This window comes from Micromonospora sp. NPDC005257 (assembly GCF_042872445.1).
Lineage (GTDB): Bacteria > Actinomycetota > Actinomycetes > Mycobacteriales > Micromonosporaceae > Micromonospora.
Genome location: NZ_JBIAKL010000008.1, coordinates 294,335 through 350,764, shown reverse-complemented (window position 1 = coordinate 350,764; position 56,430 = coordinate 294,335). Strand labels below are relative to the sequence as shown.

The 56,430-nt window shown below is 73.8% G+C and carries 53 protein-coding genes (2 of these 53 only partly in view); 23 read left to right on the top strand and 30 right to left on the bottom strand.

What is annotated here, in order from left to right:
* The 5 genes from msrB to ACFYO8_RS19365 form a co-directional block, all read left to right on the top strand.
* Positions 1–400 carry the 3' portion of a peptide-methionine (R)-S-oxide reductase MsrB gene (msrB, locus tag ACFYO8_RS19385; protein WP_354865391.1) on the top strand. It extends 11 nt beyond the left edge of the window, so only the last 400 of its 411 coding nucleotides appear in the window; its start codon lies off the left edge, out of view; it ends in the stop codon at positions 398–400.
* A 260-nt stretch (positions 401–660) separates the two neighbouring features.
* Positions 661–921 (top strand): Prokaryotic metallothionein, encoded by a 261-nt coding sequence (locus tag ACFYO8_RS19380; RefSeq protein WP_354865393.1) that lies wholly within the window; start codon positions 661–663, stop codon positions 919–921.
* Between the two features lie 75 nt (positions 922–996).
* A complete protein-coding gene (locus tag ACFYO8_RS19375; protein WP_354865395.1) occupies positions 997–1,698 on the top strand; it encodes a hypothetical protein in 702 nt (233 codons plus the stop codon).
* Positions 1,699–1,772: 74 nt separating this feature from the next.
* Positions 1,773–2,216 carry a GNAT family N-acetyltransferase gene (locus ACFYO8_RS19370; RefSeq protein ID WP_354865397.1) on the top strand — a complete coding sequence of 148 codons (444 nt, stop codon included), beginning with the start codon at positions 1,773–1,775 and terminating at the stop codon, positions 2,214–2,216.
* 107 nt (positions 2,217–2,323) lie between these two features.
* Entirely contained in the window at positions 2,324–3,436 is a 1,113-nt protein-coding gene (locus ACFYO8_RS19365; RefSeq protein WP_354865399.1) for a lytic polysaccharide monooxygenase, read from the top strand.
* Between the two features lie 65 nt (positions 3,437–3,501).
* Here the strand turns inward: ACFYO8_RS19365 and hemQ are convergent, their stop codons facing one another.
* The 3 genes from hemQ to hemE are packed head-to-tail and all read right to left on the bottom strand — an operon-like array spanning position 3,502 to position 6,710.
* On the bottom strand, positions 3,502–4,203 hold the full coding sequence (hemQ, locus tag ACFYO8_RS19360; RefSeq protein ID WP_354865401.1) for a hydrogen peroxide-dependent heme synthase: 702 nt from the start codon (positions 4,201–4,203) through the stop codon (positions 3,502–3,504).
* Positions 4,200–5,609: a protoporphyrinogen oxidase gene (hemG, locus tag ACFYO8_RS19355; RefSeq protein ID WP_354865403.1), complete on the bottom strand. Its 1,410-nt coding sequence runs from the start codon at positions 5,607–5,609 to the stop codon at positions 4,200–4,202. The genes hemQ and hemG overlap by 4 nt, the downstream gene beginning before the upstream one ends.
* Before the next feature lie 9 nt (positions 5,610–5,618).
* Complete coding sequence (gene hemE, locus ACFYO8_RS19350) at positions 5,619–6,710, bottom strand: uroporphyrinogen decarboxylase (RefSeq protein ID WP_354865405.1); 1,092 nt, start codon at positions 6,708–6,710, stop codon at positions 5,619–5,621.
* 166 nt (positions 6,711–6,876) lie between these two features.
* On the opposite strand from hemE, the gene ACFYO8_RS19345 reads away from it, so the two are divergent.
* The gene (locus ACFYO8_RS19345; protein ID WP_354865407.1) at positions 6,877–7,449 is read left to right on the top strand and encodes a DUF3000 domain-containing protein; all 573 of its coding nucleotides are present in this window, start codon (positions 6,877–6,879) and stop codon (positions 7,447–7,449) included.
* A 67-nt stretch (positions 7,450–7,516) separates the two neighbouring features.
* Here ACFYO8_RS19345 and ACFYO8_RS19340 read toward each other — a convergent pair whose 3' ends face one another.
* Together ACFYO8_RS19340 and ACFYO8_RS19335 are read right to left on the bottom strand one after the other, a co-directional pair.
* Positions 7,517–8,317, bottom strand: a complete 801-nt coding sequence (locus ACFYO8_RS19340) for a hypothetical protein (protein ID WP_354865409.1) — start codon at positions 8,315–8,317, stop codon at positions 7,517–7,519.
* A gap of 92 nt (positions 8,318–8,409) precedes the next feature.
* Positions 8,410–9,837: a trypsin-like peptidase domain-containing protein gene (locus tag ACFYO8_RS19335; protein ID WP_354865411.1), complete on the bottom strand. Its 1,428-nt coding sequence runs from the start codon at positions 9,835–9,837 to the stop codon at positions 8,410–8,412.
* Positions 9,838–10,071: 234 nt separating this feature from the next.
* Between ACFYO8_RS19335 and ACFYO8_RS19330 the strand changes: the two genes are divergently transcribed.
* The 4 genes from ACFYO8_RS19330 to ACFYO8_RS19315 all read left to right on the top strand — a co-directional run bounded on the left by ACFYO8_RS19330 (position 10,072) and on the right by ACFYO8_RS19315 (position 15,714).
* The gene (locus ACFYO8_RS19330; protein WP_354865413.1) at positions 10,072–11,394 is read left to right on the top strand and encodes a ribonuclease D; all 1,323 of its coding nucleotides are present in this window, start codon (positions 10,072–10,074) and stop codon (positions 11,392–11,394) included.
* 103 nt (positions 11,395–11,497) lie between these two features.
* Complete coding sequence (locus ACFYO8_RS19325) at positions 11,498–12,694, top strand: thiolase family protein (protein WP_354865415.1); 1,197 nt, start codon at positions 11,498–11,500, stop codon at positions 12,692–12,694.
* Complete coding sequence (locus tag ACFYO8_RS19320; protein WP_354865417.1) at positions 12,691–14,754, top strand: 3-hydroxyacyl-CoA dehydrogenase NAD-binding domain-containing protein; 2,064 nt, start codon at positions 12,691–12,693, stop codon at positions 14,752–14,754. Before ACFYO8_RS19325 ends, ACFYO8_RS19320 begins: the two co-directional genes overlap by 4 nt.
* Positions 14,755–14,940: 186 nt before the next feature.
* A complete protein-coding gene (locus ACFYO8_RS19315) occupies positions 14,941–15,714 on the top strand; it encodes a hypothetical protein (RefSeq protein WP_354865419.1) in 774 nt (257 codons plus the stop codon).
* A gap of 57 nt (positions 15,715–15,771) precedes the next feature.
* Here ACFYO8_RS19315 and ACFYO8_RS19310 read toward each other — a convergent pair whose 3' ends face one another.
* The 4 genes from ACFYO8_RS19310 to ACFYO8_RS19295 all read right to left on the bottom strand — a co-directional run bounded on the left by ACFYO8_RS19310 (position 15,772) and on the right by ACFYO8_RS19295 (position 20,971).
* The gene (locus ACFYO8_RS19310) at positions 15,772–16,158 is read right to left on the bottom strand and encodes a VOC family protein (RefSeq protein ID WP_354865421.1); all 387 of its coding nucleotides are present in this window, start codon (positions 16,156–16,158) and stop codon (positions 15,772–15,774) included.
* A gap of 222 nt (positions 16,159–16,380) precedes the next feature.
* Positions 16,381–18,927: a malectin domain-containing carbohydrate-binding protein gene (locus tag ACFYO8_RS19305; protein ID WP_354865423.1), complete on the bottom strand. Its 2,547-nt coding sequence runs from the start codon at positions 18,925–18,927 to the stop codon at positions 16,381–16,383.
* Between the two features lie 212 nt (positions 18,928–19,139).
* Positions 19,140–20,306, bottom strand: a complete 1,167-nt coding sequence (locus ACFYO8_RS19300) for a sensor histidine kinase (RefSeq protein ID WP_387189111.1) — start codon at positions 20,304–20,306, stop codon at positions 19,140–19,142.
* Positions 20,303–20,971 carry a response regulator transcription factor gene (locus tag ACFYO8_RS19295; RefSeq protein ID WP_354865425.1) on the bottom strand — a complete coding sequence of 223 codons (669 nt, stop codon included), beginning with the start codon at positions 20,969–20,971 and terminating at the stop codon, positions 20,303–20,305. The genes ACFYO8_RS19300 and ACFYO8_RS19295 overlap by 4 nt, the downstream gene beginning before the upstream one ends.
* Before the next feature lie 522 nt (positions 20,972–21,493).
* Between ACFYO8_RS19295 and ACFYO8_RS19290 the strand changes: the two genes are divergently transcribed.
* A complete protein-coding gene (locus ACFYO8_RS19290) occupies positions 21,494–22,726 on the top strand; it encodes a peptidase C39 family protein (RefSeq protein WP_355096084.1) in 1,233 nt (410 codons plus the stop codon).
* Here the strand turns inward: ACFYO8_RS19290 and ACFYO8_RS19285 are convergent, their stop codons facing one another.
* Entirely contained in the window at positions 22,727–24,010 is a 1,284-nt protein-coding gene (locus ACFYO8_RS19285) for a PQQ-binding-like beta-propeller repeat protein (protein ID WP_355015032.1), read from the bottom strand. It lies immediately after the preceding gene.
* A gap of 5 nt (positions 24,011–24,015) precedes the next feature.
* On the bottom strand, positions 24,016–25,260 hold the full coding sequence (locus ACFYO8_RS19280) for a PQQ-binding-like beta-propeller repeat protein (protein ID WP_387189110.1): 1,245 nt from the start codon (positions 25,258–25,260) through the stop codon (positions 24,016–24,018).
* Positions 25,261–25,347: 87 nt separating this feature from the next.
* On the opposite strand from ACFYO8_RS19280, the gene ACFYO8_RS19275 reads away from it, so the two are divergent.
* A complete protein-coding gene (locus tag ACFYO8_RS19275; protein ID WP_387189116.1) occupies positions 25,348–27,216 on the top strand; it encodes a hypothetical protein in 1,869 nt (622 codons plus the stop codon).
* 10 nt (positions 27,217–27,226) lie between these two features.
* Here ACFYO8_RS19275 and ACFYO8_RS19270 read toward each other — a convergent pair whose 3' ends face one another.
* Both ACFYO8_RS19270 and ACFYO8_RS19265 read right to left on the bottom strand, forming a co-directional pair.
* Positions 27,227–29,008 (bottom strand): hypothetical protein, encoded by a 1,782-nt coding sequence (locus ACFYO8_RS19270; RefSeq protein WP_355015031.1) that lies wholly within the window; start codon positions 29,006–29,008, stop codon positions 27,227–27,229.
* Positions 28,966–30,687: a hypothetical protein gene (locus ACFYO8_RS19265; RefSeq protein WP_354865989.1), complete on the bottom strand. Its 1,722-nt coding sequence runs from the start codon at positions 30,685–30,687 to the stop codon at positions 28,966–28,968. The genes ACFYO8_RS19270 and ACFYO8_RS19265 overlap by 43 nt, the downstream gene beginning before the upstream one ends.
* A gap of 360 nt (positions 30,688–31,047) precedes the next feature.
* Between ACFYO8_RS19265 and ACFYO8_RS19260 the strand changes: the two genes are divergently transcribed.
* Complete coding sequence (locus ACFYO8_RS19260) at positions 31,048–32,238, top strand: hypothetical protein (protein WP_354865434.1); 1,191 nt, start codon at positions 31,048–31,050, stop codon at positions 32,236–32,238.
* 378 nt (positions 32,239–32,616) lie between these two features.
* Here ACFYO8_RS19260 and dxs read toward each other — a convergent pair whose 3' ends face one another.
* The 4 genes from dxs to ACFYO8_RS19240 are packed head-to-tail and all read right to left on the bottom strand — an operon-like array spanning position 32,617 to position 39,150.
* Positions 32,617–34,563: a 1-deoxy-D-xylulose-5-phosphate synthase gene (gene dxs / locus ACFYO8_RS19255; RefSeq protein WP_354865436.1), complete on the bottom strand. Its 1,947-nt coding sequence runs from the start codon at positions 34,561–34,563 to the stop codon at positions 32,617–32,619.
* Positions 34,564–34,621: 58 nt separating this feature from the next.
* Entirely contained in the window at positions 34,622–35,788 is a 1,167-nt protein-coding gene (locus ACFYO8_RS19250; protein WP_354865438.1) for an anhydro-N-acetylmuramic acid kinase, read from the bottom strand.
* A 9-nt stretch (positions 35,789–35,797) separates the two neighbouring features.
* Complete coding sequence (locus ACFYO8_RS19245) at positions 35,798–37,102, bottom strand: TRAM domain-containing protein (protein WP_354865440.1); 1,305 nt, start codon at positions 37,100–37,102, stop codon at positions 35,798–35,800.
* Positions 37,099–39,150: an APC family permease gene (locus tag ACFYO8_RS19240; RefSeq protein WP_354865442.1), complete on the bottom strand. Its 2,052-nt coding sequence runs from the start codon at positions 39,148–39,150 to the stop codon at positions 37,099–37,101. The genes ACFYO8_RS19245 and ACFYO8_RS19240 overlap by 4 nt, the downstream gene beginning before the upstream one ends.
* Before the next feature lie 157 nt (positions 39,151–39,307).
* Between ACFYO8_RS19240 and ACFYO8_RS19235 the strand changes: the two genes are divergently transcribed.
* Together ACFYO8_RS19235 and ACFYO8_RS19230 are read left to right on the top strand one after the other, a co-directional pair.
* Positions 39,308–39,973 carry a TrkA family potassium uptake protein gene (locus ACFYO8_RS19235; RefSeq protein WP_354865444.1) on the top strand — a complete coding sequence of 222 codons (666 nt, stop codon included), beginning with the start codon at positions 39,308–39,310 and terminating at the stop codon, positions 39,971–39,973.
* Between the two features lie 3 nt (positions 39,974–39,976).
* The gene (locus tag ACFYO8_RS19230; protein WP_354865446.1) at positions 39,977–40,666 is read left to right on the top strand and encodes a TrkA family potassium uptake protein; all 690 of its coding nucleotides are present in this window, start codon (positions 39,977–39,979) and stop codon (positions 40,664–40,666) included.
* Between the two features lie 10 nt (positions 40,667–40,676).
* Here the strand turns inward: ACFYO8_RS19230 and ACFYO8_RS19225 are convergent, their stop codons facing one another.
* From ACFYO8_RS19225 to dut, 4 genes are all read right to left on the bottom strand, one after another.
* Positions 40,677–41,357: a DUF3159 domain-containing protein gene (locus ACFYO8_RS19225; RefSeq protein ID WP_355015029.1), complete on the bottom strand. Its 681-nt coding sequence runs from the start codon at positions 41,355–41,357 to the stop codon at positions 40,677–40,679.
* Positions 41,354–41,734: an OB-fold nucleic acid binding domain-containing protein gene (locus ACFYO8_RS19220; RefSeq protein WP_030502986.1), complete on the bottom strand. Its 381-nt coding sequence runs from the start codon at positions 41,732–41,734 to the stop codon at positions 41,354–41,356. The genes ACFYO8_RS19225 and ACFYO8_RS19220 overlap by 4 nt, the downstream gene beginning before the upstream one ends.
* Before the next feature lie 169 nt (positions 41,735–41,903).
* Entirely contained in the window at positions 41,904–42,521 is a 618-nt protein-coding gene (locus ACFYO8_RS19215) for a DUF3710 domain-containing protein (RefSeq protein ID WP_355015028.1), read from the bottom strand.
* A 25-nt stretch (positions 42,522–42,546) separates the two neighbouring features.
* On the bottom strand, positions 42,547–43,044 hold the full coding sequence (gene dut, locus ACFYO8_RS19210; RefSeq protein WP_208635274.1) for a dUTP diphosphatase: 498 nt from the start codon (positions 43,042–43,044) through the stop codon (positions 42,547–42,549).
* Positions 43,045–43,129: 85 nt separating this feature from the next.
* Here dut and ACFYO8_RS19205 point away from each other — a divergent pair, with 85 nt between their 5' ends.
* Positions 43,130–43,618 (top strand): DUF3093 domain-containing protein, encoded by a 489-nt coding sequence (locus tag ACFYO8_RS19205; protein WP_354865452.1) that lies wholly within the window; start codon positions 43,130–43,132, stop codon positions 43,616–43,618.
* Positions 43,619–43,645: 27 nt separating this feature from the next.
* Here ACFYO8_RS19205 and ACFYO8_RS19200 read toward each other — a convergent pair whose 3' ends face one another.
* Both ACFYO8_RS19200 and ACFYO8_RS19195 read right to left on the bottom strand, forming a co-directional pair.
* A complete protein-coding gene (locus ACFYO8_RS19200; protein WP_354865992.1) occupies positions 43,646–44,374 on the bottom strand; it encodes a hypothetical protein in 729 nt (242 codons plus the stop codon).
* A 310-nt stretch (positions 44,375–44,684) separates the two neighbouring features.
* Positions 44,685–44,981 (bottom strand): DUF4193 domain-containing protein, encoded by a 297-nt coding sequence (locus ACFYO8_RS19195; protein ID WP_013284790.1) that lies wholly within the window; start codon positions 44,979–44,981, stop codon positions 44,685–44,687.
* Between the two features lie 437 nt (positions 44,982–45,418).
* Here ACFYO8_RS19195 and ACFYO8_RS19190 point away from each other — a divergent pair, with 437 nt between their 5' ends.
* Positions 45,419–45,934 (top strand): LytR C-terminal domain-containing protein, encoded by a 516-nt coding sequence (locus ACFYO8_RS19190; RefSeq protein WP_354865994.1) that lies wholly within the window; start codon positions 45,419–45,421, stop codon positions 45,932–45,934.
* Between the two features lie 71 nt (positions 45,935–46,005).
* Here the strand turns inward: ACFYO8_RS19190 and ACFYO8_RS19185 are convergent, their stop codons facing one another.
* Positions 46,006–46,827 (bottom strand): inositol monophosphatase family protein, encoded by an 822-nt coding sequence (locus ACFYO8_RS19185; protein ID WP_354865455.1) that lies wholly within the window; start codon positions 46,825–46,827, stop codon positions 46,006–46,008.
* Between the two features lie 286 nt (positions 46,828–47,113).
* Between ACFYO8_RS19185 and ACFYO8_RS19180 the strand changes: the two genes are divergently transcribed.
* Together ACFYO8_RS19180 and ACFYO8_RS19175 are read left to right on the top strand one after the other, a co-directional pair.
* The gene (locus tag ACFYO8_RS19180) at positions 47,114–48,703 is read left to right on the top strand and encodes an RNA polymerase sigma factor (protein ID WP_354865456.1); all 1,590 of its coding nucleotides are present in this window, start codon (positions 47,114–47,116) and stop codon (positions 48,701–48,703) included.
* A 244-nt stretch (positions 48,704–48,947) separates the two neighbouring features.
* Positions 48,948–49,181: a hypothetical protein gene (locus ACFYO8_RS19175; protein WP_354865457.1), complete on the top strand. Its 234-nt coding sequence runs from the start codon at positions 48,948–48,950 to the stop codon at positions 49,179–49,181.
* Between the two features lie 127 nt (positions 49,182–49,308).
* Here the strand turns inward: ACFYO8_RS19175 and ACFYO8_RS19170 are convergent, their stop codons facing one another.
* The 3 genes from ACFYO8_RS19170 to ACFYO8_RS19160 all read right to left on the bottom strand — a co-directional run bounded on the left by ACFYO8_RS19170 (position 49,309) and on the right by ACFYO8_RS19160 (position 52,131).
* Positions 49,309–51,030 carry a DEAD/DEAH box helicase gene (locus ACFYO8_RS19170; RefSeq protein WP_354865996.1) on the bottom strand — a complete coding sequence of 574 codons (1,722 nt, stop codon included), beginning with the start codon at positions 51,028–51,030 and terminating at the stop codon, positions 49,309–49,311.
* Between the two features lie 191 nt (positions 51,031–51,221).
* The gene (locus ACFYO8_RS19165; RefSeq protein WP_354865459.1) at positions 51,222–51,872 is read right to left on the bottom strand and encodes a TRIC cation channel family protein; all 651 of its coding nucleotides are present in this window, start codon (positions 51,870–51,872) and stop codon (positions 51,222–51,224) included.
* 40 nt (positions 51,873–51,912) lie between these two features.
* Positions 51,913–52,131 carry a DUF3039 domain-containing protein gene (locus ACFYO8_RS19160; RefSeq protein ID WP_354865461.1) on the bottom strand — a complete coding sequence of 73 codons (219 nt, stop codon included), beginning with the start codon at positions 52,129–52,131 and terminating at the stop codon, positions 51,913–51,915.
* Positions 52,132–52,219: 88 nt separating this feature from the next.
* On the opposite strand from ACFYO8_RS19160, the gene ACFYO8_RS19155 reads away from it, so the two are divergent.
* Together ACFYO8_RS19155 and ACFYO8_RS19150 are read left to right on the top strand one after the other, a co-directional pair.
* Positions 52,220–53,146 carry a pseudouridine-5'-phosphate glycosidase gene (locus tag ACFYO8_RS19155; protein WP_354865463.1) on the top strand — a complete coding sequence of 309 codons (927 nt, stop codon included), beginning with the start codon at positions 52,220–52,222 and terminating at the stop codon, positions 53,144–53,146.
* On the top strand, positions 53,143–54,039 hold the full coding sequence (locus ACFYO8_RS19150; RefSeq protein WP_354865465.1) for a sugar kinase: 897 nt from the start codon (positions 53,143–53,145) through the stop codon (positions 54,037–54,039). Before ACFYO8_RS19155 ends, ACFYO8_RS19150 begins: the two co-directional genes overlap by 4 nt.
* Positions 54,040–54,078: 39 nt before the next feature.
* Here ACFYO8_RS19150 and ACFYO8_RS19145 read toward each other — a convergent pair whose 3' ends face one another.
* A complete protein-coding gene (locus ACFYO8_RS19145) occupies positions 54,079–54,435 on the bottom strand; it encodes a DUF3099 domain-containing protein (RefSeq protein ID WP_354865467.1) in 357 nt (118 codons plus the stop codon).
* Positions 54,436–54,541: 106 nt separating this feature from the next.
* On the opposite strand from ACFYO8_RS19145, the gene ACFYO8_RS19140 reads away from it, so the two are divergent.
* Both ACFYO8_RS19140 and ACFYO8_RS19135 read left to right on the top strand, forming a co-directional pair.
* The gene (locus ACFYO8_RS19140) at positions 54,542–54,853 is read left to right on the top strand and encodes a hypothetical protein (RefSeq protein WP_354865469.1); all 312 of its coding nucleotides are present in this window, start codon (positions 54,542–54,544) and stop codon (positions 54,851–54,853) included.
* Positions 54,843–55,154 carry a hypothetical protein gene (locus ACFYO8_RS19135; RefSeq protein WP_013284778.1) on the top strand — a complete coding sequence of 104 codons (312 nt, stop codon included), beginning with the start codon at positions 54,843–54,845 and terminating at the stop codon, positions 55,152–55,154. The genes ACFYO8_RS19140 and ACFYO8_RS19135 overlap by 11 nt, the downstream gene beginning before the upstream one ends.
* 24 nt (positions 55,155–55,178) lie before the next feature.
* On the opposite strand, the gene ACFYO8_RS19130 is transcribed toward ACFYO8_RS19135, so the two are convergent.
* The gene (locus ACFYO8_RS19130) at positions 55,179–55,754 is read right to left on the bottom strand and encodes an HhH-GPD-type base excision DNA repair protein (protein WP_354865471.1); all 576 of its coding nucleotides are present in this window, start codon (positions 55,752–55,754) and stop codon (positions 55,179–55,181) included.
* A gap of 124 nt (positions 55,755–55,878) precedes the next feature.
* Positions 55,879–56,430 carry the final stretch of a S8 family peptidase gene (locus ACFYO8_RS19125; RefSeq protein WP_354865473.1) on the bottom strand. The gene runs 669 nt beyond the window's last position, so the window shows 552 of its 1,221 coding nt (coding positions 670–1,221); its start codon lies off the right edge, out of view; its stop codon occupies positions 55,879–55,881.

Here is a 56,430-nt window from a genome sequence, read left to right as displayed (position 1 = left end):
CGAGAGCGAACTGCCCCGTACCGAGGACGAGTGGCGCGTGCGGCTGAGCCCCGAGGAGTTCCGGGTGCTCCGTCAGGCCGGCACCGAGGCGCCCTGGACCGGTGAGTACGTCGACACCAAGACCCCCGGCGTCTACCACTGCCGGGCCTGCGGGCTGGAGCTGTTCCGCAGCGACGACAAGTTCGACTCGCACTGCGGCTGGCCGAGCTTCGACGACGCCATCCCGGGCGCGGTCAAGGAGATCCCGGACAACACGCTCGGGATGCGGCGGGTGGAGATCCGCTGCGCGCGCTGCGACAGCCATCTCGGGCACGTCTTCGAGGGTGAGGGCTTCACCCCCAAGGACACCCGGCACTGCGTCAACTCGATCTCGGTGCGCCTGGAGCCCGGCGCGAGCTGACGGCCCGCCGGTGGCGAGGTGGCGGAAGCGGTACTCCCCCGGGCCGAGCCGGACCGTCACGGTACGGGTGCCGACGCGGCGCGGCACCAGCGCGCGCCGGCCGGGCTCCCATCCGTTGAGTTTCGGCGGTCACCGGAGTCAACGCGCGACACGCCGGGAGCGACACGCCGTGGGGCCGGATCAGGTTCGCCGGTTCCGGTTGCTCCGGGGTGCCGCCTGCGCAACCCTCGGATGACACGTCCGTTTTCGGGGGTTTTCGTATGGCTACCTGCGAGGTTTGCGGCAACGACTACTGGATGGCGTTCGAGGTGCGCACGGTAGACGGGTCGCGGCACACGTTCGACTGCTTCGAGTGCGCGGTGCACAAGATGGCGCCGATCTGCGAGCACTGCCAGATCAAGATCGTCGGGCACGGCGTCGAGGTCGCCGGGCGCTTCTTCTGCTGCGCCCACTGCGCCCGCGCCGTCGAGGGCGAGCAGGGCGCCGAGGTACGCGACGCGGTCGGCGCCCGCCCCGCCTGACGCGCGGCGGCCACGCCCAGGGGGGGCCGCGCTCCGGGGACACCGTCCGAGTCGATTTCTGACTAACATCCCTCCGTGACCCGACGGTTGATCATCGCGGCGGCACTCGTCGCCGTCCTCGCGGGCTGCTCTCCCGCCACCGAGCCGGGCGCCACGACCGGCCCCGAGCCGGGCGCCACGACCGCCCCCGATCCGGCGCTCGCCGCGCCCTCGCCCACCGACGGCGGCGCCGCCGCGGCGCTGCGCGACCGGTACGCCGCGACCGGCAGCCTGGCCGGCCTGGCCGAGGAACCCGAGCACGCCAGTGAGCGGCTCGATTCCGACGGTGTCGTGTGCGGTCGCCCGCTGCCCCTGCTCGACCGGCGGCTGGTCGTGTCCACCCGAGTCTTCGTCACGCCGCAGGGAACCCCGGCCGCCGAGTTCGTCGAGATCGCCCAGGAGACCGTGGTCTACCCGGACGAGGCGGCCGCCGCGGACGCGGTACGGCAGATCTTCGGCGTGCTGGAGGCGTGCGAGCGCGACGAGGAGGACGGCCAGGTGACTGCCGGCCACACCGCAGCGGACCTGCCCGCCGGGCTGGGCGTGCCGGGCCGGGTGGTGTCGGCGACCATGACGGTGCCCGACGGCGCCCGCTTCCCGCACCGCTACGGCTGCCTGCACCGGGGCCGGGTGACCCAGTGCGTCGCGGTCTGGACCCGCTCGGCGGCCGGCACCGGCACCTGGTTCGAGCGTGCCGTCACCGCCACCGCCACCGGGCTGCGCACGTCGAAGGACTGAACCGGCACGCCGGGCCGATGAGTCGCGCCAGGGGGAGCACGACCGGCCGGAGACGGGCCGCCTAACCTGGGCCGATGCCCGTCGAGTCCCACCTGGCAAGCTTCGCCGACCTGGACGCCCGCACCTTCCACGACCTGCTCCGGCTGCGCGTCGACGTGTTCGTGGTCGAGCAGTCCTGCCCGTACCCGGAACTGGACGGCCGGGACGTCGAGCCCGACACCCGCCACCTGTGGCTGAGCCGCGACGGCGCCGTGGTCGCGTACCTGCGGATCCTGGCCGACCCCGGCGGCGTGGCGCGGATCGGGCGGGTGGTGGTGGCGCCGGCGGCCCGCGGCGCGGGCCTGGCCGGCGCGCTGATGACCGAGGCGCTCGTGGTGGTGGGTGACCGGCAGTGCGTGCTGGACGCGCAGACGCACCTGGTCGGCTTCTACGCCGGGTTCGGCTTCACCGAGAGCGGTCCCGGCTACGTCGAGGACGGCATCCCGCACACACCGATGCGCCGCGATCCGACTAATTGACGTTTGTCGCTTTTTGTGGCAGCGTGCGGGCGGAGCCGCCACGCGGGAGAGGGCAACTCCCGACAGTCCGGGCGTCGTGCACCGACACCCCATCCCGGAGGCTTTCCATGTCCACTCCGTACCGCCGCCCCTTACCGCTCGCGGCGGCGATCCTCGCCGTCTGCGCGGTGGTGGCGGCGCTGCTCACCACCGCGTTCTCCGGCCCGGCCTCGGCGCACGGGTCGGTTGTCGACCCGGCCTCGCGCGCCTACAGCTGCTGGCAGCGCTGGGGCGGCGACTTCCAGAACCCGGCCATGGCGACCCAGGACCCGATGTGCTGGCAGGCGTGGCAGGCCGACCCGAACGCCATGTGGAACTGGAACGGCCTGTTCCGTGAGGGCGTGGCCGGCAACCACCAGGGCGCCATTCCCGACGGGCAGCTGTGCAGCGGCGGCCGCACCCAGAGCGGCCGCTACAACGCGCTCGACACCGTCGGCGCGTGGAAGACGGTGCCGGTCACCAACAACTTCCGGGTCAAGTTCTTCGACCAGGCCAGCCACGGCGCCGACTACATCCGGGTGTACGTGACCAAGCAGGGTTACAACGCGCTCACCACGCCGCTGCGCTGGAGTGACCTGGAACTGGTCGGCCAGATCGGCAACACCCCGGCCAGCCAGTGGACGCGCGAGGTGGACGGCGTGTCCATCCAGATCCCGGCGAACGCGCCGGGCCGCACCGGCCGGCACATCGTCTACACCATCTGGCAGGCCAGCCACCTGGACCAGTCCTACTACCTGTGCAGCGACGTGGACTTCGGCGGGGCCGGCCCGACCACCCCGCCCACCAGCACCCCGCCGACGAGCACCCCGCCGACCAGCACCCCGCCCACCAGTACCCCGCCGACCAGCACGCCGCCGAGCACGCCGAACCCGGCCGGTGGCTGCACCGCGACGTACGCGATCACCGGTACGTGGGGTGGCGGCTTCCAGGCCGAGGTGAAGGTGACGAACGGCAGCGGTTCACCTGCCCGCGGCTGGTCGGTGAGCTGGAACTACCAGAACGGCCAGCAGGTCAACTCGGCGTGGAACGCCAACGTGACCACGAGCGGGACGCTGGTCACAGCGCGGAACGTGGCCTACAACGGCTCGCTCGCACCGGGTGCCAGCACCTCGTTCGGCTTCACCGGCTCGGCCGGTGCGTCGAACCCGGTGCCCAGCCTGTCCTGCACGACGACCGCCTGACGGCTGTCGCCCCGGCGGGGGCCCTGCTCGACACCTTCGCCGGTGTCGAGCGGGGCCCCTTCCTTTCACACCAGGCAGTTGACGATGTCGGCGACCGGCCGGCGGCGACCGGTGTAGAACGGGATCTCCTCCCGCACGTGCCGGCGCGCGCCTGATGCGCGCAGGTCGCGCATCAGGTCCACGATCCGGTGCAGCTCGTCCGCCTCGAACGCCAGCATCCACTCGTAGTCGCCCAGCGCGAACGAGGCCACCGTGTTGGCCCGCACGTCCGGGTAGCCGCGGGCCATCTTGCCGTGCTCGGACAGCAGCTCGCGCCGCTCGGCGTCGGGCAGCAGGTACCACTCGTACGAGCGCACGAACGGGTAGACGCACAGGTAGGCGCGCGGCTCCTCGTCGGCCAGGAACGCCGGGATGTGGCTCTTGTTGAACTCGGCCGGGCGGTGCAGCGCCATCTGCGACCAGACCGGGGTGAGCGCCCGGCCCAGCGTGGTACGGCGGAACCGCAGGTACGCGTCCTGGAGCGCGTCGCTGGACGACGAGTGCCACCAGATCATCAGGTCGGCATCGGCGCGCAGCCCGGCCACGTCGTACGTGCCGCGGATGGTGACGTCCTTGCCGGCCAGCTCGGTGAAGAGCGACTCGACCTCGTCGACGACGTTCTCCCGCAGCGACGGCAGCGGGCTGCTGGCCCGGTACACCGACCACATGGTGTAGCGGATGGTCTCGTTGAGCTCCCGCAGCCGCGCCGCGTTGGTCTGCTCGGTCATGCTGCCGATCCTTCCAGAGCCGTGATGATCTCTTCGGCCGCCGTCTCGCCGGAGCGGACGCACACCGGGATGCCGACGCCGTCGTAACCGGCCCCGGCCACTGCCAGCGTCGGGTAGGCGACGCGCAGCGCCGCCCGGACCGCCGCCACCCGGGCGGTGTGCCCGGGCGTGTACTGCGGCAACGCGCCGCCCCACCGCTGCACGTGCCGGGCCACCGGGACCGGCAGCGGCGCGCCGAGCACCGCCGACAGCTCCCGGTGCACCGCGTCGGCCAGGTCGTCGTCGGTGAGCTGGAGCGACGCCTCGTCGCCGTACCGGCCCACCGAGGCGCGCACCAGCGCCAGCCCGTCCGTCCGCCGCAGGTGCCCCCACTTGGTGGTGAAGAACGTGGACGCCTTGATCGTCAGCCCCTCGCCGGCCGGCACCAGGAAGCCGGACATCTCCGGCAGGGCCGGGCCGGGCAGGGCCAGCGTGATCAGGGCGACGCTGGCGTAGTCGAGCGCGCCGATCGTGTCGGCCGCCTCGGGCGCGGCGGCGGCGAGCAGCCGGGCGGCCGGGCGGGCCGGCACCCCGAGCAGCACCGCGTCCGCCTCGACGTGCTCGGCGTCGCGGGTCGGCCCGACGGTGAGCCGCCAGCCGGACGGGGTGCGGCGCAGCTCGCGTACCGCCGCGCCCCGGCGGATCGTCGCCCCGCTCGCCGTGGCCGCCGCCTCGACCAGCGTGCTCAGCCCACCGGCGAGGGTGCCGAAGACCGGGGCGCCGGGCGCGCGCGGCGCCGCGGCCTGCGCGGCGCGTACCGCACCGACCAGCGTGTGCTCGACGCGGGCCGCGCGGGCCAGCGCCGGCATCGTGGCCACCAGCGACAGGTCGTCGGCCCGCCCGGCGTACACGCCGCCGAGCATCGGGTCGACCAGCCGGTCGACCACCGCGTCACCGAGGCGCTCGCGGACCAGCTCGCCGACCGAGGTGTCCTCGCCGTCGGCCAGCAGCGGACGGCCCGCGTCGCGGTCGGCGTCCGCGGCCGGCGGCGCGACCGCCGCCACCTTGTCCAGATCCCCGGGTACGCCGACGAGCGTGCCGCCCGGCACCGGGCGCAACGTGCCGTCGACCAGCAGCGCCGCCTGCCCGACGGTCGGGTGCACGATCGAGTCGCCCAGGCCGAGGCGGCGGGTCAGCGTCACCGCCGCCGACTCGCCACCGGCCGGGTCGCGCATCAGGAACGACTCCGCGCCGAACTCGACCGGCCCGCCGGCCAGCTCACCTGTGTGAAGCTTGCCGCCGAGGCGGCCGGACTGCTCGTACACGGTGATCTCGGTGTCCTCGGGAGCGAGGTCGCGCAACCGGACGGCGGCGGCCAGCCCGGTGATTCCGCCACCGACGATCGCCACCCGCCACGGTCGCACCACTGTCTCCTCCTAGCGCTCCGGTCGCGCGGTCAGTTCGTGCACCAGCGCGACCACCCGGGTCAGCACCTCGGGGTCGGTCTCCGGCAGGACGCCGTGACCGAGGTTGAACACGTGGCCGGGAGCGGCCCGGCCCTGCTCGACGATGCGCCGCACCTCGGCCTCCACCACCGGCCATCCGGCGAGCAGCACCGTCGGGTCGAGGTTGCCCTGCACCGCCTTGTCCGGCCCGACCCGGCCGGTGGCGACGTCCAGCGGAGTACGCCAGTCCACGCCCACCACGTCGGCGCCGGCCTCGCCCATCGCGGCGAGCAGCTCGCCGGTGCCCACCCCGAAGTGGATCCGCGGCACACCCGCGTCGGCGAGCCCGCCCAGGACGTACGTCGAGTGCGGCAGCACGAAGCGGCGGTAGTCGGCCTCGGAGAGCGTGCCGGCCCACGAGTCGAACAACTGCACCGCGGAGACCCCGGCGTCGATCTGCACCTGGAGGAACGACAACGTGACCTCGGCCAGCCGCGCGCACAGCGCGTGCCACAGCTCCGGGTCGCCGTACATCAGCGCCTTGGTCTTGGCGTGCGTCCGCGACGGCCCGCCCTCGACCAGGTAGCTGGCCAGGGTGAACGGGGCGCCGGCGAAGCCGATCAGCGGGGTGTCGCCCAGCTCGACGACGAGCCGGCGGACCGCCTCGTCCACGTACGACACGTCGTCGAGCCCGATCGGGGTGATCCGCTCGACGTCGGCGGCGGTGCGGATCGGCTCGGCCACCACCGGCCCGGTGCCGGGCACGATGTCCAGGTCGACGCCGGCCGCGGCGACCGGCACCACGATGTCGCTGAACAGGATCGCCGCGTCCACGCCGTGCCGGCGCACCGGCTGGAGCGTGATCTCGGTGACCAGCTCGGGCCGGCGGCAGGATTCCAGCATCGGCACGTTCGCCCGGATCTCGCGGTACTCCGGCAGCGACCGGCCGGCCTGGCGCATGAACCAGACCGGGGTGTGCGGGCCCGGCTCGCGCCGGCAGGCGCGGACGAAGGGCGAGTCGGCCGGCCCGCCGCGGCGGGGTTCTCCGTCTCGGGCGGCAGTGCCCGTGGTGTCGGTGGTCATCGCGGCAATCGTGCCACGCCCCCGGCGCGCACCCGCGCTCACCGTCCGCATTTGTGACGTAGAAGGAAGGGCCCCCGCCCGGCGCCTCCGGTGAGGCGAGGGCTTAACCGTCGATCACCGGCGCGCCGTCGCGCGCCGCGCGGTGAGCGCGGCATAGGCTGCCCGCATGGCCCCCCCGATCGCGCTCCCGGAAACGTTCGCACGCGCGGTCGCGGGGCTGCGATCGGTGGCACCCCGCCCGGAGATCGTCCTGGAGGAGGTCGGCGCACCGCAGCGGCTGGCCCCGTACGCGTTCGCGCTCTCCGCCGCGGTGATGCGCGACGACGACGAGGTGGCCGCCGGCCGGCTGATCCTGCTGCACGACCCGGCCGGGCACGAGGCGTGGCAGGGCACGTTGCGGCTGGTCACGTACGTCACCGCCGAGCTGGAGGTCGACCTGGCCAGCGACCCGCTGCTGCCCGGCGTCGGCTGGACCTGGCTGACCGACGCGCTCGACGCGCAGGGCGCCGGACACCGGGCGATCGGCGGCACCGTCACCCAGACGCTCTCCACCCGCTTCGGCGAGCTGGCCGGGCCGCCCGCGGCCGGTGACATCGAGATCCGCGCCTCCTGGACGCCGCTTCGCGCCGACCTGGGGCCGCACCTGCTCGGCTGGTGCACGTTGCTGGCCTCCACGGCCGGCCTGCCGCCGCCCGGCGTCACCGCGCTGCCGACCCGCCGCTCCGCCGGCGCCGCCTGACCGCCTCCCGGCCGGATGCGCGAAGGCCGCCCCGGACGAACCGGGGCGGCCTCGACGTGGACACCGGTCAGAGGTAGTTCTCGGCCTCGTCGCAGATCTTGTCCAGACCCTTGCTGGCCGCCTCGAAAGCGGCCCGGTCGCCACGCGACGCCGCGGCGATGGCGGTGGTCAGCTTGTCCAGGCAGTTCGCGATGACCTTCTTCTGCCGGGCCTGCTCGTCCCGGTCGTTCTTGGTGCCGGTCAGGTCCTGCTGGGTGTCCGACAGCCGCTCCTGGACCGTCTTCAGCTCACCCTTGAGCTTCTCGATCTCCTGCTGGTTCGTCGAGATGGTGCTGTCGCGCTGGCTGACCGTCTGCCGCGACTCGTCCAGGTCGCCGTTCGTCGAGACGTACAGGAACGTCATGACGCCGCCGAAGACGAACAGCAACGCGGCGACGAGGCCGAGCACCAGCGGCGCCCACCTCCGGCCACCGCCCGCGGCCGGCGCGGGGCCGGCCGGGCCGTACGGGCCGGGCGGCCCGGACATCGGCGGCGGCGCGAAGCCGGAGCCGGAGAACGGCGGGGCCGACGCGGGTGGGACCGACATCGGCTGCGCGTAGCCCGGCCCGGAGACCGGTGGCACGGAGACCGGCGGCGCCGACATCGGCTGGGCCGGCGGAGGCCCCGGCGCGTATCCCGGCTGTCCCGGCGCCGCGGGCGGGTATCCGGCGTACCCGTGACCGTCCGGCACGCCGGGCTGTTGCAGGGTCGGGGCGGGCTGGTTCGGGTCGTGCTGCCGGGGCGCGGGCGGGCTGCCGTACGGGCTGCCGTAGACCGTGCCCCCCGGCGCCGGGGGCGGGTTCTCGCCCCCGGCCGGTGGGTAGGACATGTCGTTCCTCCAGATGTTCTGGTCCCCGCGGGGTGGCCCGGTGGGCCGGGGTCGATGCGGTACGGCCGGCCCACACCGGTGTGGGCCGGCGCTCAGCAGAGCCGGAACCGGTCGCAGGCGGTCTTGATCGGCACCGCCAGCCCGATGCCCTCGGCGTTGCGGGCCTTGGCCGTGGCGATGCCCACGACCTCCTTGGAGCCGTTGATCACCGGGCCGCCGGAGTTACCCGGGTTGATCGGCGCGTCGAACTGGATCACCGGCCCGCCGCCGCGCTCGTCGTCGCGGAACGCGCTGACCACACCGGTGGTGACGCTGTCCTGCAACCCGAGGGGCGCGCCGACCACGATGATCTGCTGGCCGGACCGGACCGGGGCGCGGGCCGCGACCAACCCGGTGAACTTGGCGCTGGCCCGCAACTGCGCCAGGTCCTTCTCCTTGTCGGTGGCGATGATCGTCGCCTCGAACCGCTGGTCCTTGCGCTCCAGGAACACCTTGCGCTCACCGGCGTTGAAGGCCGCCTCGACCACGTGGAAGTTGGTCAGCAGCGTGGTGCCGCCGCCGGACGGCGCCTTGCCGACGGCGAACGCCGTACCGGTGAACTGCCCGGCCCGCACCCGGAACACGCTCGGCAGCACCGCGCTGGCCACCGCCTCAGGGTTGAACGCCGCGTCGGCCTGCTTCTCCAGGCTGCCGGCGCGCTGCTCCAGGCCGTCGAGCCGGTCGGCGTCCGAGTCCTGCCCCTCGGCCATCCGCTTGTCGGCGGCGGCGAGCCGGTCGTCGAGCCGGTAGATCTGGTACGCCTGCACGCCGGTGACCAGCGTCAGCACGGCGACCAGGGCCAGCGCCACCACCGCCACCCGGCTGCGCCGGGACGGCTTGCCGGCAGCGGGCGCGCCGAAGCCGGCCGGGCCGCCGAGGGAGGGCTGCTGACCGGGGTACGCGAAGCCGGGCTGCCCCGGCTGGGACGGGGCGGACACCGGCTGGCCCGGGTAGCTGGGCGCGGACACCGGCTGGCCGGGATACGACGGGCCGCTGCCGGACGGGCCCGGGTAGGCCGGTGCGGCGGACCGGGAGGTCTGCGCCGGCACCGCGCCGAAGGACGACGGCTGAGCCGGCGTCGTGCCGTAAGAGGGCTGAGCCGGCGCGGAGCCGTAAGAGGGCTGTGCCGGCGCGGAGCCGTAAGAGGGCTGGCCCGGCGTGGAGCCGTAGGACGGCTGGCCCGGCTGGGCGGATGAGCTGCCGTAGGACGGCTGGCCCGGCTGGGCGGTGGCGGGCGGGGTCGCGGCGCCGGCCGGGGACGCGTAGGCGGTGGACTGCGGCGACTGGACGGCGGCCCGGGCCGACGGCGCCGGATAGCCGGAGGCGCCGCCCCACTCGGGCCCGCCGCCGAACGATCCGGGGACCGGCGCCGAACCGGCGGGCGGGGCGAAGCGCGGCGGCAGCGGCCCCGGCCGGTCGGCTGCCGTGTCGCCGCCGCCCTGCCCCGGCGCGTCGTCGCCGGTTCCGTACCCGCCTGTCATGCTCGCCCGTCCTCCCCGTCGGCTCCGCCGACGCCCCCCGACCGCTGTGGCCCGGCCCGTACGCCGTTCGCGGCTCGATGGACCGTACCGGCGGGATCGGGCTTTGTCTTCCCTCTTGTCCGACCCTCTCACGGCTCCGCAACCCGTACCTTTCCGGTCACCTGCCGGCAATCGCGCCGACACGCGCCCGACCGGCTGCGCACACCGGATCGTCCGGCCTACTAGGGTTGTCAGGTGACCGACGAACCACCCCTGCGCCGTCGGGCCGCCGAAAGCCGTACCGGGGAGGCGTCCGCCCAGCCGGCGTCGGCCCTGCCGGAGCCGACGGACGCGGGAACCGAGACCGATCCGGACGCGGCCGTCCCCCTGACCGCGCCGCGCGACGGCACGCCCGCCCCGGTGGCCACACCCGCCGAGTTGGACGAGGTCGTGGCCCGCTTCGCGGCCGGCACCGGCCCGGTGGCCCTGGATGCCGAACGCGCCTCCGGCTACCGCTACAGCCAGCGCGCCTACCTGGTGCAGTTGCGCCGGGGCGGCGCCGGCACCGCGCTCATCGACCCGCTGCCGCTGCCCGACCTCTCAGCCCTGGACGCGGCGATCGCCGACACCGAGTGGGTGCTGCACGCGGCCAGCCAGGACCTCGCCTGCCTGGCCGAGGTGGGGCTGCGCCCGCGGCGGTTGTTCGACACCGAACTGGCCGCCCGGCTGGCCGGGTTCGAGCGGGTCGGCTTGGCCGCGCTGACCGAACAGCTACTCGGGTACAGCCTGGAGAAGCACCACTCCGCCGCCGACTGGTCCAGCCGGCCGCTGCCGGAGTCCTGGCTGACGTACGCGGCGCTCGACGTCGAGATGCTCGTCGACCTGCGCGACGTGCTGGACGAGGAGTTGCGGCGGCAGGGCAAGTCCGGCTGGGCGGCGGAGGAGTTCGACGCGCTGGTGCGCAACGGCGCCCGCCCGCCGCGCGTGCGCGCCGAGCCGTGGCGGCGCACGTCCGGCATCCACCGGGTACGCGGCGCGCGCGCCCAGGCCCGGGTGCGTTCCCTCTGGTACGCGCGGGACCAGATCGCGGTCCGCCGGGACGCCGCGCCGGGCCGGGTGCTGCCCGACTCGGCCATCGTGGCCGCCGCCGAACTGGACCCGAAGGACGAGAAGACGCTGCTCACGCTCCCCGGGTTCGGTGGGCGGTCGGTGCGCCGGCTGGCGCGTACCTGGCTGGCGGCGCTTGACGACGCGCGCCAGTTGCCGGACGACGCGCTGCCGGTGAGCCCGGCGGTGGAGGGGCCGCCCCCGCCGCACCGGTGGGCCGAACGCGACCCGGTGGCCGCCGGGCGCCTGGCCCGTGCCCGGGAGGTGGTGGTCGGCACCGCCGGGGCGCACCGGCTGCCGGCGGAGAACCTGATCGCGCCGGACTCGGTCCGCCGGCTGGCGTGGCAGCCGCCGGCCGAGATCAGCGACGAGACGGTTGCGGAGGCGCTGCGCGGGTACGGAGCCCGCGAGTGGCAGATCGGGCTGCTCCTGCCCGCCCTGACGGAGGCGCTGCGCTCCCCGCAGCAGTGACAACCGCGGGCGGGGTGTGAGGTGGGCCACGCGGGGGGTGGTGCCACGTCTGGTTACTGGCGAGTAGCATCCGGGGAAATGCCCGTGCCGAGGGAGGCTCCAAGTGCCCCGTGAAGTCCGGGATGTCGTCTTCGTTGACGGCGTCCGTACCCCGTTCGGCAAGGCGGGTGGGATGTACGCCAACACCCGCGCCGACGATCTGGTGATCCGCTGCATCCGCGAGCTGATGCGCCGCAACCCGCAGCTGCCGCCGGAGAAGGTGGAGGAGGTGGCCATCGCTGCCACCACCCAGATCGGTGACCAGGGCCTGACCATCGGCCGCACCGCCGCCCTGCTGGCGGGCCTGCCCAAGACCGTGCCGGGCTTCGCCATCGACCGGATGTGCGCCGGCGCGATGACCGCCGTCACCACAGTGGCCAGCGGCATCGCCATGGGCGCGTACGACGTGGCCATCGCCGGCGGCGTCGAGCACATGGGCCGCCACCCGATGGGCGAGGGCGTCGACCCCAACCCGCGCATCGTCGCGGAGAAGCTGGTCGACCCGTCCGCCCTGGTGATGGGCTCCACCGCGGAGAACCTGCACGACCGGGTCCCGCACATCACCAAGGAGCGCACCGACGCGTTCTCGCTGGCGTCGCAGCAGAAGACCGCGAAGGCGTACGCCAACGGCAAGCTCCAGGGCGACCTGGTGTCCGTGGCGACCCGTGACCCGGAGACGGGCTGGGGTCTGGCCACCGTGGACGAGGCGCCCCGGGACACCTCGATGGAGAAGCTGGCCGGCCTGAAGACCCCGTTCCGGCCGCACGGCAAGGTCACCGCCGGTAACGCGGCCGGCCTCAACGACGGCGCCACCGCCGCGCTGCTGGTCGCCGAGGAGACCGCCCGCGAGCTGGGCCTGCCGGTCGGCATGCGCCTGGTGTCGTTCGGCTTCGTGGGCGTCGAGCCCGAGGTGATGGGCGTCGGCCCGATCCCGTCGACCGAGAAGGCGCTGCGCATCGCCGGCCTGAGCATCGACGACATCGGCCTGTTCGAGCTGAACGAGGCGTTCGCGGTGCAGGTGCTCGCCTTCCTCGACCACTTCGGCATCGCCGACGACGACCCGCGGGTCAACCCGTGGGGCGGCGCGATCGCCATCGGTCACCCGCTGGCGTCCTCCGGCGTCCGGCTGATGACCCAGCTCGCCCGCCAGTTCGCCGAGCACCCCGAGGTCCGCTACGGCCTCACCGCCATGTGCATCGGCATCGGCATGGGCGGCACCGTGATCTGGGAGAACCCGCACTGGGAGGGTGGAGACAAGTGAGCCTCGCCGCACCGAACGAGGTCGTCACCAAGGCGCTGCTGCGCCAGGTGGCCGTACCCGGGCTGGACCGGCCCGCCGCCCTCATCACCCTGGACAACGGCTTCGACCACACCAAGCCGAACAGCTTCGGCCCGGGCGGCCTGACCAGCCTGGACGAGGCGATCACCGCCGCGCTGGCGGCGGAGCCGGCGTTCATCGCGGTCACCGGCAAGCCGTACATCTTCTGCGTGGGCGCGGACATCACCAGCCTGCCCGCGCTGGAGAACCGCGAGCAGGCGCTGGAGATCGGGCGGCTGGGCCACCGGGTCTTCGCCCGGCTCAAGGACAGCACCGTCCCCACCTTCGCGTTCGTCAACGGCGCGGCGATGGGCGGCGGCCTGGAGCTGGCGCTGCACTGCCACTACCGGACGCTGTCGGCGGGCGCGGCGGCCCTGGCGCTGCCCGAGGTCTCGCTCGGCCTGATCCCCGGCTGGGGCGGTACGCAGTTGCTGCCGAACCTGATCGGCATCCCGGCCGCGACGCAGGTCATCATCCAGAACCCGCTGATGCAGAACAAGATGCTCAAGCCGAAGCAGGCGGCCGAGATGGGCATCGCGGACGTGCTGCTGGAGCCGGCCGACTTCCTGGAGCGGTCGCTGGAGTGGGCCGCCGGCGTGGTCCGGGGCGAGGTCGCGGTCACCCGGCCCGAGGTCGACAAGGACATGTGGGCGGGCGTGCTCTACTTCGCCCGGCAGACCCTGGACCAGCGGCTGCACGGCGGGGTCCCGTCCGCGTACAAGGCGCTCGACCTGCTGGAGACGGCGAAGGACGCCGACTTCGCCACCGGCACCGCGGCGGAGGACGAGGCCCTGGCGGACCTGGTCTTCTCCGAGGAGCTGCGCAGCGGCCTGTACGCCTTCGACCTGGTGCAGCGGCGGGCCAAGCGCCCGGCCGGGGCGCCGGACAAGGGCCTGGCCCGTCCGGTCACCAAGGTGGGCATCGTCGGCGCCGGCCTGATGGCCAGCCAGCTCGCGCTGCTGTTCGCCCGGCGGCTCCAGGTGCCGGTCGTGATGACCGACCTGGATCAGTCCCGGGTGGACAAGGGTGTGGGCTACGTGCACACCCAGATCGAGAAGGCCGTGAGCAAGGGCCGGATGGACAAGGGCACCGCGGCCAAGCTGTACGGCCTGGTCAGCGGCTCGGTCGACAAGTCCGTCTTCGCCGACGCCGACTTCGTCATCGAGGCCGTGTTCGAGGACCTGGGCGTCAAGAAGCAGGTCTGGGCCGAGCTGGAGAAGATCGTCAAGCCGGAGGCGGTGCTCGCCACCAACACCAGCTCGCTGTCCATCACCGAGATGGCCGCGGAGCTGGAGCACCCGGAGCGGGTGGTCGGCTTCCACTTCTTCAACCCGGTCGCGGTGCTGCCACTGCTGGAGATCGTCCGCGGCGAGCGGACCGACGACGCCACGCTTGCCACCGCGTTCGCGGTCGGCAAGCAGCTCAAGAAGTCGTCGGTGCTGGTGAAGGACGCCCCGGCGTTCGTGGTGAACCGGCTGCTGACCCGCTTCCTCGGCACCGTGTTCGCGGCCGTGGACCAGGGCACCCCGCTGGACGTGGCGAACAGCGCGCTGGACCCGCTGGGCCTGCCGATGCGCCCGCTGGCGCTGCTGCAGCTCGTCGGGCCGGCCGTGGCGTACCACGTCGGCGGCACCCTGCACGAGGCGTTCCCGGACCGGTTCGGGGTCAGCGAGAACCTCAAGCGGATCGCCGACTCGGGCCAGCCGATCGTGGTCGACGACGAGATCAACGACGAGGTGGCGAAGCTCCTGGTGGTCGGCGACCAGCCGCTCACCGCCGAGCAGGTCCGGCAGAACGCGCTGGACGCGCTGGCGCAGGAGATCCGGCTCATGCTCGACGAGGGTGTCGTCGCCGAGGCGCAGGACATCGACCTGTGCATGATCCTCGGCGCCGGCTGGCCGTTCCACCTGGGCGGCGTGACGCCGTACCTGGACCGGACCGGCACCTCCGAGCGGGTGACCGGCAAGCGGTTCCTGCCGCGCGGCGTGGCCAGCCTGCGCTGACCGACGCGACGCATCGATCGCGGTGGCCGGGCCGTCCGTTCCGGACGGCCCGGCCACCGCGATCGGCGTTCGCGGGGCAGGTCACGGGTCGGTCGCGGTTTCGCCACACCGGCCTTCTGCGGACAGCGGCGTGTCGGTGCTCCTGGCTACGATCACGCGTCCAGTTTTCACACAGGAGCTGCCCACATGTCCCAGCCGCCGTCCAGTCCCTACCCCGGCAACTACCCTCCTCCCCAGCACCAGCCGGGCGGCTTCCAGCCGCCCCAGCAGCCGCAGTACGGCGGTGGCTACCCGCAGACTCCGCAGCAGCAGTACGGCGGTGACTACCCGTCGCAGCAGCCGCAGTACGGCGGCCAGCTCGGTGCGCCGGTCCCGCCGAAGAAGTCCGGCGTCGGCAAGATCCTGCTGATCGTCCTCGCGGTGGTCCTGGTGCTCTGCGTCGGCGGCGGTGTCGCCGCCTACTTCGCCACGAAGGACACGGTCGACGAGGTGGTCACCGCCACCAAGACCCGGGTGGTCGAGCCGCAGACGCTCGGCGGCCGGCCGAAGGTCACCGACCCGCAGCTGCAGAACGCCGCGGCGCAGATGAAGGCCGACCTCAGCAAGGACGTGCCGGACGCGACCAGCACCGTCGGCGCGTTCTACGGCGACCCGGCCAAGAAGGACCTGGTCATGATCGTGGCCGTGTCCGGCGTCATGGCCGACCCGAAGAAGGAGCTGAACGACGCCGTCACGGCGGTCACCCCGGAGCTGGGCACCAAGGACTTCAAGACGGTCGACGCGGGCCCGCTCGGCGGCGACGCCAAGTGCTCCGACGGCAAGGCGTCCGATGTGCCGGTGGCCGTCTGCGTCTGGGCCGACCGGGGCAGCCTCGGCATGGTGGTGGTCTACTTCAAGTCCGCGACGGAACTCCAGTCGCAGTTCGTGGCGCTGCGCGGCGAGATCGAGAAGCAGGACTGACACCCGTCACGCACCGGGCCCCCGCCGTCACGGCGGGGGCCCGGTGCCGTTTCCGGATCAGGCGGACGCGGCCCGTTCGGCCCAGCTCCGGCAGACGCAGAACTCGTTGCCTTCGGGGTCGGCCAGCACCACCCAGCCGCTCCCGTCCGGCCGGCGCCGGTCGGCCACCAACGCGGCGCCGAGGTCGCGCAGCCGCGCCACCTCCTCGTCCCGGGTGCCCTCGGCCGGGTGCAGGTCGATATGGAACGCGCCCTTGCCGTGCCGCTCGCCCACCCGGACGAACAGCAGGTCGGGACCCTGCCCGGCGGGTGCGGCGAGGACCGCCTCCGGGTCGTCCGGGTGGTCGTCGGCGGCGAGCTGCCGGTCGAGCACTCGGGCCCACCAGCCGGCCAGCGTGTACGGGTCGTCGGACTCGACGGTCACGCAGTGGAACTGCGCACTCATGGTGCTTCCTCCTGTGGGGAGCGCGCCCCGGCGGAGTAGGGGACGTCAGCGGGGAACGTGGGGCGCGGGACGGTTCACGACGGACATCGACCACACCCCCTTCCGCCTCTCGGGCTGACCCGATTGATCATTCCACCGCCCGGTCGCACCGACAACCCACCGTGCGAGGAAGGGCCCCTCGTCGACACCGGGGTGTCGGCGAGGGGCCCTTCGCCACCGGGCCTACGGGCCGACGAACACCGCCTTCGCGCGCCAGTCGACGCCGTCGACGGCCGGGCCGCTGCGCACCGTGAACGTCCCCGACGGAGCGCCGTTGGTCCAGTCGACGGCGGACAGGTCGCCGGTGTTCCGGTTCACCTTGTAGAGCGTGCCGCCGGCCACGAAGACCGCGCCCGCGTCGGCGAACCCGGTCGCCCCGGCCACCGAGAACCGGTCGGCGCCGACCACGCCGCCGTCCGGCGTGAACCAGCGCCAGAACAGGCCGTTCTGCCCGGTCAGGGTGTAGTAGAGCCGCCCGCCGGAGTAGAACATGCCGGTCACGTTCGGGATCTCGGCGTAGAGGCCGGTGGTCACGCCCACGTACGTCTGCCCGTCCGGACCGGAGTTGGTGATCACGTTGTCCCAGTACGGGTCGTGGTACGGATCCACCAGCTCGGGCGTGCCGAACGTGGTGCCGTCGAACGTACGCCGGTACAGCGCACCGTCGGCGCCGTAGAACACGGTCCCGCCGACCCAGAACGCGGCACGCGCACCCGTCCAGACGGTCCCGTCCGCGTCGGCCACCGGGTCCGGCGCGCCCACAGCGGTCTGCCCGTCGTACGAGCGCACCTGCACCGGCGTGCCGGTCCCGCTCGGCGGGGGCCCGGTCTTGACGATCTCGACCGCGTTGACGAGCGGGTTCTCCCGTACGTGGCGGAACTCGATGTCGATCGAGCCGTCACTGACCACTGTGAACTCGCGCATGGTGCCCACGTTGTGCCCGGCGCTGGCGGACAGGTCGAGGTCGTCGAAGACGACAGCGCCCTCCAGCGCGACGTCGAAGATGCGCGTGCCGGCGCCGGAGGTGCCCGCGTACCGGTTGGCCAGGTAGAGCCGCACGTGCACCTCGGTGCCGGTGGGCACCGGGAACTGCCACGCCATTTCCGCACCGCCGGACGGGTCGTACCGCTCGTCGTTGAAGATCGTTGCCGGCGTGCCGGCCGGCACCGTCGAGTCCACGGTGGGGGCGGTGGTGTAGCTGGACGTGCTGCTGCCGGAGTTGCGGTACGGGCTGGGGCTGGAGTTGGTGTCGGCCGACCAGTCCGGCCCGCCGTCGGTGGAGGCGACCGCCGAGCCGCCCGCGTTCACCCGGTACAGCACGTTCGTCGGCTGCGGCAGGCCGGCCTGATAGACGTTGCCGGGCAGCGTCGCCGTGGTGGTCGGGTGCGCGGCCTTGCCGCCGGCGAGCGGGAAGAACGCGATCCGCTCCCGGCGGTACTGGAAGTTGCCGATCCAGAGGGTGTCGCCGCCGATCCAGAGCCCGGACTCGGTGACGAGCATCTCGGACGCGCCGATGCCGCGCGGGTGCCGGCCCGGGTTCCAGGACAGCGGCAGGCCGTTTACCGGGTCGAGCGCGGCGATGCTGGCCCGGCCGACCGCGCCGGCTCGGGCGTTGTCGGTGCCGGCGGTGTTGTTGAGCCAGCGGAGGTGGCCGCCGACGTACACCGCCTGCTCGCTGATGCCGACGGACAGGAACGTGTCGCCGCCGCTGTAGTCGACCCAGGTCGGCTGGAGACCGGACCCGGTCGCGCCGGCCTCCCAGCGGGCCGCGGTGTCGCAGAGCGTGCCGCTGTACGGGGCGCCGGTGGTGACCACCACGAAGTAGCTGTTGTCCGGGGAGAACGCCACGTCACGGACGTACGAGTCGAACGACTGCCACTTGCAGCGCGGCGTGTAGCGGGCCGTGTTCCAGTCCGCGACGGTGGCGGCGGTGGCGCCCAGGTCGATCTTCACGATCTGGTCGCGCAGCACCCCGTCGGCCTTCTTGAAGTTGCCGATGACGACGAGCTGCGTGCCGTCCGGGGAGACGGCGAGCTTCTCCGCGCCGACGCCGGCCTTGGCGCCGCTGACGCCGTCCCAGTTGTGGTTCTCGGTCAGGGTGGTGGTGAGGTAGCCGTCGACCGCGCCGGTGGTGGCGTTGAGCGAGGCGAGCCCACCGCGCGGGTTGGGGTTGCCGGCCGTGGTGAAGATGCCGCCGACCAGCAGCCGGTTGCCGACCAGCGCGATGTCCTTGACCAGCCCGTTGAACGCCGGCGGCGCGAAGCTGGTGACGACCGCCCCGGTGGCGACGTCGAGCAGGGCCACCTTGCGCCGGGTCACGCCGTTGACGGTGTTGAACTTGCCGGCCACGAAGACCGTGCCCGCCGTGGGACCGGCGACGACCGCCGTCACCTCGCTGTCGAGCGTGGGCGCGAACGCGGTGTCCACCTGCCCGGTGTCCTTGTCGAAGGCGAGCAGGTAGTCGCGGGGGATGTCGACGTCGGAGTTGCGGTTCTGCACGCGCGTGAACGAGCCGCCCGCGATGATCTTCGTACCGGCGTCGTGGATCGCGTCGACCGAGCCGTCCTGGACGTCGGGCGAGGCGGCGGAGGGGACGGTGTGGACCACTTTGTCGTGGCCGGGCGCGGCGGCGGCCGCGGGCGTGGCCGGAGAGAGACCGGCGACGGTCAGGGCGCCGGCGGTGAGGACCGCGAGAAGACGGCGGCGGCGCGGGGCCGGGTGGTGGGTCACGGGCAGCTCCGGTGGGTGAGCAGGGTGAGGCGTCGCTGCGCTTACTCTCCGTTGATCAGCGGCTCCGCGTCCAGCGCGGGCGGCGCATTCTGCCCGACCACCGCGCCGCCGGGGCCGACCACCGTCCGGTCCGGCCAGGACAGCCGGGGCCGTCCGCACGAAAAGGTGAGGTGGCCTCACCGGCCGGCCGGGCGGGCGGGCCGGGTCGGCGGTCAGGTGGCCGCCGCCGGGTCGGCCGACGGAAGCGTGACAGTCACCTCCAGGCCGCCGCCGGGCTGGGCGACCGCCTTGACCGTGCCGCCGTGCGCGTCGCTGACGGCCCGGACGATCGACAGGCCGAGACCGGAGCCACGCGCGCCGGTGCGTTCCTGGCCGCCGCGCCGGAACGGCTCGAACAGGCCGGGTACGTCGGCCGGGGCGACCTCGAAGCCGGTGTTGCCCACCACCAGCCAGGACCGCTCCCCGTCGGTGCCGGTGCGGACCCAGATCCGGCCGTGCAGGTGGTTGTAGCGGACCGCGTTCTCCACCAGGTTGCCGGCGAGCCGGTCGAGCAGTCCGGGATCGCCGACCACCGGCGCCGGGCGCAGCGAGGTGTGCACCTTCAGGCCGATGCGCTCCACCTCCCGGGAGACGGCGGACAGCGCGTTGGCGGTGCCGATGGCGAGGTCCGACTCGGTACGCCGGGCCAGCCGCCGCCCGGTCTGCGCCTCGCTGCTCGCCAGCACCAGCAGCGCGTCGACCAGCCCGTTCGCGCGCTCGGAGGCGTCGCGCACCACGCCTGCCATGCGGCGGTACTCGGCGAGGTCGGCGTCGTCGTCGCTGAGCGTCACGTCGATTTCGGTACGCATCACCGCCAGCGGCGTACGCAGCTCGTGCGAGGCGTTCGCGACGAACCGCTTCTGCGTCTCGAACGCGCCGCTGATCCGGTCGAGCATGGCGTCGAACGTCTCGGCCAGCTCGGCCACCTCGTCGTCGGCGCCGGACCAGCCGATCCGCTCGTCGAGCGTGGCCTCGCCGAGCCGGCGGGCGGTGGCGGTGACCTGGTGCAGCGGGCGCAGCGCCCGGCCGGCCACCAGGTACGCCCCGGCCACGCCGACCACGCTGATCGCGACCAGCGCGAGCAGCCCCTTGACCAGCAGCTCCTGCGACGCGGCGTCGACCAGCTGCCGCTGCCACTGCCCGGCGTCGAGGCTGCGCCCGTCACTGAGCACCACCGTGGTGCCGGGTAGCAGCTCGTCGGTGGGGCGCAGCGCGTCGCGGACCAGCAGCCAGGCCAGCAGCACCAGAATCGCCCCGGCGCCGACCAGCAGCACGCCGTTGAGAAGGGTCAGCCGCAGCCGCAGCGTCGGCCGCACCCGGCGCGCGGTCCGCGTGGTCACTGCTGAACCCCGCCGATGCGGTATCCCGCGCCCACGACGGTGTCGATCAGCGGCGGGTCGCCGAGCTTCTTGCGCAGGGTCATCACCGTCACCCGGACGATCGTGGTGAACGGGTCGGTGTTGGCGTCCCAGACCCGCTCCAGCAGCTCCTCGCTGGACACCACGGCGCCGCGTGCCTTGAGCAGCTCGGCGAGCACGCCGAACTCCTTGTTGGTGAGGTCGAGCGGCACTCCGCCCCGGCTCACCGCCCGGCGCGCCGGGTCGAGCACCAGGTCGGCCACCTCCAGCACCGGCGGCGCCGCCGGGGTGGCGCGGCGGCCGAGCGCCTGCACGCGGGCCACCAGCTCGTCGAACGCGAACGGCTTGGCCAGGTAGTCGTCGGCGCCGAGCTGCAACCCCTCCACCCGGTCGGCGACGGTGCCGCTGGCGGTCAGCATCAGCACCCGGGTCAGCGCGCCGGAGGCGGCCAGGTCGGCGCAGATCCGGTCGCCGTGCACGCCGGGCAGGTCGCGGTCCAGGATCACCACGTCGTAGCGGGTGACGAACGCCGCCTCGTGCCCGGCGTCGCCGTCGTAGGCGACGTCGACTGCCATCCCACGCTTGCGCAGCCCGCGCGCGATCGCGTCGGCGAGGTTGCGCTCGTCCTCGACCACCAGTACCCGCATCCCGGCCTCCCACCTCGTGACCCCTGACAACCTAGTGCGGCAGGCCAAACCCGCCGCCGCAGGAGCCGACCCCCGAGGCGTCCGCCGACGGGCGCGAGGCGTGCCGCCGCCGAAGCGCGCGGGCGCGAACCGCGCCCGGCACCGGCTCCGCTGCTGCTCTGGCTCCGGTCTGGTCACTCTGTGCGACTCGGACACCGCTTCGCCGCGGAATCACATACCGTGACGGCCACTCGCTCACCCGAAGGGACCACCGAGCCACCCGGATCGCTCCTACCAGCGGAAACGGTGAATCGGGCGCCGGCACATAAGATGCCGCTCCGCGCCCTTTGCTCTGCAGCCTCATGCGCAGCGGTAGCCGTGGGTCACCGTCGCGTCGATGGCTGCAGAGCAAAGGGCGCGGGGTGACGATGCCGGGGAGCAGGCGGCGACTACGGGTGGTGACCGAGAGGCGGACGGCGGCCACGACCGGCGGCCGCCGCCCGCCGTTGCAGAAAACCTTCGGGTACGCGATGCTCGGCGACGATGATCGACAAGCGCAGCAGCCACAGGGGCGCGTCCACGCCGGGCGGGTTCCCCGTGACCGGCCGCGACGTCGCGTACCACCGGTTCCGCTTCCCGGCGGACCGGGACCGTGGTCACGCGGACGGGCTGCGTGCCGGGCCGGACGGGCTGACGCTCGACGGCGCGGCCGGCCGGGTCACGCACACCGACCCGCACTCCGGGACCACGGCCGAGTACGCCGCCGGCACCTGGACCTCCCCGGTGACGCAGGCCGGCTTCGCCGTCACCGAGCTGGTGCCCTCCTGGACCGCCGACACCCCGCCCGGCTGCTGGCTGCGCGTCGAGCTGCGCGGCTGGGCAGACGGCACCGCCACCACCGGCTGGTACGACCTGGGTCACTGGGCCGCCGACGACAGCGCGGTGCACCGCGCGTCCGTACCCGGGCAGGAGGACGACCGGGCGCGGGTCGCCGCCGACACGCTGCGGGTGACCGGCGCGACGGTGACCGGCTGGCAGGCCCGCGTGACGATGCACCGCCGGCTCGACGCCCCCGCCGGCCCGGTGCTGCGCACGGTGGGCGTGGTCGCCTCGACCGACCCGCCCGGCGGCGCGGAGGCGGCCGGCGGCGGAGCGGACGGCGCGTGGGGACGGGTGCTGGACGTGCCGCGCTACGCGCAGCGGCTGCACGCCTCCGGGGAGAGCCGCTGGGGTGGCGGCGGCGACTCCTGGTGCAGTCCCACCTGCGTTTCGATGGTGCTCGACTACTGGGGCGCCGGCCCCACCCCGGACCGGTACGCCTGGGTCGCGCCGCCCGGTCCCCGCCCGCAGGTGGTGCACGCCGCCCGGCACTGCCACGACCACGCCTTCGGCGGGCCGGGCAACTGGCCGTTCAACACGGCGTACGCGGCCACGCACGGGGTGGACGCCTTCGTGACCCGGCTGCGCTCGCTGGCCGAGGCGGAGCGGTTCGTGGCCGCCGGCATCCCGCTGATCGTCTCGGCCGCGTTCACCGCCGGCCAGGTGCCCGGACTGGACTACGACACCCGGGGACACCTCATGGTGCTGGCCGGCTTCACCGCCGACGGCGACCCGGTGCTCAACGACCCGTACGCGCCGGACGACGAGCGGGTCCGCCGCGTCGTGCCGCGGGCACCGTTCGAGAGCGCCTGGCAGGTGGGCAGCGGCGGGGTCGCGTACGTGCTGCGGCCGGAGTCGACGCCGCTGCCGCCGCCACCGGCGCAGGCCAACTGGTGATCAGCGGCCGACCGGCCAGATCGCCATGCCACCGGTCGGGCGCAGGCACACCAGCGCGGTACCCGTGTCCGCGCACTCGGACCAGGCACCCGGCAGGATCCCCCGGATCCGCACCTGGCCGGCAGCCACGTCCAGCGCGCCGACGAGCGTCCGGTCCTCGGTGAGCGTGCGCAGCCCTACCAGCGGCGCGGACGGGAAGTCGTTGCCGGAGACGCGCCAGCGGCCCAGCCGGGCCAGCACCCGGCCGGTCGGCGGGTCCAGCGCCGACAGTTCCAGCTCCTCCCCCACCCCGCGCTCGGCCGCGATCAGCCGGTCGCCGAACGGGCCCAGCCCGAGCCAGCGCTCGTCCGACCAGGCGGGACGGCCGGTCGCCGGGTCCAGGGCCTGCGCACCGCCCCTCTGGTTGCGCAGGCACACCATGCCGGCGCAGTCGGCGAACCAGAGCCCGGCGCGGGAGCCGGTCGGCACGCTCCACCGCTCGTCGAGCCGGTCCAGCCCGTACGCGATGACCGTGCCCCGGGCGTCCTCGACCAGCAGGAGACCGGCCACCACCTGCGCGTACCGGTAGGCGCCGCGTTCGGCCACGGGCGCCACCCGGCCGGTGTGCGCGACAGCGCCGGAGTCCGCGTCGTACACGGTCACCCGGCCCTGCGGGGTGACCAGGACGAGCTGCGTCACCCCGTGGTCGTCATGGCGGTAACCCACCTCCTGGCCCGGCACCGGCAGCGTCCACCGCACCGCGCCGGAGGCCGGGTCCACTGCCCGCACGGTGCCCGCGCCTGGTGGTTGCGGATTCTCCAGCAGCAACCCGCCGGACGCGGTCCGCACCGGGTAGCCGGGATGCCGCCAGCGCAGCGTGCCGGTCGCCGGGTCGAGCATCGCCGACACCGAGTCGCCGTCCCCGGCCGGGCTGCTCGTCACCAGCAGACCGCCACCCACGGCGGTGAGCCCGAGCACGTGGTCCCCGGCGGTCAGCGCGAACCGCCAGACGGGTTCCCCGCCGGGCAGCCGGTGCGCGGTGACCACCCGTCCACCCCGGCCGATCGCGCCCGGGCCGTCGGCCACCACCACCCGGCCGGGCAGGATCACGAACGCGGCCCCCTGCGGGGCGGATACCCGGACCGGCTCGGGCCGGCGCGGCGGCCCGGCGGCGGCGGTCACCACGAGCAGGACCAGAGCGCCGGCCAGCACGACGCGCCCCACCCTGCCCAGCGGCGGCCTCGGCGACGCCGGGTACGGCTGGTCGGCGGACTCGCCGTGCCGCATCTCCCCCAGTTCGATCACCGGGCTCACGGCAGCCGCCGCACCAGGAAGCCGCCGCCGGGCCTGCGGCAGACCAGCAGCCTCACGCTGGTCGTGCAGTCGGTGCCGGTGATCACTCCCCTGATCGGGGGCGGGTCGCCGGACAGGTTCATCTCGGCCAGGAGTTGCCGGCCGCCGCCCAGCGGCCGGGTGGCCAGCAGCGGCCCGCCGGACTCGTGTTGCGGGGCCAGGGTCCAGCCGTCCAGCTCGGCGATCAGATGCCCGTCGGTCTGGCCGAGCACCGCCAGGCCGCCGGCGCCGGTGGCGGTGTCGCCGACGAGCAGCCGGTCGCCGCGCGACGCCGCGACGCCCGCCCACCGGTCCGCGCTCCAGAGCACGGCGCCGGTCGCCGGGTCGAGCGCTGTCATCCCGCCGGCCGGGCGGGCGGCGCAGAGCAGGGCGCCGCAGTTGTCGACGTAGTCGACGAACTTCTGCTCGACGGTCCAGCGCGGTCGCAGCGTGTCCAGGTCGTACGCCTCGACGGTCCCGTCGGCGTCGCGGATCTCCAGCAGCAGCCCGCCGACGGTCAGCACCTGGCGCTGGGCGGGCGGTCGCACCGGGTGCAGGTCCCGGGCCGCGACCCGCGCGCCGGTGCGCGCGTCCACGACCACCGTCTGCCCGGTCACCGGGGACAAAACCATGCGTTCCGCCCCGGAGCCGTAGTCGAGCCCCAGCATGCCCGTCGAGGGCATCGTCCACATCGTCCTTCCGTCGGCCGGGTCGACCCGGGTGATCGACGGGCTGGGATCGGATGCGGCGGACTGCGACAGCAGCACCCCGCCGACCGCGAACGCGACGCCGCGCCGGCGCCAGACGTCCGCGCCGGTGGCCGCGTCGTACGTCACCGTCTCCCAGGCCGTGTCGTCGCCGGTCGGGCCGGTCACCATCACCCGGCCGTCCTGCTGCCACACCGACACGGCGGTCCCGGCTCCGGGCAGCGGACTGCGCCACAGTTCCCGTTCTCCGCGGTACGCGACGAGTTCCCGCCCGTCACCGCGGTTTGGCCGCACCACGTACACCACCTCGCCGGAGACGAACACGGCCGATCCCAGCCCGCCGGGCAGCGTCCACTCCGCCGGGTGCCGGGGCGGTGCCGCGGCGGTGAGCGTGAGCAGCGCCACCAGCAGCACCAACAGGCTGCGGAACGGACGCCCGACGGCACGCGGCGGGCGCGGGGCCGGACCGGGCGAGGCGTCGCTCAACTCCCCCAGATCGATGACGGTCACGGCCATCCTCTCCCGCGCGCCGGGCCGCCGCCCGGCCGTGACCGGACACGTGACGATCCGCCTGTACGATGGCGCGTCGTGGCCGTGCCCGTGGTGGACCCCTCGTTGAACCCCTCGTCCGTCGAGGCGGACGCCGTCGTGGCCGACCCGCCGCGCCGCGCCCGTCGCCGGCCGGCCCGCGCCGACGTGCTGGCCATCGGAGCCTATGTGTTGCTCGGTGTCCTCGTCTGCCTCAACTATTGGGGCGACGTCGAGAACCGGGTCTCCTCGCACCTGCCCACCGACCACAGTTGGTTCGAGTGGCTGTTCGCCCACGGCGCGTACTCCGTGCAGCACCTGGAGAACCCGCTGTTCACCACCCGGCAGAACGCGCCGGACGGGGTGAACATGATGGCGAACACCTCGCTGCTCGGGGTGACGTTGCCGCTGGCGCCGCTGACGTTGCTGCTCGGCCCGCAGGTGATGTACGCGCTCTATCTGGGCGCCGCGCTGTCCGCGACCGCCGCCACGTCGTACTGGGTGCTGTCCCGGCACCTGGTCCGCTCCCGGGGCGCGGCGTTCGTCGGCGGCGCGTTCCTCGGTTTCGCGCCGGGCATCGTGCACCACGCCAACGGACAGCCCAACTTCGTGTCGAACTTCCTGCTGCCGCTGATCGTGGCGCGGGTGCTGCGCCTGGGCGAGCCGGGCCGCTGGCGGCGCAACGGGCTGGCGCTCGGGCTGCTGGTCGCGTACCAGATCTTCATCAACGAGGAGATGCTGCTGCTCACCGCGCTGGCCTGCCTGGTCGTCGTGGTGGTGTACGCGGTGCAGCGCCCCCGCGCGGCCCGGGAGCGGGCCCTGTCGTTCCTGGCCGCGATCGGCGTCGGCGGCGGCCTGGCACTGCTGCTGACCGCGTACCCGATCTGGTTCCAGTTCAACGGCCCGCAGTCCTACCGCGGCCTGCAGGGCGGCGTCTTCCACAACTGGGGCGAGGACCTGGTCGCCTTCGTCACGTTCGCCCGGGACACGATCGCCGGCGACGAGTCGGTGGAGAAGACCATCGGCCTGACCGAGCAGAACACCTGGTTCGGCTGGCCGCTGGTGCTGGTGGCGCTGGCCGCGCTGGTGCTGCTGGTCCGCCGGTCGGTGCCGGCCCGGATCCTGGCCGTGCTGGTGGTCGTGTTCACGATCGCCTCGATCGGCCCCGTCGTGCGGTTCAACGGCGCGGAGACCGACATCGACGGGCCGTGGGCGTACGTGCCGGACGACCTGCCGCTGGTCGAGATGATGATGCCGACCCGGTTGAGCCTGATCGTGGTGGCCGCCGTCGGCGTGCTGCTCGCCCTGGCGTGGGACACGCTGGCCGGGGCCGGCCGGCCGCCGGTGCCCGCCCCCCGCGCCGCCGCCGACGACAGCCCGGACGACGGCGACGGCGAGGCGGCCCGGCGCGACACGCGCCGCCGGGTCCTTCACCTGGCCGGGCTCGTCGCGATCGCCGCCGCCGTGGTGCCGCTGATCCCGCGCCCGCTGCCGGCGGAGCGGATCGACCCGCCGCCGCACTTCATCACCGCGGGCGGCTGGCGGCCGTACGTGCCGGAGGGCCGCACGCTCGTGCCGGTGCCCATCCCCAGCAACGTGCACGGGCTGCACACGCTGCGCTGGAGCGCGCTGACCGGGCACGAGTTCCCGGTCCCGGGTGGCTACTTCATCGGCCCGAACGAACGCGGTGAGGGCGTCTTCGGCGCCCCGAACCGCCCCACCAGCACGCTCATCTACTCCACGATGGACGCACGTGAGGTGCCGGAGATCACCGAGGAGAACCGCCGCCAGGCCGTGGACGACCTGCGTTTCTGGCGGGCCTCGGTGGTGGTGCTCGGGTCGGGCCCGCGCGAGGCGGTGCTGCGCGACCTGATGGCCGAGCTGCTCGGCCCGCCGCAGCGGGTCGACGACGTGTGGCTCTGGGACGTGCGCGACCGGGTGTGACCCCTGCCGGTCAGCCGACGAGCGGGCGGACGTCCCACAGGTGCCCGCCCGGCACGTCCCGGCCGGGGCCGACCAGCGCGTCCACAGTGGCGCGTACCGGGTCGCCGGGCGTCGAGCCGGCCTGCACCAGCGCCGCCGCCCGCCAGTGCCGCAGGTCGTCGGCGGCCTGCCGGCGTTCCGCCTCGCCGACCGGCGGCACCCGGCCGGTCTCGGCGGCCCGGCGCAGCAGCAGCGACGTGGGCCGGTCCGGCGCGCCCCAGCGGGCGGCCTCGTCGGTGGCCGAGCGGGGGCCGATGAAGTACCCACCGGGCGCGTCGAACGCCAGCGCGGTGCGCGCCGACCAGAACATGGCGGGGCTGACCGCCGCTCCGGTCACCGGCGGCACCGGCACCAGCGTCCGGCCCGGTGGCACGTACTCCCGCCAGCCGCCGCCGGACACCACGGCCGGGACCGGCGGGACCGGCACCGTGCGGATCGGCGTCGGCGCCAGCGGCAGCAGCGCGGCGGCGACCGCGCCGGCCCACGGCGCCCAGGTGCGCACGCCGCCGCCCCGGACCCGGTCCAGGGCCAGCGCCAGCAGCACCCCGAGCACCGGAACGCAGACCAGCGCGAACCGCGCCGGCACCACCAGGTCCAGCAGCGGCACGTCGGCGAGCAGGCGGTACGGGCCGGGCACGCCGGTGTCGTGCCGGTTCACCACCACGCTCGTGCCGAGCGACAGCAGCGCGAACAGCAGACCGCACGCGGCGAGCGCCCGCACCAGCGGCCGCCGCCACAGCCGCACCACCACGAGTACGGCGAGCAGCGGCAGGAACGGCCCGAAGAACGAGTTCTGCTCGGTCGGGTTCGGCGACAGCAACCCGGCCCGGCGGGCGTCCCCGGCGACGGTCTGCCGGGCGGTGGCGGCGAACGAGACCACGTCCAGCCGGTAACCCTCGGTGTGGAACGGCATCCCCCGGTAGTGGCCCGGCCCGGCGAACTGGAACCACAGCGGGTACGCCAGCAGCACGCCCGCGACCAGCGCGCCGATGCCCAGCCGGCGGGCCACCACCGGCGCCAGCCGACGCGCGGCGGCCCGGTCGGCGAGCGCGTACGCCCCGGCGAACACCCCGGCCGCGAGCGCCAGGAAGACCAGCACCTCCTCGCCGAGGAACACCTGGTACGCGACGGCCAGCCCGAGCAGCACGCCGTCGCGCCGGACCCGGTCGGAGGCGGGCCGGAACACCAGCGCGAGAATCACCGGCACCAGGAACTGCGCGGCCATGTGCAGGTGCGCCCCGGCCTGCGCCACCATGCCCGGGGCGAAGCCGCAGAACAGGCCGCCCACCGCGGCCGCGGCCCGGGAGCGGACCAGCCGGCGGGCGAGCAGCGCGTACCAGGCGGTGGCGGTGCCGGCGAGGCTGAGCGTCACGGCGACGAGGAAGGCCGTCTGGGAGCCGAAGACGAGGGTGACGGGGGTGAGCGGCACGCCCAGCCCGAGCACCGACGTGTTCGCCATCAGGTTCACCCCGTCCGGGGCGTTCAGCGCGCCGCTGTGGAGCGGGTTCTCGCCGCCGGTGACCGCGCGGGCGGCCCGGGCCAGCATCCACTCGAACAGCATCTGGTCGCCGGCCTGGTGGAACAGCCGTTCCGGCCGGCGCCACTGGCCGGTGGTGAGCAGCACGGCGAGACCGAGGTAGCCGGCCACCACCAGCGCGTCGACCGGACGGGGCCGGCGGCGGGGCGCGGGGGCGGGGGCCGCCGGTTCGGTCAGGCGGACCGGCTGGTCAGTTTCCGCACGTCCCACAGCCACACGTCCAGCTCCTGCCGGCCGGGGCCGACCAACTGCTCCACGGTCCGGCGCAGCGGCTCGGCGTTCTGCTCGTCGCGCGGCAGCACCACCAGCGCCGCGTTCCAGTGCCGCAGCTCGTCCAGGTAGCGACGGCGCTGCCGATCGTCCAGCTTCGGCGTACGGCCGGTCGAGGACACCTCGCGCAGCATCTCGCCGATGCCACTGGGCCGGCCGCCGAAGCGTCCGGGGTCGCCGGTGACACCGTTGCGCGGCGCGAGGAAGTAGCCGCCGGGGATCTTGAAGTCGAGGTTGGTGCTGGCCGCCCAGCGCATCGGGTCGGTGTTGCCCATCGCGGGCACCGGCACGGAGACGAGCGTCTGGTCCGGTCCGACGTACCTGCGCCAGCGGTCGGCGGTGATGAACTCCGGCACCGGCTCCCGCGTGGTGACCTGCAGCGGCATCGGCGCGATCGGCAGCAGCGCGAGGACCAGGCCCGCGGCGGTGAGCCTGCGGGCGGTGGGCCGGTCCACGCCGCGCAGCGCCCAGGAGCGCCGGACCGCGTACGCGAGCAGGATCGCCACCGTCACGCCGGTGATCAGACCGAAGCGGGTCGGCACCACGGCGTCGAGCAGCGGCAGCCGCACCAGCAGCTCCCACGGTCCGGTGGCGATCTCCCGGTCCCACCAGGAGATCCGCTCGCCGAGGGAGAGCACGGCGAAGAACAGCCCGGTGGCGGCGAGCGCGCGGACGATCACGTCGCGGCGCAGCCACACCACGATGCCCACGACCAGCAGCGACAGGCTCCAGCCGAAGAACGCGTTCTCCTCGGAGTAGTTCGGCGCGAGGTTGACGTTGGCGCGCTCGTTGCCGCCGAACGTGGGCGAACCGGGCGCGAAGAACGCGGCGATGTCGTTGCCGTAGTCGCGCACCGCGTCGCTGAGCCCGTGGTACGCCATCGGCCCGGCGAACTGCACCCACAGCGGGTACGCCAGCAGCGCCCCGGCCAGCGCCGCGCAGACCGCCAGCCCGGCACCGAGCGGACGCCAGGCCGTCGTCCACCGCTCGCGCTGCTGCACCACCACGGCGATCAGGAACACGCCGAGGCCCAGCGCGGTGAAGAGCAGGATCTCCTCGTTGATGAACGCCTGCGCGGTGACCAGCAGCGCGAGCAGCACGCCGTCGCGGACCGGCCGGGCCGACCGGGTCAGCACCAGCGCCCGCCACACGATGAACGGCAGCAGGAACTGACTGATGATGTTCGGGTGCCAGTTGGCGTGCGACAGCATGGCCGGGGAGAACCCGCAGAACCAGGCCGCCACGGCGGCGGCCGGACGGTGCCGGATCAGGTGCCGGGACAGCACCCGGTACCAGGCGGCGGCGGTGCCGGCCAGGCCGAGCGTGACGAGCGTGACGAAGGAGACCGCCGGTCCGAACAGGAGGGTCACCGGCACCATCGGGATGCCGAGCGCCAGGATGGCGGTGTTCGCCATCAGGTTGACGCCGTCGGGGTAGTTGAACTGCTCGGTGAAGAACGGGAACTCGCCGTGCAGCACCACCCGCACCGAGTGGGCCAGGAAGAACTGCACCTGCGCCGGGTCGCTGCTGTAGAGCGCGGCCACCCGGCCGGCCGGGTCGACCCAGATGGCGCTGGTCACCCAGATCGCGGCGAGCAGGAATCCGCCGTACACCGTGAGGTCGATCCGGCGGCGGGTCCACCGCCACCGGCGCTCGCGCCGCGCGCCCGGCGTGGCCGGCGCCTCCGCCGTGCCCGGCTCGGTAGTGGTGGTGGTCGCCGGCTCGGGCTCGCTGACGGTGACCGGCGGTGGGTCCAGGGTGGCGGCACGGTGGCCCGTCGGGGCGGCGGCGTCCGGCGTCGAGGCGCCGCGGGTCTCGGCAGGCGTCACAGTCGGCGGAGTCTACCGGAGCCGGATATTGATACCCGAATCGCCCGTCACGTTCCGCAGTGGCCGACCGACCGAAAGGGTGAGCCGGGCGCGCCCAGGTGACCGGCCGTCTCGTACCATGTGGGCTTCCGACCGACGACCGGCGAGGGGATCAGGGTGCTTTCAGCCCGCCGAGGCGCTACGACGGGCATCGCGCTGGCAGCTCTGCTGCTGGTCACGACCGGTTGCGGGCCGGTCGCCGAACGGCGGCCGACGGACCTGCGGGTCGGCTACGACAGTCTCGACGGCACCCTCGCGGTCTGGCCTCCGCGCGGCAGCCTGGCCGGCGACACCGCCGCCACCGCCGCGATCACCACAGCGGTACGTGGCTGGCGCTCCCCGGTGGACGACCGGGTGCACATGCCCACCTCCGGCATCCTCTTCTCCGGTCAGGTAGCCGGGTCGGCGCTCGCCCTGGTCGCCGCCGACGTGCCCGGTGAAGCCGCCTCCTGGCTGCTGCAACTCGACCGGGACGGGCAGCGCTGGCGGGTCACCCACGCCACCGAGTACACCGACGCCGGCTACCTCGTCTACTCCGACGTGCTGCCGGTGCGGGAGCCGGCCGGTCGCCGTTACCTCACCTCGGCCCGCGTCGAGCGCCTGGCCGGGCCCGACGGCAAGGTGCTCCGCAGCACCGACGGCCTCACCGACCCGGTTACCGTACCGGAGTGCCGGGCCGTCGAGCTGACCGCGACGCTGCGGCCCACGACGTCGCTGCCGCGCGGCCGGGCCGCGGACCGCGTCCTCGACCTGGGTACGGCCACCGAAGCGCCCCGCTACCCCCTGGTACGCGACGAGACGGGCGCCGGCAAGCGCGCGCTGACCGGGTTGGACACCTGCGTGCTCGCTGGTGAACGGGGCCCGTTCGGCAGCGTGCCGCGGCGCATCGGCGACCGCGACGCGCCCCGCTCCGCGCCGGAGTCCTGGCCGATGGCGAAGATCACCACTCGCTCGCTCGGCTCGGTGGCTCTCGGTGACGGCGAGCCGGGCGAGCTGGAGCAGCTCAGCTGGGAAACCTCGGGCGGGACGATGACGGCTGTGGTCTACCGCCCGGCCGGCGGCGGCACCCCGATGGTCTCCCCCGCCGACCGGTCCACCACGCTTCAGGCGTACCACCTGCCGATGCCGGGCCGCCCGCTGGCGGTGCTGTCCTGGCGTACCCGGGACGCCTCGTTCTCCGCCCCGCCCGGCACGACGCGCCTGGTCGACCGTCCCGGCCTGGTGGTCGTCGAGCACACCGACCAGAGGCAGACGTTCAGCCTGGCCGGCACCGAAAAAACCTGGTACCGCTCCCTCCCCACCCCCTGACCCCGCTGCCCCCGCCCTCCCCGCTGCCGCCCCGCTGCCGCCCCGGGGTCGCCCCACCCCGTCGATCATGAACTTGACGGCGACAAACCGGACACAATCTACGGCCAACCTCATGATCACCGCACCGCCCCGGTGATCAAGGAGTTTGAGTCACCCGGGCAGCCTCTCACGCACCCGAACTCCTTGGTCGACAGGGACGAGCTCGCCCCGACCTCGGCGATCTTGCAGTTGGTGCCCCTTCGATCGGGGTGAAACGGGCAAACCAGGCCCTCGCGATCTTGCGATTGCGGCCCTCCGAAATCAGCGAAGCCGACACCAGGAGGGCCGCAAATGCAAGATCGACGCGTAGACCCGGCGGGAACCGCGCGGGCGGGTGGGTCAGTTCTGGGCTCGGGCCTCGTCGGCGGTGGCCGGGTCGACCGGGGCGGCGTCCAGGCTGGAGATCCAGCCGGTGACGTCGCGGGCCACGTCCTGCGCGGTCAGCCGCAGGTCGGCCAGGATCTGCGCGCGGGTGCCGTGCGGGTGCCAGTCGGCAGGCACGCCCATGTCCTTGACCGGTACGCGGACGTCGGCGTCGCGCATCGCCTGGGCCAGCGCCGAGCCGACGCCGCCGATGCGCACGCCGTCCTCCACGGTGACCACGAGCCGGTGCGAGGCGGCCAGCTCGACGAGTTCGGCCGGCACCGGGCGCACCCAACGCGGGTCGACCACAGTCACGCCATACCCCTGCTCGGCGACCCGGGTGGCGACCTCCACGCCGAGGCCGGCGAACGAGCCGACAGCTACCAGCAGCACGTCGGTACGCGCCGACTCGGCCAGCACGTCCACCGGGCCGACCCGGCGAACGGCCGGCAGGTCGGCGGCCACGGTGCCGGTCGGGAAGCGCACGATGGTCGGGCCGTCGTCCACGGCGACCGCCTCGCGCAGCTCCTCGCGCAGCGTGGCCGAGTCGCGGGGCGCGGCGATCCGCAGGCCGGGCACCACGCCGAAGACGGACATGTCCCAGATGCCGTAGTGGCTGGGCCCGTCCGGGCCGGTGATGCCGGCCCGGTCCAGCACGAACGTGACGGGCAGCTTGTGCATGGCCACGTCCAGCAGGACCTGGTCGAAGGCGCGGTTGAGGAACGTGGCGTAGACCGCGACCACGGGGTGCAGGCCGCCCATCGCCAGGCCGGCCGCCGAGGTGGCGGCGTGCTGCTCGGCGATGCCCACGTCGTACACCCGCTCCGGGTACTTGCGGGCGAGCGTGGCGATGCCGGTGGGCTCGGCCATGGCGGCGGTGATGCCGACCACGTCGGGGCGCTCGTCGGCGATCGCGACCAGCTCGTCGGCGAAGACGTTCGTCCACTTCACCGACGGCACGGCGAGCAGCTTGCCGGTCTCGGCGTCGAACGCGCCGGGGCCGTGCAGGCAGTCCGCCTCGTCGTCCTCGGCGGGACGGTAGCCGTAGCCCTTGCGGGTGACCGCGTGCACGATCACCGGGCCGCCGAAGTGCTTCGCCGCGCGCAGCGCCGCCTCGACCGCCGGCACGTCGTGGCCGTCGACCGGGCCGACGTACTTGATGCCCAGGTCCTCGAACATGGCCTGCGGGGCGACCGCGTCCTTGATGCCCTTCTTGACCGCGTGCAGCACCTCGTACATCGGCTTGCCGACGAACGGGGTGTTGCCGAGGGCGTCCTTGACGGTGTCGAGCACCTTCTCGTAGCCGGGGTTGAGCCGCAGCGACGACAGGTGGTCGGCGAGGCCGCCGATGGTCGGCGAGTAGGACCGGCCGTTGTCGTTGACCACTATCACCAGCGGGTTGCCGGCGGTGGCGATGTTGTTCAGCGCCTCCCAGCACATGCCGCCGGTGAGCGCGCCGTCGCCGACCACGGCGACCACTGAGCGCTTCTCGCCGCGCAGCGCGTACGCCTTGGCGAGCCCGTCGGCGTACGACAGGGCGGTGGAGGCGTGCGAGTTCTCGATCAGGTCGTGCTCGCTCTCCGCCTGGCTGGGGTAGCCGGAGAGGCCACCGCGCTGGCGGAGCTTGTCGAAGCCCTCCTGCCGGCCGGTGAGGATCTTGTGCACGTACGCCTGGTGGCCGGTGTCGAAGAGGAGCCGGTCGCGCGGCGAGTCGAAGACCCGGTGCATGGCGAGGGTCAGCTCGACCACACCGAGGTTGGGGCCGACGTGCCCGCCGGTGCGGGAGACCTTGGCGATCAGGAAGTCACGGATCTCGGCGGCGAGGATGTCCAGCTGCTCGGCGGTCATCCGCTTCACGTCCTGCGGGCCGTGGACGGTGCCCAGCAGCCGGCCGTGGTTGGCCGTGCCCTCTTCAACACTCATGACCGGAGAGTCTATCGGCCGCGCGACAGTCCGCAGCCTGGCCGTGCATCGACCCAGGTCAGGCGTCGACCACCAGCCGGCGGGGCGCGGGCGGGCGCGGCGCGGCGACCGACGGGCCGGCCGGGGTCCAGGAGCCCAGCACGGCGGCCCGGGACGCCCCGGTCACCGACGGGACCGCGCCCGGCAGGCCGTGCCAGGACAGCCAGCCCAGCAGCGCGAACGCGTACGCCTCCTTCGCCTGCGCCGGCACGCCCAGCTCGTCGGTGGTGCGCAGCCGCCAGCGCCCCTCGCCCAGCGCCGCCAGTCGCGCCCGGAGTGTGGGATTACGCACTCCCCCGCCGGCGGCCACCACCTCGGTGACCCGGTGCCGGTCGCAGGCGTCGGCCACCGTGCGGGCGGTCAGCTCGGTGAGCGTGGCCAGCACGTCGTCGCCGGCCACCGGCTCGCCGAGCGCGGCCAGCGCGGCGTCCAGGTAGCCGCCGTGGAACAGCTCCTTGCCGGTCGACTTGGGCGGCGGCGCCGCGTAGTACGGCTCGGCGAGCAGCCGGTTCAGCAGCGCCCCGTGCACCCGCCCGGCCGCGGCGCGGACGCCGTCGACGTCGCAGGGCCGGTCCAGGAAGCGCCGGGCGGCGGCGTCCAGCAGCGCGTTGGCCGGGCCCACGTCGTACCCGAGGACGGGTGCCCCGGGCGCGACCACCGTGAGGTTCGCGATGCCGCCGAGGTTGAGCGCGGCCCGGGGGGAGGCACCGGCGCCCGGGTCGAGCAGCAGCGCGTCGAACGCCGGGACCAGCGGTGCGCCCTGGCCGCCGGCCGCCACGTCCGCCGAGCGCAGGTCGTGCAGCACCGGTAGGCCCAGCCGGGCGGCCACCCGGGCCGGTGCGCCGAGCTGGAGCGTGCCGCGCACCCGGCCGTCCTCGACCCAGTGGAAGACCGTCTGCCCGGGCGACACCACCGCGTCGGCGGCGCCCCCCGCCAGTTCGACGCCGGCCGCCGCCGCCTCCGCGAACACCTCGCCGAGCCGGTTGTCCAGCCGGCAGACCGCCTCGATCGTGGTGGCGGCCGGGGGCAGCAGCGCGCCGATCTCGGCCCGCAGGTCGTCCGGATACGGCAGCTCCTGGTGCCCGAGCGGGCGCAGCCGCAGCGTGTCACCGTCGGCGGTGAACTCGGCCGCCACCACGTCCACCCCGTCGTACGACGTGCCCGACATCAGCCCGACGATCTTCATCGGGTCAGGCTAGCCAGGCAGGAACAGCCCGACCAGCTCCACGTGCTGGGTCATCGGGAACAGGTCGAAGCCGCGCAGCGCGGCCAGCCGCCACCCCGCCTCGGCGAACGTGCGCACGTCCCGGCCGAACGCGGCCGGGTCGCAGGCCACGTAGGCGACCGCGCGTGGCCGGGCGGCCACCACGCCACGGACCACCGGCGCGCCCGCGCCGGAGCGCGGCGGGTCGAGCACCACCAGGTCGACCGGTCCGGTGATCCGGCGCCGGGCCAGCGCGGTCTCCACCCGCGCGGCGACCACCTCGACGGCGGGCAGGCCGGCCAGGTTCTCCCGGGCCGCGGCCACCCCGTCCGGCGCCGACTCGACGAGCGTCACCCGGGCGCCGCCGACCCGTTCCGCGAGGGCGGCGGCGAACAGGCCGGCCCCGCCGTACAGGTCCCAGGCCGTCTCGCCCGGCCGCGGGTCCAGCAGGTCGAGGACCGCGCCGGTCAGCGCGTCCGCGGCGGCCGGGTGCACCTGCCAGAACCCCGAGGCGGGCAGCGTGAAGGACCGCCCGGCCGCCGTCTCCCGGACCCGCTGCGGCCCGCTCACCGCCGTCGGAACCCCATCGGCGTACGCGACCACCGCGACGTCCCCGCCGGTGCTGGCGACCGTCTCCACCGCGTCGGCGTCCGGCCAGCGGGCACCGGTGGGCGGGAGCACCGGCAACTCCTGGATCGCCGGGTGCGCGATCAGGCACCGCTCGATCGGCACCACCTCGTGCGAGCGGTGCTTGAGCAGCCCGGCCCGGCCGGCGGCGTCGACCGCGTAGCGGACCCGGGACCGCCAGCCCAGCTGCCCGCCGGGCAGCGCCTCGACGCGTACGCCGAGCGCGTCGATCTGCTCCGCCGCGAGGCCGCCCAGCCGGGTGAGCTGCTCCCGCACCACGGCGAGCTTCCAGTCGAGCTGCGCGGCCGGGGCGACGTGCTGGAGGTCGCAGCCACCGCACCGGCCCGGCCGGGCGTACGGGCAGGGCGCCGTGACCCGGTCCGGCGAGGCGTCCAGGATCTCCACCGCGTCGGCGCGGGCGAAACCCCGGTGCAGCTCGGTCACCTCGGCCACCACGCGCTCGCCGGGCAGCGCGTGCCGGACGAAGACCACCTGCCCGCCGACCCGGGCCACGCAGTGCCCGCCCGGCGCGACCGCGTCGACTGTCAGCTCGACCCGCTCGGCCTCCTCCAGCCCGGGCCGCTCCTCCGCCGCCGGCACGGAACCGGACCGCCCCGCCACCGTCGCAGAACCGGCCGACGCGGGACCGGGACGCTCGACGCCGCTCATGACAACTCCTCGCGCTCGACGGACGGCGTGGACGCCACCGGTGGCGGCAGCGTGCTCTGCGGCGCCACCCGGGGGCCGCGCGCCGGGCCCCGGCTCAGCGTGGCGTCCAGCCGGTCCAGGTTCTTGCTGGCGGTGGAGGCGAGCTGCCACGGCACGCTGGTCACCATCACGCCCGGCTCGAACAGCAGCCGCCCCTTGAGCCGCAGCGCGCTCTGGTTGTGCAGCAGGTTCTCCCACCAGCGGCCCACCACGTACTCGGGGATGAAGACGGTGACCACGTCGCGGGGCGACTCCCGGCGCACCGACGCGACGAAGTTGAGGATCGGGCGGGTGATCTCCCGGTACGGGGAGTCGATCACGGTGAGCGGCACCGGCAGCTCACGGCGCTCCCAGTCGGCCTGGAGTTCGCGGGTGTCCTGCTCGTCCACGTTCACAGTGACCGCGGTGAGCGTGTCCGGACGGGTGGCCCGGGCGTACGCGACGGCCCGCAGCGTCGGCTTGTGCAGCTTGCTCACCAGCACGATGGCGTGGTTGCGGGCGGGCAGCACGCCCCGCTGCTCGGTCGGCTCCAGTTCCTCGGCGATCCGGTCGTAGTGCCGGCGGATGCCGAGCATCACCATGTACATCATCGCCATCGCGACGATCGCGATCCACGCGCCGAGCAGGAACTTGGTGGCCAGCACGATGATCAGCACCACGCCGGTCATGACCATGCCGAACGTGTTGATCGCCCGGGAGCGCAGCATCCGGCGGCGGGCCTCCGGATCGCGCTCGTGGCGCAGGTGCCGGTTCCAGTGCCGGATCATGCCGGCCTGGGAGAGCGTGAACGAGACGAACACCCCGACGATGTAGAGCTGGATGAGCTTCGTCACCTCGGCCTGGAAGCCGATGATCAGCACGACCGCGAAGACGGCCAGGAACACGATGCCGTTGGAGAACGCCAGCCGGTCGCCGCGGGTGTGCAACTGGCGGGGCAGGTAGCGGTCCTGCGCGAGGATCGAGCCGAGCACCGGGAAGCCGTTGAAGGCGGTGTTGGCGGCCAGGAACAGGATCAGCGCGGTCATCCCGGCGACCACGTAGAGCAGGACCGAACCGCCGCCGAACACGGTCTCGCCGAGCTGCACCGTCACCGTCTTCTGCACGTAGTCGACCGGGCCGGAGACGATCTGCCTGCTCGGGTCCTCGACGAACTGGAGGCCGGTGAGGCGGGCCAGCCAGATGATGCCGACCAGCATGGTCACCGCGATGCCGCCGAGCAGCAGCAGCGTGGTCGCCGCGTTCTTCGACTTCGGGCTCTTGAACGCCGGTACGCCGTTGGAGATCGCCTCCACCCCGGTGAGCGCGGCGCAGCCGGAGGAGAACGTGCGCAGCAGCAGGAACACCAGCGCGAACCCGGTCACGCTGTGCTCGGCCTGGATCTCCAGCCCGGCGCTCGGCGCGCGCAGGTCGTCGCCGAGCACGAAGACGCGGACCAGCCCGGTCAGCACCATGCCGCCGATGACGATCACGAAGCCGTACGTGGGGACGGCGAAGGCGGTGCCCGACTCGCGCAGGCCGCGCAGGTTGATCGCGGTGAGCAGCACGACCGCGCTGACCGCGATGAGCACCTTGTGGGTGGCCACGAACGGCACCACCGAGCCGAGGTTCGCCACGCCGGAGGAGACCGAGACGGCGACTGTGAGCACGTAGTCGACGAGCAGCGCGCTGGCCACCGCGAGGCCGGCCCGGGGACCGAGGTTGACGGTGGCGACCTCGTAGTCGCCGCCGCCGGAGGGGTAGGCGTGCACGTTCTGCCGGTAGCTCGCCACCACGGTCAGCATGACCACGACGACCGCGAGCGCCACCCACGGCGAGAAGAAGAACGCCGAGGCGCCGGCGATGGACAGCGTCAGGAGGATCTCGTCCGGGGCGTACGCGACGCTGGAGAGCGCGTCCGAGGCGAAGACCGGCAGCGCGATGCGCTTCGGCAGCAGGGTGTGCTGGAGGCGGTCGGACCGGAACGGTCGACCGAGGAGGAGTCGCTTCAGCAGCGAGGTGGGTCGGGCCACAACCGCAAAGCGTACGACCACCGGGCGTGGGACGCGGGGGTGGTCGATCCCCGGTGCGCGGGCCCGCGCGGTACGGTCGGTCCCCCTGTCCGGGGCGGGACGTGGCAGGCTCGCAGACGACGGGTCGGCGGGCGGCACCGTGGGAGGAGCGGACACCGTGCATGTGGTGATCATGGGCTGCGGCCGGGTCGGGTCGACCCTGGCCCACAGCCTGGAGTCCCGGGGGCACTCGGTGGCGGTGATCGACCAGGACGCGGACGCGTTCCGCCGTCTCGGGCCCGACTTCGCCGGCATCACCGTGACCGGCGCGGGCTTCGACGGCGAGGTGCTGCGTGAGGCCGGCATCGAGCGGGCCGACGCGTTCGCGGCGGTCTCCAGCGGCGACAACTCCAACATCATCTCGGCGCGGCTGGCCCGGGAGACGTTCGGCGTGTCCCGGGTCGCGGCCCGCATCTACGACCAGCGCCGCGCCCAGGTCTACGAGCGGCTCGGCATCCCCACCGTGGCGACCGTCCGGTGGACCGCCGACCGGATGCTGCGCCACCTGGTCCCCGAGGGCAACGTGGAGATCTTCCGCGACCCGACGAGCACCGTCTCGATCATCGAGGTGCCGGTGCACAAGGACTGGATCGGCCGGCCGCTGCGGCAACTGGAGCAGGCGGTCGGCGCCCGGGTGGCCTACCTGAACCGCTTCGGGATCGGCACCCTGCCCACCGCCTCCACTGTGGTGCAGGAGGGCGACCAGGTCTTCATGCTGGTGACCGACGACATCAACGGCTCGGTCACGTCGGTGGCGGCGGCGCCGCCGGAAGGGGGGCACTGAGCCATGCGGATCGCCATCGCCGGCGCGGGCAACGTGGGCCGCTCGATCGCCCAGGAGCTGATCGACAACGGCCACCAGGTGATGCTGATCGAGCGGCAGCCGAAGATGCTGCGGCCCGACCGGGTGCCGGCCGCCGACTGGGTGCTCGCCGACGCGTGCGAGTTGGCCAGCCTGGAGGAGGCCGACGTGGCCGGGTGCGACGTGGTGGTCGCCGCCACCGGCGACGACAAGGTCAACCTGGTGGTGTCGCTGCTGGCCAAGACCGAGTTCGCGGTGCCCCGCGTGGTGGCCCGGGTCAACCGGGCGGAGAACGAGTGGCTGTTCACCGAGCAGTGGGGCGTGGACGTCGCGGTGAGCAAGCCGAGGGTGATGGCGGCGCTTGTGGAGGAGGCGGTCACCGTCGGCGACCTGGTCCGGCTGATGACGTTCCGGCAGGGCGAGGCGAACCTGGTCGAGATCACCCTGCCGCCGACCGCGCCCTACGTGGGGCAGCCGATCCACGCGGTGCCCATCCCCCGGGACGCGGCGCTGGTGGCGATCGTGCGCGGCAAGCGGGTGCTGGTGCCCACCCCGGACGACTCGATCGAGGCCGGTGACGAGCTGGTCTTCGTCTGCACCGCGGCGGTCGAGGACGACGTCCGCGCGGTGATCCTCGGCCCGGCCGGCGCGGACCGTGACCGGGAGCGGTCCTGAGGCGGGGGCCTCAGGCGCCGGGCAGCGGGGTGGGTGCGTTCTCCCGGGTGACCCGGCGCACCACCCAGACGGTGATCAGCAGCAGCAGCGCGTACGGCGGGTAGCCCAGGGCGAGCCGGGCCACGCCGAGCGCGGTGTCCTGGTGGGCCAGGTAGAGCCCGGCCTGTACGCCGACCTTGGCCAGCCACACCACGCCCCAGAGCACGGTGAGCTGGGTGAAGGTGCGGACCAGCTTGGGGTCGTCGCGCCACTCGGAGCGGCCCTTCGCCACAAGCACCGACCAGATCCAGCCGACCAGCGGCTGCCGGATCGCGGCCGACAGCAGCAGCGCCAGGCCGTACCCGATGCCGTAGAGGATGCCGGGCAGGTAGAAGTCGCGCTCGTCGCCGGTGCGCAGGGCCAGCAGCGCGCCGATGCCGACGCCGAACAGCCCGTTCATCGCGTGCCGCACCGGCTTGCGCTGGGCCAGCCGCAGCCCGGCGATCAGCAGCGCCACCGCCACCGAGGCGTACACGGCGGGGCGCAGTTCGCCGATCACGTTGGCGACCACGAAGACCACCACCGGGATGCTCGACTCGACCAGCCCACGCCATCCGCCGAGCTGGTCGGCCATCTGCTCGGCGAGGCTGGGCAGCCGCTCCTCGTCCTGCGGGCCGAGACCCGGCGGGGTGTGCTGCTGTCCGGTCGTCACTTCGGCGACTCCAGCTCGTAGTACGGGTTGTAGATCACCTTGCGGTCGTCGCGCACCGCCACCCGGCCGCGCGCGGTCAGGTGGCGGCCCGGCTCGATCCCGGCGATGTGCCGGCGGCCCAGCCAGACCAGTGTGACGACGTCGGTGCCGTCGTAGAGGTCCGCCTCCAGCGTGGGCAGGTTCGTGCGGGGCGTGTAGACGACGGTACGCAACCGCCCGGCCACCGACACCACCTGACCCCTGTTGCACTGGTGGGCGGGCGTGCCGCCGGACTCGGCGCTCTCCCGGCGCAGCTCCTGCGCCTCGATCTCGGCCTCGCTCGCGGTGAGCCGGTGCAGGAGCCGCCGCAGCGACCCCCGGCTCTCGTCGGTCGTCATGACCTCCGCGTCACCCTCTCCACAGCAGGGCCCCGCGGGCAGCGGAACCGTCCCGCCAGCGTACGCGCAGTGGCACGCCGACGGGAGCGGCGAGGCGCGTACCGCCGGCCCGGGACCGGACACGCCGCGGGCCCGGCGCATGTCGCGCCGGGCCCGCGCACGTCGTGGATCAGACCTCCGGCGAGTCGGCGTCCTGCTGCTCGGCGACCTCGCGGGGCAGCCGCAGCGGCAGCGGCTCGCGCACCGGCTTGGCCTCCTGGCCCCGGTCGACGACCAGGCCGTCCAGGCAGGCCGCGAGCGGGCCGGCGGCGGCCGGGTCGGTGGCGGCAGCGCCCTGGAAGACGCCGCGCACCATCCACCGCGGGCCGTCGACGCCGACGAACCGCAGGTCGGTCGGCCCGTCCGGGGTACGCACCCGGGCGCGCAGCTCGGGACCCTGCTCCCCCTCGACCTCCTGGACGGTGGCGCCGTCGGTGACCAGCGACTGCCGGATCTCCTCGCGTACCTCGTCCCAGATGCCCTCGGAGCGGGGCGCGGCGAAGACGCCGAGCTGGAGCGCGCTCTGGCCGTGCACCAGCACGACCTGCTGGATCACGCCCTGCGGGTCGGCCTGGACCCGCACCTCCACGTCCGGCACCGCCGGTATCCGCAGGCTGCCCAGGTCGAGGCGAGGCGCGTCGGGGGCCTCACTGACGTCGTACGGGCCGCGGTCCGGCGCCGACGGGGTCTCCTCGGCGTCGAGGACCCCATTGTCACGCTCGTCGGCCCGCTTCCGGGAGAAGATCACTGCGCCCACCCTCCGCTGTTCACGCTCACCCTGCCACCTCTTCGCTCTGCCCGCCGGACGGCGCCGGGACCAGCCCCGCGTGCCCGCCGGTGGATCCGTGCCCACCGGTGCCGCGCCGGGACGCGGGCAGCTCGGCCACCGGCCGGAACTCGGCCCGGGCGACCCGCTGCACCACCAGTTGGGCGATCCGGTCACCCCGGCTGATCTTGGCTGGCGTGTCCCGATCGTGGTTGATCAGGTTGACCAGGATCTCACCCCGATAGCCGGCGTCGACCGTACCGGGCGCGTTGAGCACCGTCACGCCGAGTCTGGCCGCGAGTCCGGATCGGGGGTGCACCAGCCCGACGTAGCCGTCCGGCAGCGCCACCGCCACGCCGGTGGGCACCAGGGCCCGGCCGCCGGGGGGCAGCTCGACGTCCGCGGCGGCCACCAGGTCCGCGCCGGCGTCGCCGGGATGGGCGTACGCCGGCAGTGGCAGCTCCGGGTCGAGCAGCCGTACGGGCACGGGTACGACGTCTGTCACGGTCATCCTCTTCCGTCCGGTCCTGCGGGGTGCCCCTGCCATCCTGCCGGTTGCCGGAGGGTTCGCGCGCCGTACCCTCGTCTGTGTGCGTCAGTCGTCATCTCCCGCCGCCCCGCCGGCCACCGTCGCGTACGCGGAGCGTCTCGGGCTGCCCTGGTGGGCCTGGCCGGCCGGGCTGGCCGTGGCCGGCCTGCTCGCGGTCGAGCTCTGGATGGGCGCGACCGGGGTGCGCGCCTGGCTGCCGTTCGTGCTGCTGATCCCCGCCGCGATGGCCGGCCTGTGGTGGCTGGGCCGGATCGGGGTCGAGGTGCGCGACGGCGAGCTGCGGGTGGACGACGCCCACCTGCCGGTGCGGTACGTCGCGGACGTGGTGCCGCTGGACGCGGCCGGCCGACGCGAGGTGCTCGGCGTCGGCTCCGACCCACTGGCCTTCGTGGTGCAGCGCCCGTGGATCGGCGGCGCGGTGCAGGTGGTGCTGGACGACCCGGCCGACCCGACCCCGTTCTGGGTGGTCAGCACCCGGCGCCCGGTCGAGCTGGCGGCCGCCCTGCTGGCCGCCCGCGACGCGGCCTGACGTCCCGCCGCCCGGCGCCGTGGAACGTCAGGACGGCGCCTCCGGCAGGGCACGCGCGGTACGCCGCAGGTCCTTGCGCAGTTGCTCGCCGAGCGTGCGGGTGGCCCGGCGGTTGAGGTATCCGGCCACCGCGGCGCCGGTCAGGAACGGCCCGAGCGTGGTCAGGTTGCGCCCGAAGCGGCGCATCAGGCTGTCCCGCAGTTCCCGGCGGGCGGCGGTGCCGAGCACCGCGCTCACGCCGACGCCCGGCATCATCGGGTTGACCCCCCGCTGGGTGGCCCAGGACTGCACCAGCGCCACGGCGCGGCCGGTGCCGCCGGCCGGCAGCGGCACCCGGTGGACCTCGTGCAGCTCGCCGATCAGCTTCAGCTCGATCGCCACCACGGCCACGGTCTCGGCGGCCAGCAGGACGGGGGCGGAGAGCAGGGTGGGCGTGACCGCCCACTCGACAGCGGCGACCCCGCCGCCCGCGGCGCCGACCCCGGCGGTGGCGCGGGACGCGTTGCGGACGAGCCGGTCGGCGAGCGCGTCGTCGTCCAGGCCGGGGAAGTGCCGTCGCAGCGTGGCGAGGTCGCGGACGGGCACGTGCGGGGCGACCTCGGCGACCGTGTCGGTCATCCAGCGCACCGCCGAGCGGGGCTTGAACAGGTCGGTGATGCCGCGGGAGCGGGCCTGGCGGACCAGCCGGGCCAGCAGTTGCCGCCGGCGGGCCGGCGCGATGTCGTCGGCGGTCAGCGCGGCGACGGTGGCGCCCATCTCGGCGCTGTCCGCGCCGGACTCACCGGACTCACCCGGCGTCGGGCCGGAGCCGACCGGCTCGGGTGACGCGGCCGGGCCGCTCGGTGCCGGTGACGCGGCCGGGCCGCTCGATGCCGGTCTCGCCGGAGCCGGGGTCCGGTCCGCGCCGGTCCCCTCGCTGCGCTCGCTCACCCGTCCGCCCTCCTGCTCCGGGCGGCGTGGCAGCCGCCCGTAACGAGTCAAGCAGCAACCGGTCGCCGCCGCACGGCGGCGGCTCGAACAGCGGCGGCCCCGTCGAGGCGGCCGCCGCTGGTGTCCCCGGTCGGGATCAGACGCACTCGCGGCAGATGAGGTCGCCGTTGCGCTCGACCGCCAGCTGGCTGCGGTGGTGGACCAGGAAGCAGCGGGCGCACCGGAACTCGTCCTGCTGCATCGGGAGGACCTTGACCGTGAGCTCCTCGTCGGCCAGATCGGCGCCGGGCAGCTCGAAGCTCTCGGCCACCTCGGCCTCGTCGACGTCCACGGCGCCCGACTGTGAGTCGACCCGCCGGGCCTTGAGCTCTTCGAGGCTGTCCTCGCCGAGGTCGACCTCGTCGCGACGCGGGGCGTCGTAGTCGGTGGCCATCGGTTTCACTCTCCAATATCGATATTGTCGCTGCCGGTTGTAACGCCGGACGACGCCGTTTCGGTTCCCCTGACCGGCCACCATCTTTGTCGGGCACCCGACCGAGGAACGGTGGGCCGGGCTCACTGGTGCGCAATGCCCCCGGTGAGCGCGGAACCTTACCCCCCTGTGGGCGAGGCATGTATACCGCCCTCGCGGGAGAGATGTACGCCTCCAGGCCCGAAGTTGTTCCCAATGTGACTCAGGCGACACGAAGATAGGGGTAGTCCTACCGGCTCACCGCGTGGCGCGCCGGTATGTCGGACTGTTTCCACGCCTGAGCCGGACAAGCGTTAACCTCAGCGGCGTACTGGACGGCCGACCGGTCGCGGTCCGACCGCGTCGCCCGCCACCACCCAATCACTGTCCGGGGAGCGCCCAGGATGAGTTTTGCGCGAGTGCGGGCACTCGTTGTCGTCGGACTGCTGGCGGTCGTCGCCCTGGTCTTCGTGGTCGTCGCCGTGCTGAAGGACAGTCAGGGCACAGCCGGTACGGCGGCCTCCTGCCCGGACGGCTGGCCGCTGGTCGACCTGCGGCTGCGGGAACAGAAGGACGTCAAGATCAACGTTTACAACGCCACCGACGAGGCCGGCCGGGCCGGCAGCGTCGCGGACGACTTCCGCAACCGCAAGTTCCAGGTCAAGAAGGTCGGCAACGAGAAGAAGGCGTTCGACGGCGTGGCCCAGCTCCGGTTCGGCCCCAAGGCCGTGGGCTCGGCGCACCTGCTGCGTGCGTACTTCCTCAACGAGGCCAACCAGGCCTTCGACGCGAACCGCAAGGACGACGTGGTCGACGTGGTCCTGGGCAACCAGTTCCAGCAGCTCGCCACCACCACCGAGGTCAACCAGTCGCTCGGCGACCTGGGCGCGCCGCAGGCGCCACCGGAGACCTGCGCCATGCCGGTCGCCAAGTAGGCGGCAGGCGGTCCGGCGACGCGGGGCGGTCTCCCTCGGGGAGGCCGCCCTGTCGCATGTCCGGCACCCGGTCACGGCCCGCCGGAGGCGTCCAGGTCGACCAGCCGGGCGTGCAGCGGCCCGTGCAGCGCCGGCGGCGCGGCGAGCACCATGTCCGGACCGGCCGCCCGCCCGGACAGGCCGGTCACCAGCAGACCGGCCTCCCGGGCCACCAGCCCGCCGGCGGCCAGGTCCCAGTCGGCCAGCCCTTTCTCGTAGTACGCGTCCACCCGCCCCTCGGCGGCCAGGCAGAGGTCGAGCGCGGCGGCGCCCATCCGGCGGATGTCCCGGATGTGCGGAATCAGCTCGGTCACCACGCGCGCCTGGTGTGCCCGGCGGCGAGCGTCGTAGCCGAACCCGGTGGCCACGAGCGCCTGCCCGAGGTCGGTGGCGGTGGAGCCGTGCAGCCGCTGCCCGTCGCGCCAGGCGCCGCCGCCGAGCGTCGCGGTCCACTCCTCGCCGGTGACGACGTTGCGGACCACCCCGGCGACCACCTCGTCGGCCACCTCGGCGGCCAGCGAGACGGCGTAGTAGGGCAGCCCGTAGAGGTAGTTCACGGTCCCGTCGATCGGGTCGAGGATCCAGCGCACGCCGTCGGCGTCGGCGGGGCCGGCCTCGCCGGCGCCGTACTCCTCGCCCAGCACCGCGTCGCCGGGCCGGCGTGCCCGCAGCGCGGCGATCACCTGCCGCTCCACCGCCCGGTCGGCGGCGGTGACCACGTCGGTCACCGTGCTCTTGGTAGCGGCCACCGAGACGCCCTCGACCCGCATCCGGTAGGCGGTGGCGGCGGCCTCCCGGGCCACATCGACAGCGATCGCGAGCAACTCCCCCGCCGTGGGCGTCGAGGTGATCATGTTCCTCCCCTTCCGGCGCGATCGGGACCGGCCGTCTCGTGCGTGGGTATCATCCTTACAAAGTCCACATCTGCGCCGAATCTGCGGTCCCGGACCGCAGGTCAGCCGTGCGGCGCGGGATGATCGCGGCAGACGGCGTTACAATTCACCCTGCCCACGCGCCACGGACCGCCACCGACCGGACGGCCCGGGACACGGGGGTCCTCAACGACTCGCCCGGCGCGGCCGTCCCATGCTGCGCCGGACGACCCGGCCGTGCTCGCTCTTTCGCCTCCGGAAGGTCTTCGTGACAGATCCCCGCCAGACCGGCGCCGACGTTCGCTCGCTCACCGACACCCTGATCGCCCATGCGCAGAGCGCCGGCGGCCAGCTCACGTCGGCCCAGCTCGCGCGCACCGTCGAGTCCGCTGAGGTGACCCCGGCCCAGGCCAAGAAGATCCTCCGCGCGCTCTCCGAGGCGGGTGTGACGGTGGTGGTGGACGGCTCGGCGAGCACCCGCCGCCGCGTCGCCGCCGCCCGGTCCGCCACCCCGGCCTCCCGCGCGACCACCGCCAAGACCACGAAGAAGGCCGCCGCGCCCGCTCCGAAGCAGGCGCCGGCCGCGGAGGAGTCGCCCGCCCCGGCCCCGCGGAAGGCGACCGCGCGCAAGGCCACCACCGCCGACGCGGCGAAGTCCGCGGTCCCGGCGAAGGCCACCAAGGCGACCCGTGCCACCAAGGCCACTGTGGCGGCGAAGACCGCCGCGGCCAAGCCGGCCAAGGCCGAGGGCGCCGAGGGTGAGGTCGACCCGGAGGCGCTGGCCGCCGAGATCGAGGACGTGGTGGTCGAGGAGCCGGCCGAGCTGGCCCAGGCCGCCGAGGCCGACGCGGCCAGCTCCGCCACCGACAACGACTTCGAGTGGGACGACGAGGAGTCCGAGGCGCTCAAGCAGGCGCGCCGGGACGCCGAGCTGACCGCCTCCGCCGACTCCGTGCGGGCGTACCTGAAGCAGATCGGCAAGGTGCCGCTGCTCAACGCCGAGCAGGAGGTCGAGCTGGCCAAGCGGATCGAGGCCGGCCTCTACGCCGCCGAGCGGCTGCGCGCCGCCGACGAGGGCGAGGAGAAGCTGGTCCGCGACCTCCAGCGCGACCTGATGTGGATCTCCCGGGACGGCGAGCGGGCCAAGAACCACCTGCTGGAGGCGAACCTCCGCCTGGTGGTCTCGCTGGCCAAGCGTTACACCGGCCGTGGCATGGCCTTCCTCGACCTCATCCAGGAGGGCAACCTCGGCCTCATCCGCGCCGTCGAGAAGTTCGACTACACCAAGGGCTACAAGTTCTCCACCTACGCCACCTGGTGGATCCGCCAGGCCATCACCCGCGCCATGGCCGACCAGGCCCGCACCATCCGCATCCCGGTGCACATGGTCGAGGTGATCAACAAGCTCGGCCGGATACAGCGCGAGCTGCTCCAGGACCTGGGCCGCGAGCCCACGCCGGAGGAGCTGGCCAAGGAGATGGACATCACACCGGAGAAGGTGCTGGAGATCCAGCAGTACGCCCGGGAGCCCATCTCGCTCGACCAGACCATCGGTGACGAGGGCGACAGCCAGCTCGGCGACTTCATCGAGGACTCCGAGGCGGTCGTCGCTGTCGACGCGGTGTCGTTCTCACTGCTCCAGGACCAGCTCCAGCAGGTCCTCCAGACGTTGTCCGAGCGTGAGGCGGGTGTGGTGCGCCTGCGTTTCGGCCTCACCGACGGCCAGCCGCGCACCCTGGACGAGATCGGCCAGGTGTACGGCGTGACCCGGGAACGCATCCGGCAGATCGAATCCAAGACCATGTCCAAGTTGCGGCACCCCTCGCGTTCCCAGGTGCTCCGCGACTACCTGGACTGACCGCGTACGTCAACTAATCGTGCCGGTTTGATCACCAGCCGTAGAACACCGATCGGTGATCGGTCGGTTGCCTGTTTGTGATCGTTGACGTGGCACCCTTGGTACACGGCACACTGTCCTCCACGCCAGGTGTGACCTCGGTCCCCCGCGGGCACACAGGGAAGGCAGGGCCCGAGATGGGTGTTGCACGATAGGTGAGCAACCGAAGAGAGTGTTCATCGGTGACGACCAGAGGAGGAAGGCGATGACCCCGACCCTCACGCCGCCGCCCGAGACGGTGAGCCCCCCGGCCGCCGATGAACGGTGCGACCGCTGCAATGCTGCCGGCAAGCTCCGGATCACCCTCTCGGGTGGGAGTGAGCTGGTGTTCTGTGGGCACCACGCGAACAAGTACGCGGAGGATCTCGTGAAGATCACCGTGCGTTTCGTGGCGGACCCGGAGTTCAGCTGGCGTGGCGCCGATCTGATGGCGAACTGAGGTCCGACAAGAAGTCCACAACCCCGACATGACCGGCCGGAGGCACCCGCAAGGGCAGCCTCCGGCCGGTTTTTCGTGCGGGTACCGATGTCCGGAAGGGGCCCCCTCATTACCGGAGGCCCCTTCCTCACAGGGTCTGCACGGTGGCGATGCGCTCCTCGAGCTGCTCGATCGTCGCCTGCGCGCTGGGCGGGCCGCCGCAGATCCGGCGCAGCTCCGCGTGGATCTTGCCGTGCGGCTGGCCGGTGTGGTGGTGCCGGGCGGCCACCAGAGTGTTCAGCTGCCGCCGTAGCGCCACCCGGCGCTGGGCGGCGCTCATCGGTGGGGGCGCCGCCGCCGGGGCCGCAGCGGCCGGCTCAGCGGTCCGCTGGGCGGCCCGGCGCTTCTGCGCGGCGAGCTGCTCGGCCTGCCGCTTGGTGAGCAGCAGCGAGACCTGGTCGGCGGTGAGCAGACCGGGCAGGCCGAGGTATTCCTCCTCCTCGGGCGTGCCGGCCTGGGCGGCGGTGCCGAACGATGCCCCGTCGAAGATCACCTGGTCCAGCTCGGCGGTGGCGGAGAGCGCGGCGAAGCGCTTCTCCAGCTCCCCGCTGGCGGCGTCGTCGCGCTGGGCGCGCTCCAGCAGGTCGTCGTCGAAGCCCTCGCGGTCCTTCGGCTTGCCGAGCACGTGGTCCCGCTCGGCCTCCATCTCGCTGGCCAGCCCGAGCAGGTGCGGCACGCTGGGCAGGAACACCGACGCGGTCTCGCCGGGACGGCGGGCCCGGACGAACCGGCCGATCGCCTGCGCGAAGTACAGCGGGGTGCTGGCGCTGGTCGCGTACACGCCGACGGCCAGCCGGGGGATGTCGACGCCCTCGGACACCATCCGCACCGCGACCAGCCACCGTTGCTGCGAGGCGGCGAACGTCGCGATCCGCGCGGACGCGCCCTGGTCGTCGGAGAGCACCACGGCGGCCTTCTCGCCGGTCACCTGCTCCAGCAACTTCGCGTACGAGCGCGCCACCTGCTGGTCGCTGGCGATGACCAGGCCACCCGCATCAGGCATGCCGTTGGCGCGCAGCACGCTCAGCCGGGCGTCGGCGGCGCGCAGCACCTGCGGCATCCAGTCGCCGGCCGGGTCCAGCGCGGTACGCCACGCCTGCGCGATCAGGTCCTGCGTCATCGGCTCGCCGAGGCGGGCGGCCAGCTCCTCGCCGGCGTTGGTGCGCCAGCGGGTCTCCCCCGAGTACGCCAGGAACAGCACCGGCCGGACCACGCCCTCGCGCAGCGCGTCGGAGTAGCCGTAGACCGAGTCGGCGCGGGAGCGCAGCAGCCCGTCGCCGCCGCGCTCGTAGCCGACGAACGGGATCGGGTTGTCGTCGGAGCGGAACGGCGTGCCGGTGAGCATCAGCCGGCGTACCGCGGGCTCGAACGCCGCCTTGACGCCGTCGCCCCAGGTACGCGAGTCACCGGCGTGGTGGATCTCGTCGAGGATGACAAGCGTGCGGCGGGTCATGGTGCGCCGCCGGTGCACCTGCGGCGCCATGCCCACCTGGGCGTAGGTGACCACCGCGCCGTGGAAGTCGGCGGCGGAGTGCAGGTCGGCGTTGCGGAACGCGGCGTCGAGCTGGATGCCGACCCGTGCGGCGGCCTGCGCCCACTGGGTCTTCAGGTGCTCGGTCGGCGCGACCACCGTGACCGCCTCGACGGTGCCGTCGGCGAGCAGTTCGGCGGCGATGCGCAGCGCGAACGTGGTCTTGCCGGCGCCGGGGGTGGCGACCGCTGTGAAGTCCTCGGTCCGGCGGCGCAGGTACTCCACGAGCGCCTTGCGTTGCCAGGCGCGCAGGGGCGGGAACGTGTCGAGCGCCGGCATCCGCGGTGGCACGCGTAGCTCCTCTCCGCCGCGGACGGCGGCGGGCCCGACCGGGGCCACGGGAGCCGCCGCCCATGAAAACGCCCTCGCGCATCCGGTGCCGCGAAGGCCGGTTCAGCATAACCAGCCGGGGCCGTGCGCCCCACTCGACGCCACGCCTGTCACATCCGCCCACCCCGGCGCACGAGGGCTCAGGACAGGGGCCCCGGGGTGCCGGTGCGCGGCGGCTGCAGCGTCGCCACGGGCGCGGACCAGCGGCGCCGCAGCGCGATCAGGCGCAGCCCGAACACGAGCAGGGCGGCGGCGGTGAGCGGCACGGCGGTGGCCTGTCCGGACGCCGACAGCAGCGCCACCGCGACCGAGCCGGCGAGCGCGGCCAGGGCGTAGATCTCCCGGCGCAGCACCACCGGGATCTCGCCGGTGAGCAGGTCCCGGCCCAGTCCGCCGCCGATGGCGGTGAGCATGCCGATCATGCAGGCGCCGACCGCCGGAACGGCGGCGTCGAGGGCCTTGAGCGTGCCGATGACGGTGAACAGGCCGAGCCCGGCCGCGTCCAGCACGAGCACCGTCGTACGCAGCCGGGCGAGCTGGGGGTGCAGCCAGAACACGGCGGCGGCGGTGACGGAGGCGGTGGCCGTGTACCGCCAGTCGGCGAACGCCAGCGGCGGAACCTCGTCGATCACCAGGTCCCGGGCGATGCCCCCGCCGAGCGCGGCGACCACACCGACGAAGACGACCCCGAACAGGTCGAGCCGTTTCGCCACCGCCGCGGAGGCGCCGGAGGCGGCGAAGACCGCCACGCCGGTGAGGTCGGCGAGCAGAAGGGCGGTGGAGGTGGTCACCGCCGCAGGTTACGTGCGCGGGCGGCGGAGCCGCCCGCGATCACTCGCGGTACGAGTCGTAGATCTCCTTGCACTTCGGGCAGACCGGGGAGCCCGGCTTGGCCGCCTTCGTGACCGGGAACGTCTCGCCGCAGAGCGCGACCACGTAGGTGCCCATGACGGCACTCTCGGCGATCTTCTCCTTGCGGACGTAGTGGAACATCTCCGGACCAGTGTCCGCGTCCTTCAGCTCGGGACGCTCGAGAATCTCTGTGTTCACGACTACACCTCCGGCGTTCCAGTTTTGCAGGTCGGTCTGCCCCGGTCCACCTGGGCCCCGGCCGGAAGCGGCCCGTACGGTAGCCGACGTGACCAACTTTCACATCAGTCTCGGTAGTGAGGTGGCCGACGCCCTGCGGGACGGCCGCCCGGTCGTGGCGTTGGAGAGCACGATCGTCTCGCACGGGCTGCCCCGGCCGGACAACCTGCGCGTGGCGCGCGAGATCGAGCAGGCGGTACGGGACGCGGGGGCGGTGCCGGCCACCATCGGCATGGTCGCCGGCGAGCTGCGGGTCGGGCTGGACGACGCCCAGCTCACCCGGCTCGCCACTGTCGACGGCGTGAGCAAGCTCTCGGTCCGCGACCTGGCCCCGGCGGCGGCGGCGGGCGCGGACGGGGCCACCACCGTGGCGGCCACCAGCGCCGTCGCGGCTGCGGCGGGGATCGGCGTGTTCGCCACCGGTGGGCTCGGCGGTGTGCACCGGGAGGCGGCGCAGACGTTCGACGAGTCGGCCGACCTGGTCACGCTGGCCCGTACGCCGATCGCCGTGGTCTGCGCCGGGGTCAAGTCGATCCTGGACGTGGGCGCGACGCTGGAGCGGCTGGAGACGCTCGGGGTGGGCGTGGTCGGCTACCGCACCCGCCGCTTCCCCGGCTTCTACCTGACCGACGCGGGCTTCGACCTGGACTGGTCGGTCGAGTCGCCCGAGCAGGTGGCGGACGTGCTGGCCGCCCGCGCGGCGCACGGTGTGCACCACGGCGGTCTGGTCGTGGCCAACCCGCTGCCCGCCGACGAGCAGCTCGACCCGGCGCTGCACGACCGCACGCTCGCGGCGGGACTGGCCGCGCTGGCCCGTGAGGGGATCACCGGCAAGGCGGTCACCCCGTTCCTGCTGTCGCACTTCCACTCCGCCACCGAGGGCGCCAGCCTGGCCGTGAACGTGCGGATCATCCTGCGCAACGCCGACCTCGCGGCCCGGATCGCGGTCGCCGCGGCGACCCGTCCCACCCCATGAGCACCACGCCGCGCGTCGTCGTCGTCGGCGACGTCATCACCGACGTGCTCGCGGTGCTGTCCGGGCCGCTGGCGACCGGTTCGGACACCGCGGCCGGGATCCGGTTCAGCGGCGGCGGGCAGGCGGCGAACACCGCGGCCTGGCTCGCCGGGCAGGGCGCGGCGGTGACCCTGGTCGCCGCCGTCGGCGACGACGAGACCGGCCGGGAGCGGGTGGCCGAGCTGGCCCGGATCGGTGTCGACTGCGCGGTGGAGCGGCACGAGGGCTACCCGACCGGCACCGTCATCGTGCTCACCCACGACGGGGAGCGCACGATGGTCAGCCAGCGGGGCGCGAACCTGCGGCTGACCGCCGGGCACGTGGACGCGGCGCTGGCCGCCGCGCCCGACGCCGGGCATCTGCACCTGTCCGCGTACACCCTGTTGGACGTCGCGTCGCGCGGCGCCGGCCTGCGCGCGCTGGCCACGGCCCGCGCGCGTGGGCTGACCGTCAGCGTCGACGCGGCGTCCGCGGCGCCGCTGCGGCGCGTCGGCGGAGCGTTCCTGACCTGGGTACGCGACGTCGACCTGCTGCTCGTCAACACGGACGAGGCGACGGTGCTGGCCGGCGGGCTCGACCCGGCGGCGCAGGCGCGGGCGCTGACAGCTGTGGCGCGCCGGGTGGTGGTCAAGCAGGGAGCGGCGGGCGCGGTGTGGGTGGAGCGCGGCGGCGTGGTGGAGTTCGCCCCGGCACCGGGGGTTGACGTGGTGGACGTGACCGGCGCCGGGGACGCGTTCGCGGCCGGGCTGCTCACCGCGTGGCTGGACGGCGCTGATCCGCGCGCCACGCTGGCCCGCGCGGGCGACCTGGGCGCGCTCGCCGTGACGACAGTGGGCGCCCGTCCGGCTCCCTGACGCGAGCGGCCGGCCCGGGTGGTGCGCCGCCCGGGCCGGTCAGGGCTCGGCGTCGATGATCTTGTGGGGGTTCTCCTCGGCGGTGAGGACCGTGGGCGCGGGCTCCTCGCGGTGCCGGTTGCGGAACCGGTTCGCCAGCCGGTGCTCCTCCTTGGGCGGCCGGTCGTTGGCGAGCAGCACGGCGAGCCAGGGCACGAGCACCATGCCGAGCGCGCACAGCGGCAGCCAGAGCCAGAGCAGCGGGGCCTTGACGCCGACCAGGATCGCGCCCGCCACCAGGCACGCGACCCGGATGGCCATCATCAGCACGTATCGCTTCTGCCGGCTGTTGAGCTGGTCGTCCTGGCTGCGCGGGGCGTCGGTGATCAGGATCGGCTGGTACGCCTGACGCTTCACCACGGACCTCCTACGAGGGGATAGGGACCATCCTGTCACTCCGGACGGATGATCGGCGAGAATCGTGACGGTCGGGTGCGTGTTACGCGCGTGGTACGCTCCGCCCGTGGCCAACCGGTTCAGCTTCACCGACGAGGCGCTGGCGAACCTGCGGGTCTACGACGTCACACCCGGGGAAGTCTGGGAGGCCCTGCACAGCAGGCGCCGGGTCATCCGGCACCTCGGCGACGACGTCATGGTGGTCTACGCGACCGACCACCGGGGCCGACGGCTCGCCGTGCTGCTGGCCGAGGCCGACGGCACCGACAACGACTGGGACATCCTCTCCGCCCGCGAGCTGAGCGACGTCGAGGCCAAGCGCTACGACGAGGCGGTACGGAGATCACGCCGACGAGGAGGCGGTCACGATGCACCGTGACGAGGCGACAAAGCGGTTCCACGCCGGAGGCGACGCGTTCGCCGACCTGATCGACGACACGTCACCCGCGCAGCTGCCCACCCCCGACACCGACGTACCGATGGTCAGCCGCTCCGTGCGGCTGCCGCTGGAGACGTACGAGCGGGTCCGCGCCGCCGCCGACGCGCGCGGCATCGGGGTGACCACGCTGATGCGGCAGTGGATCGAGGCCGGCCTGGCCGACCTGGACGACTCGGCCACCGTCTCGCTTGCCGACGTGCGGCGCGCGCTGGCGTCGCTGTCCCGCCCGACCGCCGCCTGACGGCTCACCCCACCGGCCCGGCGGTCAGCCCTTCGCGGCCTTCGCCTCCGCCTTCATCCGCTGCTTGAACTCGCGTACGCGGCGCAGCGACTCCGGGTCGGTCACGTCGGCCACCGACCGGTTGGCGTCCGCGTCGCCGTAGTCGCCGGCGGCCTCGCGCCAGCCGTCCGGGGTGATCCCGAACCGCTTGCCGAGCAGCGCCACGAAGATCTGCGCCTTCTGCCGGCCGAACCCGGGCAGCTCACCCACCCGGCGCAGCAGTTCCCGGCCGTCGGTCACGTCGGACCAGAGCCGGGCCGGGTCGCCGTCGTAGCGCTCCACGAGCACCCGGCACACCTCCTGCACGCGGGCCGCCATCGCCTTCGGGAAACGGTGCAGCGCGGGCGGCCGGGCGAAGACCTCCACCAGCGCCTCCGGGTCGTACCCGGCCAGTTCCGCGGCGTCCGGCTCGTGGCCGAGCCGCTGCGCCAGCACGTACGGGGAGGAGAACGCCTTCTCCATCGGCACCTGCTGGTCCAGCACCATGCCGAGGAGCAGTGCCAGCGGGCTGCGCGCCAGCAGCTCGTTGGCCTGCGGGTCGATGGGCAGGGAGAGCGTCATGCCCCCATCCTGCCGCCCGGCCCGGCGGCCGGGGCGCCGACTCCCCGACGACGTGACACGGCCCGGTGGACCCCTGGGAGGTCCACCGGGCCGCGGCCCACGGTGTGGTCAGGTCACCTTGTCGTCAGTTGACGACGAAGAGCAGCCGGTTCGGCGAGCCCGAGCCCGGGCTGGTCACCTTGCCGGTGGTGGCGTTGCTGGTCAGGTAGCTGGCCACCTGAGCCGGGGTGTAGGAGGTGTTCGCGGACAGCACGAGCGCCGCCGCGCCGGCCACGTGCGGGGAGGCCATCGAGGTGCCGCTGATCGAGTTGGTGGCGGTGTCGCTGGTGCGCCACGCCGAGGTGATCGACGAGCCCGGCGCGAAGATGTCCACGCAGGAGCCGTAGTTCGAGTAGGAGGCACGGGCGTCGGTGCTGGTGGTGGCGCCCACCGTGATCGCCGAGGCGACCCGGGCCGGCGACGAGTTGCACGCGTTGGCGCTGGAGTTGCCGGCCGCGAGCGCGTACGTGACGCCGGAGTTGATCGAGTTGGCCACCGCGTTGTCCAGCGTGCTGCTGGCGCCGCCGCCGAGGCTCATGTTGGCCACGGCCGGCTTCACCGCGTTCGAGGTGACCCAGTTGACGCCGCTGATCACGCCGGTGGTGCTGCCGCTGCCGCTGCAGTTGAGCACCTTGAC

Excerpts from the sequence above, each read along its gene's own strand:
- ACFYO8_RS19310 (WP_354865421.1), bottom strand. The coding sequence starts at position 16,158 with ATGAGTGCGCAGTTCCACTGCGTGACCGTCGAGTCCGACGACCCGTAC.
- ACFYO8_RS19175 (WP_354865457.1), top strand. The coding sequence starts at position 48,948 with ATGACCCCGACCCTCACGCCGCCGCCCGAGACGGTGAGCCCCCCGGCC.
- ACFYO8_RS19135 (WP_013284778.1), top strand. The coding sequence starts at position 54,843 with ATGCACCGTGACGAGGCGACAAAGCGGTTCCACGCCGGAGGCGACGCG.
- ACFYO8_RS19220 (WP_030502986.1), bottom strand. The coding sequence starts at position 41,734 with ATGACGACCGACGAGAGCCGGGGGTCGCTGCGGCGGCTCCTGCACCGG.
- ACFYO8_RS19245 (WP_354865440.1), bottom strand. The coding sequence starts at position 37,102 with ATGAGCGGCGTCGAGCGTCCCGGTCCCGCGTCGGCCGGTTCTGCGACG.
- ACFYO8_RS19195 (WP_013284790.1), bottom strand. The coding sequence starts at position 44,981 with ATGGCCACCGACTACGACGCCCCGCGTCGCGACGAGGTCGACCTCGGC.
- ACFYO8_RS19345 (WP_354865407.1), top strand. The coding sequence starts at position 6,877 with ATGGCCCCCCCGATCGCGCTCCCGGAAACGTTCGCACGCGCGGTCGCG.
- ACFYO8_RS19280 (WP_387189110.1), bottom strand. The coding sequence starts at position 25,260 with ATGGCCGTGACCGTCATCGATCTGGGGGAGTTGAGCGACGCCTCGCCC.
- ACFYO8_RS19185 (WP_354865455.1), bottom strand. The coding sequence starts at position 46,827 with ATGATCACCTCGACGCCCACGGCGGGGGAGTTGCTCGCGATCGCTGTC.
- ACFYO8_RS19150 (WP_354865465.1), top strand. The coding sequence starts at position 53,143 with ATGAGCACCACGCCGCGCGTCGTCGTCGTCGGCGACGTCATCACCGAC.
- ACFYO8_RS19340 (WP_354865409.1), bottom strand. The coding sequence starts at position 8,317 with ATGTCCTACCCACCGGCCGGGGGCGAGAACCCGCCCCCGGCGCCGGGG.
- ACFYO8_RS19315 (WP_354865419.1), top strand. The coding sequence starts at position 14,941 with ATGTCCCAGCCGCCGTCCAGTCCCTACCCCGGCAACTACCCTCCTCCC.
- ACFYO8_RS19130 (WP_354865471.1), bottom strand. The coding sequence starts at position 55,754 with ATGACGCTCTCCCTGCCCATCGACCCGCAGGCCAACGAGCTGCTGGCG.
- ACFYO8_RS19230 (WP_354865446.1), top strand. The coding sequence starts at position 39,977 with ATGCGGATCGCCATCGCCGGCGCGGGCAACGTGGGCCGCTCGATCGCC.
- ACFYO8_RS19295 (WP_354865425.1), bottom strand. The coding sequence starts at position 20,971 with ATGCGGGTACTGGTGGTCGAGGACGAGCGCAACCTCGCCGACGCGATC.
- hemE (WP_354865405.1), bottom strand. The coding sequence starts at position 6,710 with ATGACCACCGACACCACGGGCACTGCCGCCCGAGACGGAGAACCCCGC.
- ACFYO8_RS19365 (WP_354865399.1), top strand. The coding sequence starts at position 2,324 with ATGTCCACTCCGTACCGCCGCCCCTTACCGCTCGCGGCGGCGATCCTC.
- ACFYO8_RS19200 (WP_354865992.1), bottom strand. The coding sequence starts at position 44,374 with ATGGGCGCCACCGTCGCCGCGCTGACCGCCGACGACATCGCGCCGGCC.
- ACFYO8_RS19380 (WP_354865393.1), top strand. The coding sequence starts at position 661 with ATGGCTACCTGCGAGGTTTGCGGCAACGACTACTGGATGGCGTTCGAG.
- hemQ (WP_354865401.1), bottom strand. The coding sequence starts at position 4,203 with ATGACCGAGCAGACCAACGCGGCGCGGCTGCGGGAGCTCAACGAGACC.
- ACFYO8_RS19370 (WP_354865397.1), top strand. The coding sequence starts at position 1,773 with ATGCCCGTCGAGTCCCACCTGGCAAGCTTCGCCGACCTGGACGCCCGC.
- ACFYO8_RS19250 (WP_354865438.1), bottom strand. The coding sequence starts at position 35,788 with ATGAAGATCGTCGGGCTGATGTCGGGCACGTCGTACGACGGGGTGGAC.
- ACFYO8_RS19335 (WP_354865411.1), bottom strand. The coding sequence starts at position 9,837 with ATGACAGGCGGGTACGGAACCGGCGACGACGCGCCGGGGCAGGGCGGC.
- dxs (WP_354865436.1), bottom strand. The coding sequence starts at position 34,563 with ATGAGTGTTGAAGAGGGCACGGCCAACCACGGCCGGCTGCTGGGCACC.
- ACFYO8_RS19170 (WP_354865996.1), bottom strand. The coding sequence starts at position 51,030 with ATGCCGGCGCTCGACACGTTCCCGCCCCTGCGCGCCTGGCAACGCAAG.
- ACFYO8_RS19290 (WP_355096084.1), top strand. The coding sequence starts at position 21,494 with ATGATCGACAAGCGCAGCAGCCACAGGGGCGCGTCCACGCCGGGCGGG.